Origin of the sequence: Paraburkholderia phytofirmans PsJN (genome assembly GCF_000020125.1) — a bacterium.
Classification (GTDB): Bacteria; Pseudomonadota; Gammaproteobacteria; order Burkholderiales; family Burkholderiaceae; genus Paraburkholderia; species Paraburkholderia phytofirmans.
Map to the genome: position 1 here is coordinate 1,258,213 of NC_010681.1, position 54,496 is coordinate 1,312,708.

The window sequence follows — 54,496 nt, forward strand, 5'->3', positions numbered from 1 at the left end:
GGTCGCTCAACGTGACGAATTGCGGCGCCCAGCCGGTATCCGCAACCGCACAGCGGGTCGCATGCAAGGCGCTCAAAAACTCATGCCGCAGAAACGGCGTCGGCTGAGACTGCTGCGCGAGCAGGGCATTCCACTCGGCGGCGTCTACCTCGGAGGGCGACGCCAGAATGCCCGTGCGATAATCAAAGCGTTCCTGGTTCAATCTGTGTGACTGTTCCCAATGAGCGGCGCGGCGCGCTAGTGGTAATCAGGCGCCACACCGTTCGTTTATCCGATTTGTCCATTCCGTCGAGCTAACCAGCCGCGGTACTCGCAAGCCACGTCGGCTTGCCTGTCGATCCTGCCATGAAGACCCGAATCGCTCTTGCTCAAATCAATGTCACCGTCGGCGACTTCGCCGGCAACGTCGCGAAGATCGTCGCTGCCGCGCGTGCCGCGCACAACGATGGTGCGAAGCTTCTAATCGCGCCTGAACTCGCGCTGTCCGGCTATCCGCCCGAAGATCTGCTGCTGCGTCCCGCGTTCTATGCTGCGAGCGCGGCGGCGCTAACCGACCTCGCCACGCAACTCAAGCCGTTCGCCGGCTTGCATGTGATCGTCGGGCATCCGCTGCGCGACGTCACGCATAACGCGGCGCACGGCCATGGTAATGCAAACGCGCCGATCGAGCGCGGCGTGCCGCCGGTCGATACCTTCAACGCGGCCTCGCTGATCGTCGGCGGAGAAGTACGCGGGACGTATCGCAAGCAGGATTTGCCCAACACCGAGGTGTTCGACGAGAAGCGCTATTTCGCGTCGGACCCGCAGCCGTTCGTGTTCGAACTGGATGGCGTGAAGTACGGCGTGGTGATTTGCGAGGACGCATGGCATGCGTCGGCTGCGCAAATGGCGAAGGCGGCGGGCGCGCAAGTGGTGCTGATTCCGAACGGCTCGCCGTATCACCTGAACAAGGAAGCGGTGCGCTTCGACATTCTGCGCGCGCGGATTCGCGAGACCGGATTGCCGATGGTCTACGTGAACATGGTCGGCGCGCAGGACGAACTGGTGTTCGACGGCGGCTCGTTCGTGCTCGACGCACGGGGCGAGCTGGTCGCGAAGATGGCGCAGTTCGAGGAAGCGACCGCGATCGTCGAATTCGAAGACGGCAAGCCGTTGCCCGCGCCGATCGCGCCGGAGCAGTCGATCGAGGCGCAGGTTTACGCCGCGCTCGTGATGGGCGTGCGCGACTACATCAACAAGAACGGTTTCCCGGGCGCTTTGATCGGCCTGTCGGGCGGCGTGGATTCGGCGCTGGTGCTGGCCGTCGCGTGCGACGCGCTCGGCGCGGATCGCGTGCGCGCGGTGATGATGCCGTCGCGTTACACCGCGGATATTTCCACTACTGATGCCGCCGACATGGCGCGCCGCGTCGGCGTGCGCTACGACGAAATCGCGATCGCGCCAATGTTTGACGCGTTCCGCAGCTCGCTCGCGGAAGAATTTGCCGGCCGCGCCGAAGACGCCACCGAGGAAAACATTCAGGCGCGCATTCGCGGCACCTTGCTGATGGCGCTGTCGAACAAGTTCGGCTCGATCGTGCTGACCACCGGCAACAAGAGCGAAATGGCGGTGGGCTACTGCACGTTGTATGGCGACATGGCCGGCGGCTTCGCGGTCATCAAGGACATTGCGAAAACGCTCGTCTACCGCTTGTGCCACTACCGCAACCAGGCGACCACCTTCGCAAAACAGGACGTCATTCCCGAGCGCATTCTGACGCGCGCGCCCTCGGCGGAACTGCGCGAGAACCAGACCGATCAGGACAGCTTGCCGGAATACGACGTACTCGACGCGATCATGCGCATGTACATGGAAGAGGACCGCTCGCTCGCCGAAATCATCGCGGCGGGCTATGCGGTCGACGACGTCAAACGCGTCACGCGCCTCATCAAGATCAACGAATACAAGCGGCGTCAGGCGCCGATCGGCATTCGCGTCACGCATCGTGCGTTCGGGCGCGACTGGCGTTATCCGATCACGTCGCGCTACACCGAACCGGTGGAGTGAGCGTTAAGCGAACCGCTGCGGACTTACCCGAAGCGCGCGCCGGATTGCCGCAACGCATCCGGCGCGGCGTAGAATAAAAATCATCCATTTCCCTTTCACTCTTCCAGACACGAGACGAGGTTCGCCATGAAGCGCATCACTGCAGTCATCAAACCGTTCAAACTCGACGAAGTGCGCGAGGCGCTCGCTGAAGTCGGCCTCACCGGGCTGACCGTGACCGAGGTCAAAGGCTTTGGCCGGCAAAAAGGCCATACCGAGCTCTATCGTGGTGCAGAGTATGTGGTCGACTTTCTGCCGAAAGTGAAGATCGAGGTAGTGGTGGCGGACAACCAGTGCGACCAGGTGATCGATGCGATCATCGGCGCGGCGCGTACGGGCAAGATCGGCGACGGCAAGATTTTCGTCGCGGACGTCGAGCGCGTGATCCGCATTCGCACCGGCGAAGAAAACGAAGCAGCGGTTTGACGCAGCTGAGTTCGTTTTTGGTAAAGCAGGAATCGAGCGGCGGAAACTTGCCAACGTAGTCAGCTGCACGACATCAGCATGAATGCACCGCACAGGTGCGCTCAGGCAGTGGCAAACCGCGCGCTCAAATAAAAAACGGTGCGATACCCTTTCGGACATCGCACCGATACGCGCCTCTCGCAGCAGCGTGAAAAAGATTCTCTTGAAGAACTCTTGACTACACCCCGAAGGAAATTCCTTCGGGGAACACCGTTTGATTAGAACGAGTGTTGAATACCTGCGTACACGCCAGTTTGGCTGTGACCCGGCAGCGGGTTGTCCGTGCTGGTCGACGTGCCTGCGTTGTTTGCATTCAGGCCGTAGTTAGCCGTCTTGCTGTTTTGCGTCGTTGCGACCTGAATGTCCAGCAGCGTGCGCTTGGACAGGTTGTACGAGCCGCCGACCGTGTAGATCGTCGCGTTGCCTGCGCCATTGTTGCCGTTCACGTGGTAGACCGCTGCAATCAGCGCCGCTGCCGGCGTTGCTTGCCACGTCACACCGCCCCATTCGTGATCCAGAGTCGTCGGCTGGCCCGGCAGAACGTTCTGTGCACCTGCCGAACGGACAGCCTGGTAAGCAGCCTGAATCTTGAACTGGCCGAGGAACACGTTCAACAGAGCCGAGTATTCACGCGATGCCGCGAATACGCCGCTGCCGATGTTGCCCGGGTTGACCGTGCTTGCCGACGGACCGTACAGCACGCCGTTAGCCGGGTTGCGGATTTCGTCGTACAGACCGCGAACCTGGAACAGTGAGTTCGTGTAGGTGACCTGTGCGCCAGCTTCGCGACCTTGAGCGGTCGTGCCGTTGCCGTTCCAGCTCGTTGCGTTCGACAGCGCGTATTGACCGTAGAAGTCAAAGCCTGCGATCTTCGGCGACTGGTACGCGAAGTTGTTGCTCGATTGCGGCCAGTTGCGGCCACGCACCAGCGATGCCGACGACCAGTTCGATTGACCGAACGGGTCGAAGTCCCACACGCCGTTCGAGATGTAGAGCATGCGGCCCATCGTGAACGTACCGTATGCGTCGTTCGACAGGCCGACAGTTGCCCAACGATTGAAGAGACCGCCGCCGCCAGGGCCTGCACCCGTCATGGTGTTGAAGGAGCCTTCCAACTGGAACAGGACCTTGTTGCCGCCACCGATGTCCTCAACGCCCTTCAAGCCCCACAGGCTGGTACCCCAGTCGCCGCTTTCCGCGCGCCAACGGTTCGTGCTGCCCGTTGCCGAGCCAGCTGCGTTCGAGCCTTGCGGAACGCCCGTCATGTATTCGATACCGGCGTCAAGGCGGCCGTACAGCGTCACGCTGCTTTGGGCGTGCGCAACAACACCGGCTGTCATCAGCGCAGCGGCGAGCAAAGCTTTCTTCATCTTCTCCTCCATACCCTGTCAAAAAGTGAAACCCAGTACTGCGAATGGTGCTCGGCCGCGATTTGCGCCGAACAGAAATCGGTACCAGGGAGATTAGCGGGTGGATTGGGTCTCCTGCCGTGACGTGTAGCCTTGGGGCTATCTGGTCGTCATGCCGATCCCTCGCCGACCGGTTCTCCTCTGTGCTTTGAAGTGAAACTACTTTTAATGAACTTTGTTTTGCTACTTTGGTTACTAATTTATCAAAAATACCCTGAACTGGGAGAAGAAATTAGTACCTGCCTTGATCGATGTCTCCAAATTGCAATAACAATGTGCGCAACGACCCGTTACAACCGCTTCGAAAAACGCGGAAACCCTTATGCGACAAGGGAATCACGGATCGGCGCGGGTAACGTTAAGGATTGCCACTATTGACGCTTCAAATGCGGCAGAGTAGGGCGGATTGGCGGGGGCGGGAGGCTTGTGGGGCGCGGTTTTCGCGGCGGAAATCGACGGAATGCACAGGTGAGCGAAACAAAAAAGGCGCTGGTAAGCGCCTTGTAATACTACTTTGACTACAACCCAAATAGCGGGCTGTGCTTCGGCCGCTACTTGAGGCTGCCGGAGAGGAACTGCTTGAGCCGGTCGCTCTTCGTGTTCCTGAAGACTTCGTCGGGGTGGCCTTCTTCTTCCACGCGGCCTTGATGCAGGAACATCACGTGGTTCGACACGTTGCGCGCGAAAGCCATTTCATGCGTGACCACGATCATCGTGCGGCCTTCTTCGGCGAGCGTCTGCATGACCTTGAGCACTTCGCCGACCAGCTCGGGGTCGAGCGCGGAGGTCGGTTCGTCGAACAGCATCACATCGGGATGCATGGCGAGCGCGCGTGCGATCGCCACGCGCTGCTGCTGGCCGCCCGACAGATGCGACGGATACTGTTTCTCCAGGCGCGGCGCGAGCCCAACCTTTTCCAGATATTCACGCGCGCGGTCTTCGGCTTCCTTGCGCTTCAGACCCAGCACGTTGACCGGCGCCTCGATGATGTTCTCGAGCACGTTCATGTGCGACCACAGGTTGAAGTGCTGGAACACCATCGACAGCCTGGTGCGCACACGCTGCAACTGCTTCGGGTCCGACACGCGCAGCGCGCCGTTCTTGCCGATCTGCGTGCGCACTTCTTCACCGTCGACGAAGATGCGCCCCGAGTTCGGCTGCTCGAGAAAGTTGATGCAGCGAAGCATCGTGCTCTTGCCCGAACCGGACGAGCCGATCACGCTGATCACGTCGCCGGCGTTCGCTTTGAGCGACACGCCCTTGAGCACTTCGTTGTCGCCGTACTGTTTATGAAGCTCGTCGACGAAGAGCTTCTGCTTCTTGTTGTTCATCAGGATCCTTGGGCGTGCTTACTTGCTGAGGGCGCGGTGCCTCGGGTTACTTGCCTTGCGGCCGCAGGTAAGCGAGCCAGCGGCGCTCGGCGCGGCGGAACAGCCACACGAGCGCGAAAGAAATGCACAGATAGAGCAGGGCGGCGATGCCGAACGCGTTGAACGACTGATACGTCGCGGAGTTCACGTCGCGCGCGATCTTGAGGATGTCCGGCACGGTCGCGGTGAACGCGACGGTGGTGGCGTGCAGCATCAGGATCACTTCATTGCTGTAGTAGGGCAATGCGCGGCGCAGGGCCGACGGCAGAATCACGCGCCGGTACAGCGTAAACGACGACATGCCGTACGCGCGCGCGGCTTCGATCTCGCCGTACGGCGTCGCCTTGATCGCGCCGGCGAAAATCTCGGTGGTGTACGCGCAGGTGTTCAGCGTGAAAGCGAGCAGCGTGCAATGCATGCCGTCGCGGAAGAACGCATTGGTGAGTTCGTGATTGCGAATGATCTCGAGGCTGTACAAGCCGGTATAGCAAAGCAGTAGTTGCACATACAACGGCGTGCCGCGGAACACATACGTATACAGCCACACCAGCCTGGAGAGCCACTTCTTCTTCGACACGCGCGCCACTGCAAGCGGAATCGACAGGCAGAAGCCGAGCCCGATCGACACCACCAGCAGCCACAGCGTGATCACGACACCGGTGAGGCGGTAGCCGTCGGTATAGAGATAATTGCGCCAGTATTCCTGAATGATCTCGATCATAGATCCGCCTTTCGTACGCCGGTCGAGTAACGCTTTTCGAGGTACATCAGCACGAAGTTGGACACTGTGGTGATGACGAGATAGATCGCCCCCGCGAACAGGGTGAAGAAGAAGAACCGCAACGTGCCCTTGCCCGCGTCCTGCGAAGCTTTGACCACGTCGGCGAGACCGATGATCGACACCAGCGCGGTGGCCTTCACCATCACCTGCCAGTTGTTGCCGATGCCGGGCAGCGCGAAGCGCATCATCTGCGGGAACATCACGCGGGTGAACACCTGCCAGCCGGTCATGCCGTAAGCGGCGCCGGCTTCGAGCTGGCCGCGCGGCACCGCGAGAAACGCGCCGCGGAAGGTCTCGGTGAAGTACGCGCCGTAGATGAAGCCGAGCACCGCGACGCCGGCCACGAAGGGATCGATGTCGATCTGGTCCCAGCCGAGCAAGTCGGTCAGGTTATTCAGCCAGATCTGGATGCTGTAGAACAGCAGCAGCATCAGCACCAGGTCGGGCACGCCGCGCACGAGCGTGGTGTAGACGGTGCCGACGCCGTAGGAGAAACGGTTTTTCGACAGTTTCGCCGCCGCGCCGAGCAGGCCCAGCACGAAAGCGAACGCCAGCGACAACACCGCCAGTTTGACGGTTTGCCAGGTGCCGTTGAGGAGCAGCGGGCCGTAGCCTTGAAGGAACATAGGGGGTCCTTGACGATGTGTTTGCGACACACCGCGAAAGACGCGGCCAACTCTGCGCCGCGTTTGCCGCGAGCCTGGGCTCGCTGTGACCTGCGGCGCACAGCGCACCGCTGTGCAAATCATGACTGCATGGCCGTTGCCGGTCTTGCAGCGCGCTTTTCGACTCTTGTTGTGAAACTGCGGGTGAATCTACTGCCGACTGTATTACGAAGCCTCGCGAAAGCCCATGCGGGCGAGCCCCGAGTTTCGTGGGTGCTGCGTGCGTTTTCTCGATTCAGGGTCTGGACTCGATTGGCCGTCGCTATTCTAGGCGGTCAAAATTGTCGCGCCGCCCAGGGTTTCGGCTTCGGAGCGGCACGCGTCCATTCACTGCATCGAGGCAGTCCGGCGTGGGTCTGAAACCGGCGGCCATCCCATCGCGGCCCGTCATGCCGGACCCGCCGGTGCGCCTTCGGCGCCCACGCGATCTCGAAAAGGGCGGTATTTTACCCGAACACGGATGAGGCGCCAGTCCGGGACGCCGGCGGCGGCAAACTGGCGTGCATGGGCGTTGTGCGAGCGCGACGTCGCCGCGTTTTCTCACCACGCCCGATTGCGCGGATTTATGAAACGATCCGGTGCACCCGCGCGGATTGTTTAGTGCAGGCCGTGCCCATACATTCTCGGCATCGCTATTTACTGACCAGGAGTCCTTCCATGTTCGAGATTCGCCGCTCCGAAGAACGCGGTCACGCCAACCACGGCTGGCTCGACTCGTATCACAGCTTCTCGTTTGCCGACTATCGCGATCCCCAGCACGTGCATTTCGGCCCGCTGCGGGTCATCAACGAAGACCGTATCGCCGGCGGCGAGGGCTTCGGCACGCACGGCCATCGCGACATGGAAATCGTCACGTATGTGCTCGAGGGCGCGCTGGCTCACCGCGACAGCATGGGCAACGGCTCGACGATCCGGCCCGGCGACGTGCAGCGCATGAGCGCCGGCACGGGTGTGCAGCACAGCGAGTTCAACGCGTCGCAGGACGAGTCCGCCCATCTGTTGCAGATCTGGGTGATTCCGCAACGCGCGGGCGACCAGCCGAGCTACGAGGAAAAACGCTTCGATGCCGCCGACAAGCGCGGCCGCCTGCGTGTGGTCGCTTCGCCCGACGGCCGCGACGGTTCGGTGACGATCCATGCGGATGCATCGATTTACGCGGCGCTGATCGACGGCGAAGAAACGGCGACGTTCGCGCAGCCTAAAGGGCGTCTGACGTATGTGCATGTGGCACGCGGCGCGCTGACGGTGAACGGCGAAGCGCTCCGTGCAGGCGACGCCGCCAAGCTCAGCGACACGGATACCGTGACGCTTGAGAAGGGCGAGAATGCCGAAGTGCTGCTGTTCGATCTGGGGCAGCTCAACGGCTAAGCCGTCGTCGCTTGGTCGCGCTTTCACTAAAGGAATAGTTGAAGCCGCAACGAGCACGCCTCACGAATGCATCACGGCGGTCCGCGCGCGGCGCGTCGCACCGTAGAAAAAAACGCCACGCAGGGCAAGCCTGCGTGGCGTTTTCGCATTCAGCAGCACAGACGGCCGCGCGAGCCGTCTGTGCATCTACAGCGAGCCGCTTACTGATTGGCCGCCGGTGCCGATGCCGCGCCCTTGCGATGCTCCCAGTGCTCACGCATCTTTTCGTGACGCGATTCCATCTTCGCAAAGCGCTGCTTGAGCGCCGTGCTGACGGTGGTCTTTTGCTGGTCGTTCAGGCCGTTGTAGAACTTGAGCCACGCATCCGAGGTTTGCTGACGCAATTGTGCGTCTTTCTGTTCGACCTGCTGGTGCGCGGAGGCCATGGCGTTCAGATCCAGGATCGGCTGCTGCTGCGCGGCCTTGAACTGGTTCTTGATCTGCTCATGATTGGCGCGCATGGCTTCGTGGTTCTGCTTCATGGTGTCGAGCGCGGCTTGCCACTGCTTTTCCTGATCCGCGTTCAGCTTCAGCTGATCGTGGAGTTGCGTCAGTTCCTTCATGAAGTGGCCGTGCCAGCCGCCAGGGCCGCCATGGTCGGCATTGGGTTGTGCGGCATAGGCAGCGCCCGCGCCGACGGCGAGAGCAGTGGCGGCAACGGCGAGAACGCGCGAGATCTTTTTGGTAGACATGTGAGACTCCCTGTAATGGAATAGCCGACGATGCAACCGGTTAAAGTGAACGGCCTGCATTCGGTAAGACACAGCGTAGAGAACTGCGCAGATCGCTGTGTTACGTGGCAGGATGCGGCTATTACGGGGGATTACGCACACCTTTCACCGTAACACCCGGTAACCCTTGGGGCCGGTTTGAAATCGAAAACCCTTCCTGCTGCGCGTTAAACTTCATCCCATGGCTACTCAAATACTTGTTGTCGACGACGACGTCGAATTGCGCGATCTGCTCCGCGACTATCTGGCCCGCCAGGGCATCGAGGTTTCGGTGCTGCACGACGCGGGCTCGCTCGAGCGCAGGCTCGAACGCGAGCGCCCGGATCTGATCGTGCTCGACCTGATGATGCCGGGCGTCGACGGGCTCACCGCGCTGCGCAAGCTGCGCGCGTCGGGCGACGACATCCCCGTGATCATGCTCACGGCGCGGGCGGACGACGTCGACCGTATCGTCGGACTGGAACTCGGCGCGGACGACTACCTGGGCAAGCCGTTCAATCCGCGCGAGTTGCTGGCGCGCGTGCAGGCGGTGCTGCGCCGCCGCCGCACGCTGCCGTCAGCGGCGGCGCCGGAACAGCGCGAGCCGTTCAACTTCGGCCGCTTCACGCTGGACTTCCAGTCGCGCACGCTGCATCTGGAAGACAAGCCGCTCACGTTGTCGGGCAGCGAATTCGCGTTGCTGAAGATTTTCGTCAATCACCCCATGCGCACGCTCACGCGCGAGCGCCTGCTCGAATTGCTGCACGGCCCGGAATACGATGGCACCGACCGCGGCATCGACGTGCAGGTCTGGCGTCTGCGCCGCATTCTCGAAACCGACCCGTCCACGCCGCGCTTCATTCAAACGGTGCGCGGCCGCGGCTACGTGTTCGTGCCCGACGGCGAACAGCATGCGCCGGCCCATTGATTCGCTGTTCGGGCGGCTGGCGCTGCTAGTCGTCGCGGTGCTGCTGCTGTCGCATTTCGCGTGGTACGCGCTCATGCGCCTCGAGCGCAGTCAACTGCAAACGCGCTACGCGGTCGAAGAAGCCACTTTCCTCGTCGACGCGGTGCGTCAGCACGTCGCCCGGTCGCCGGATCAGCCCTTGCCGTCGCGCGTCAAACTGGTCGATCCGGCGAGCCCGGAAGTGCCGCCGGAGGTCGCGGACATGCCGCCGCCGCTCGAACGTTTCGTCGAAGACGCGCGCGACCGCATGCCGTCCGGCACGCAGGTGCGCATCGGCCAGCCGGGCCGGCCGCCCACGCTATGGGTGCGCGCCCCCTCCGACAAAAGCTGGATCGTCGTGCCGGTGCAGCCGTTGCGCACGCCACGCTCGCTCGACCGCACGGTGCTGTGGCTTGCCATCATTTTCTCGTTCGCGGTGATGGCGGCGCTGTTCGCCGCGTGGGCGCTGCAACAACCCTTGCGCTCGCTCGCCCAGGCGGTGGCGCGTTTCGGCCGCGGTCAGCCGGTGCCGCCTGTGCCGGAGCGCGGGCCGCGCGAGTTGCGTCAACTCACGCACGGTTTCAATCAGATGGTCCAGGAAGTGGCGCGCACGGAGAACGATCGCGCCGTGATGCTGGCGGGCGTGGCGCACGATCTGAAAACGCCGCTCGCGCGTTTGCGGTTGCGCGCCGAAATGATGGACGAAGTGAAGATGCGCGACGGCGTGGTGCGCGACGTCGATTCCATGACGCATATCGTCGAACAGTTTCTGGTGTTCGCGCACGACGGCGCCGATCGCAGCGAGGCGGTCGAAGTGGACGCGCAGTGCGAGCGGATCGTACGCAGCTATCGCGCGGTGACCTCCGGTACACCCACCGTGCAGACCGAACTCAACGCGGGGCCGGCGTTCCTGTTGCCGGCCGCCACGCTCGACCGGATTCTGTCGAACCTGCTCGACAACGCGCATGCCTACGGCGCGCCGCCGGTCGTCGTGGCCACGGAGCGTACCGCGCAAGGCTTCACTTTGTCGGTGAGCGACAGCGGCAGCGGCATCGCGGCTCAGGATCTGATCAACGCCAGCCGGCCGTTCGTGCGGCTCGATCCCGCGCGCGGCGGCAATGGCCATAGCGGCCTGGGGCTCGCCATTGTCGAGCGGCTGGTGCGGCGTGCGGGAGGAGAGTGGGAGATCGGCAACCACGGCGGCCGTGGGTTGCGAGTCTTGATGAGCTTTCCGCTCGACGTGTTGCCGCGGGTCGCGGCGGCCTCGGAGAGCGCTTGGGGTTGATAGGTGGATGCGCGCCGCGGGCTTGGGCAGTCCGTGTCGCGTCTTGAGATCCGAACGCAAGATTCGCAAGACGCGGCCGGCAGCCGGCGCGCTAGTCTGAGAACAACGTATTCAGCGCATTCGCCGCGTCGCTATCCACCGTATTCCACGTCACCGTTTCGGCTTCGAAAATATAGTGCGTGGTGTATTTGCCGAGACGCGCCAGGATCTCTTCCTGAATCAGTTCCGGCGCGACGTCCAGTTTCAGATACCACGCGGTAGACGACAAACGCGTCTGAAACGCGCCGTATTCAGCCAGCAGATGGTCGAACGCGTCAGCATCCTGATCGCGGCAGACGATGACCAAATTTCCCTTCATGCGAATCTCCCGTTAAAGCAGTAGCGGCAACCTCGATATCAGGGTCGATGATACCTGCTTCGTCAGGAATGCCCGAGGGCGGCTCTTGCCTTGCGTCAGCTTGCGGCGTGATTGCGCGCTGTTTGCCCACCGTTTGCGCTTCGCTTTTGCACCGTTTTTGCACCGCTTGCGCTTCGTTTCAAACGCCGGCGTCCGGCGTCTGCCGGACGCATTACCAGACGTTGGCCACCGTGCGGGCAGGCGGTGCGGTGTCGTCGGGCGGCAAGGCCTCGGTGCGGTCGCGGCCGCCCGATTTCGCCGCGTACAACGCCATGTCGGCGCGGCTCATGATCCGCTCGGGCAGATCGTCGGGCGAGAGTTCGGTAATGCCGATGCTCACGCTCAAGCCCACCGATGCCGGCAACTTCGGCGAAGGCATGGCCTTCAGGCGCAGCCGCAAGCGTTCGACGACTTCGTGGCCGCCGGCGAGATCCGTGGCCGGCAGCAGCAGGCCGAACTCTTCGCCGCCCAGGCGGCCGATCGCGTCGGCGCCGCGCAGTTCGGCGCGGCAGGTATCGACGAAATGTTCGAGCGCGCGGTCGCCGGCGGCGTGGCCGAAGCGGTCGTTGATCTGCTTGAAGTGGTCGAGGTCGGCGATCGCCATGCACAACGGTTCGTTGCCCGCGTGCGCGCGTTCTATCTCATGGCGCAGCAGGTCGAGGAAGTAGCGCCGCGACAGCGCGCCGGTCAGCGCGTCGTGGCGCGCTTCGGCCGACAGTAGCGTGTTGGCGGATTGCAATTGTTCGGCAAGGTCGCGCGTGGCGCGATGGTGGCGCCGCTCGCGCACATACGAGACCGTGATCACCCACGCCAGCGCGACCGTGCCGGCTAGCGTCAGAAACACCAGCAAATGATCGCGCTTGTGATTGCGCAGCAGTTCCGGCCAGGCCACGAGCGGATCGACCAGATGCGCGGACAGTCCCGAGTTCAGGCCGCCGCGCGTCTGATAGAGCGACGGCACGAGCCGCTCGGACATGCCGAACAGTTGCCCGGCCACGGCGGAGGGTACCCACGGCGCCTGTTCGCGTACCTGCGAGTCCACGCTGATATGGATGTCGGGAATCTGGTCGCGCAGATAGATGGCCTTGCGCTCGGCGGGTGTCATGTGCGAGACGCGCGAGTTCGGCAGCGCGCGGCCTTCGAGCTCGCTGTTGTGCGCCATGATGATGACGCCGTTGTCGTCGGCGACGAAGGTGCCGGCGTGCGCGACCCAATGGCGCAGCCGCGCGATGCCGACCTTGGCGACGACCACGCCGACCAGCAGACCGTCCGCGTAAGCCGGCGCGGCGATGAAGATGCCGGGCTCGCCGCTCGAGCGGCCAACGCCATAGGCTTCGGAGAACGCACCGAGCAGCGCGTTCGTCAGATAGCCGCGCACGCGCATGTCGGTGCCGACGAAAGAGCGCTCGGCCGCGAGCGGATTGTTGATGGAATTGCTCGAGGCAACGCACACACCGTTGGCGTTGACGAGCCAGATCTGGTCGAGCCCGGAGAAGCCTTGCGCGTCGTGCAGGAAATTGCTCACGGCGCTCATCTGCGTGTCTTTCAGCAAGGCGGCGCGCAGGACGGGTTCCGTCACTCCACTCTTCACGGCATAATTCTGGGATTGCACCAGAGCGCGCTGGACCACGTCCATTTCGGCCATGGTGGCGGGGATGGCGCGAGACATCGCAAGGTCGCTGGCGATCACCTCCGCCATGTTGTCCACGATCGAGGTGGACATTTGCCGCTGCGCACGCAGGGCTGCGTCCAGCTCTTGCTGTACCATCCGGTCCGCAACCATGCCGGCCACGAACCAGCAAACCAGGACGATCAGCATGAAGCTGACCGGCCCGGTTGCCTGGCGCAAGGTTGTCCTGTTCATCGACCCTCTGATCCGTCTGGCTGTGACATGCAACTAGCTCAATCGTGGCAGCGCGCTCGCGCAGTTTCACCGCTGTGGAAGCGGTCGGCAATACGCCGTCGCTGTGGCCCGGGATAATCCGATAACAGGCGTCGTCTCCTGATTTTAACCGTGATGGGGCCAGACGCCACCGTTATTGCGGGAATGCGAACTGCGTCCACCGCGCCCATCAGGTTCTTAACGGCAGCCCGGCCGGATTCTTGACGGTGGTTCGGGTTTGTCCGGTCAGTTGCTGGCCATCGCGGCAGCCGCCGCGAGGGTCGAAGAGGCGGCCGGTGCGCAACGATAAAAAATCGGCGCAAGCTCGGCGCATGCAGACCCAAGGGCGTTGAAAGCGGGTTCTCCGCTATTTACCGCTATTTGCCGCGAAAGGTTGTGCCTGAAACATAGGATGGTGTAGTGTCGTGCCGTCCAAAACAAGGAAAGCTCGCCAGCCCTTACGGGTGGCGCCTGCGGCGACAGGAGTCCGGCTTGACGGTTGCGGTCCTGGGCGCCTCGTCCATGACACATCCGTCGCCGGTTCACGTGTCTCCAACGCTAACGATTTACCGCGCCCACGCGTTTTGCCATGCCTGATTTCCGCTTTCCGGACCGATCTTCAGACCGCCGCGCCGAAGCCGCGGCCTCCTTGCTGTTCTTGAACGCCTGGTTCGACGGGGAGGGTATCTGATGGACTTCAGCTTCAACCTGAAGCGCACCGCTAATGCTTCGGCATGGCGGGTGCTGCCCAATCGTTGGGACTTCGTCGCCTTCCCGCTGATCATCTGCGTGATCGCCATGGCGGCGATCGGCTTTCACGAGACCTTGGCGCCCATGTCGACGCTCAAGACTCAAGCCATCTCGCTCGATCCGGCAAACCTGCCCGAATATGCAATGCGCACCACATTGCGCATGCTCGCGGCGATGGTCGCCTCGCTGATCTTCACGCTGGTGTACGGCACGCTCGCCGCCAAGAGCCGCCGCGCGGGTCTGGTGCTGGTGCCGATTCTCGACATCCTGCAGTCGGTGCCGGTGCTGGGCTACATTTCGTTTACGGTCACGTTCTTTTTAGCGCTGTTCCCGGGCCGCGTGCTCGGCGCCGAACTCGCGGCGATCTTCGCGATTTTCACGAGCCAGGCTTGGAACATGACGTTCAGCTTCTATCAGTCGCTGCGCACGGTGCCGCGCGATCTGGACGAAGTCTCGCGCGGCTTTCACCTGACTTCATGGCAGCGCTTCTGGAAGCTGGAAGTCCCGTTCTCGATGCCGGGCCTCATCTGGAACATGATGATGTCGATGTCGGGCGGCTGGTTCTTCGTGGTCGCCTCCGAGGCGATCACGGTCGGCAACAGAACGATCATCCTGCCGGGCATCGGCGCCTATCTCGCGCAGGCAATCTCGGACAAGAACCTGCACGCGATCGGCTGGGTGATCCTCGCCATGACGGTCGTGATTCTCGCCTACGACCAGTTCCTGTTCCGCCCGCTCGTCGCGTGGGCCGACAAGTTCCGCATGGAAAACACTAGTTCGGGCGACGCGCCGGAATCGTGGCTGCTCGATCTGATCCGCCGCACCCGCCTGATCCACCGCTTGCTGGTGCCGCTCGGCTGGATGTTCGCCAAGGCCGCGCGCGTGCCGTTCCGGCTGCCGGCATTCCAGGGACCGCGTTTCCAGATCCCGCAGATGCAGAAGAGTTCGCGCGTCGGCGATATGGTGTGGGCGGCGCTGGTGCTGCTCGCGACCGTCTACGTGGTGTATCGCGTCGTGATCTATGTGCGCACCGGCGTGTCGCTGGATGAAGTCTGGCACGTGTTCGTGCTCGGGCTGATCACGCTGCTGCGCGTGGTGGTGCTGATCGCGATCGCCTCCGTGATCTGGGTGCCGGTCGGCGTGCTGATCGGCTTGCGCCCGGCGCTTGCCGAGAAGATTCAGCCGATCGCGCAGTTTCTCGCCGCGTTCCCGGCCAACCTGCTGTTCCCGGTGTTCGTGATCGCGATTGTGCGCTTTCATCTGAACCCGGACATCTGGCTGTCGCCGCTGATCGTGCTCGGCACGCAGTGGTATATCCTGTTCAACGTGATTGCCGGCGCGACGTCGTATCCGAACGACTATCGCGAGGCGGCCAAGAACTTCCACATCCGCGGCTGGCAATGGTGGCGCCAGGCGATGCTGCCGGGCATTTTCCCGTACTACGTCACGGGCGCGATCACTGCGTCGGGCGGCGCGTGGAACGCGAGCATCGTCGCGGAATTCGTGCAGTGGGGCGACACCAAAGTGGCCGCGCACGGACTGGGCGCGTATATCGCGCAGTCCACCGCTGCGGGCGACTATCCGAAGATCATTGTGGGCATCGCCGTGATGTCCTTGTTCGTGACCCTGTTCAACCGCCTGCTGTGGCGTCCGATGTACGCCTACGCCGAAGCCAAGCTCCGGCTTGATTGAAGAAATGAAGGCCAAACGCGATGCAAAATCCTAAAGCTGCTATGACCGCCGCGCCGATCCAGACCCCGCCGAAGCCGCCGCGCCTCGGCGATGAGATCCTGCGCGTCAAGGACGTGTGCCGCGGGTTCAACAAGTCGCAGGGCGAACTGCTCGTCCTCGACGACGCCAACCTGTCGCTGCGCGAAGGCGAGATTGTCGGATTGCTGGGCCGTTCGGGCTCGGGCAAGTCGACGCTGTTGCGCATCATCGCAGGTCTGATCGAGCCGACCGACGGCGAAGTCACCTATATGGGCAAGCCGCTCGACGGCCCCGCCAAGGGTGTCGCGATGGTGTTCCAGACTTTCGCGCTGTTCCCGTGGCTGACCGTGCTGCAAAACGTGGAAGCGGGTCTCGAGGCGCAAGGCATCGGTGCGAGCGAACGGCGCACGCGCGCGCTGGCGGCGATCGACCTGATCGGTCTGGACGGTTTCGAAAACGCCTACCCGCGCGAGCTGTCGGGCGGCATGCGCCAGCGCGTCGGCTTTGCGCGCGCGCTGGTGGTCGACCCCACGCTGCTGCTGATGGACGAGCCGTTTTCCGCGCTCGACGTGCTGACCGCCGAAACGCTGCGTACCGACCTGCTCGATCTGTGGACGCAAGGCCGCATGCCGATCAAGGCCGTGCTGATCGTCACGCACAACATCGAGGAAGCGGTGTTCATGTGCGACCGCATCCTGGTGTTGTCGTCGAATCCGGGGCGCGTGATCGCCGAGATCAAGGTGCCGTTCAAGCATCCGCGTAACCGCCTCGATCCGGCGTTCCGCAAGCTGGTGGACGACATCTACGCGAAGATGACCGCGCGTCAGACCGACGAAAAGACCAGGAAGGGCCTCGAGTTGCACAGCTGGCTGCCGCATGTGTCGACCAACCTGATGGCCGGTCTGATCGAAACGCTGGCCGCCGCGCCGTACCACGGTCGCGCGGACATGCCGGAAATCGCGCGCTCGCTGCATCTGGAGGTCGACGATCTGTTCCCGGTTGCCGAAGTGCTGCAGCATCTCGGTTTCGCGGATATCCGCGAGGGCGACATTTTCCTGACGCCGCCGGCGCGTGTGTTCGCCGAGTTCGGCACTCAGGAACGCAAGATGATGTTCGCCGAACATCTGCTGCGTCACGTGCCGCTCGCCGCGCGAATCAAGAAGGTGCTCAACGAACGGCCGGGGCATCGCGCGCCGCGCGTGCGCTTCGAGCAGGAACTGGAGGATTTTCTGTCGGACAGCGCCGCGGAAGAGACGCTCGACGCGGTCATCAACTGGGGCCGTTATGGCGAGATCTTCTCGTACAACGACCAGACCGAAATCTTCAGTCTGGAAGACGTGGAGTCTTGAGCGCGTGGGCGCTGCGCGTTTGGATCGATCAAGACGCGCAAAGCCGGCTCAAAGCAAAAACGGCAGGGGCGACCCTGCCGTTTTTTCATTGCGGTGCAGTTATTGCAGACTGCCCCAGCGTGTGACGGCCGGTTCCGCGGACGCCCACTTCCAGCCCTTGTCCTGCTGACACGCGCTCGCCGTGTACCAATCCTCATGCGCGTTCGGGCCGTCGCCGTCCTGCACCGAGAAGACGAATTCCTTGCAGAGCGCGAGGGCCGAACCGAAGGCGCGCGTCACGCGCACCTGGCCGTGGCCGTTCTCGATCGGCAACGTGTGCTTGACCGCCCACGGACGCGTCTCGCCCACCGGCATGGCGCCCGCCAACGCGGCGATCATGTTCTGCTGATCGGTGTGCATGGTGCGCATGTAGCGGCCGACGGCCTCGTCGGTCGCGGCCTGCACGGCAATGCCGACGCCGATGCCGATGGCCGGATTGGATGTCACCAGCCCGGACGCGACGCCCGCTGCCGCGCCGCTCGCCGCGCCGACCGACGAGCAGCCGCTCGTCAGCACGCTTGCGCCAACGCAGAGCGCGCCGGCCAGCACGAGCCGCAGCCGGCTGCCGGACCAGGCAGCGAGGCGAGGGCGGCGCGCCGTGAGGGCAGCCGTGTGCGAACGCGCCGTCATTGCAACGCGCCCCAGCGTTCCGTGGCGGGTTCGGCCGACGCCCACTTCCAGTTGTCGCCGTCGCGGCAAATCGATGCCACGTAAAACGCGCTGCTTGCCGGCACGTTCTTGGTGGCCGCCTGATCGACGGAGAAGACGATTTCCTTGCAGTCGAGCGCGCCCGCGCTGATCGTGCGGCTGACGGTGACGCGGCCATGCTCGTCGTCTTCGATCGGCATCGAATGGGTCACGCTCCATGGCGCGATTGCGCCGACGTCGAGCGGCCCGGCGATTTTCGCGATACCGTCCTGCGTATTCGTGTGAACCACGCGCTCCGAATACTGCACGCCGGCGCGTGCCGCAGCCACCGCGCCGAGACCGATGCCGGTCGCGACGGCCGCGTTGCTGGTGACTTTCGCCGCGAGCGCGGCGCCTGCGATACCGGCGCCGGCGGTGGCGCCTTCCGAATAGAGCGAGCTACAGCCGCTCAGCGCCGACGAGATCGCCACAGCAAGAGCAACGAGCGCCGTTGCATTGGGACGTCCACGCCCGGCTGTTCGTTTTGCCCATACGGCCCACACCATACTTTTTTGCATTTCCCTGTCTCTGCTCCTGCAAGTGCCTTTCGTTCGTGCTCGAATAACCGCTGCGCGAACGAGTAACACGCGTTCCCCACCTAGCAATGCGTGTGCCGCATTTTGCAGGATGCTATTTGTAATTGGCAGAGGGAAAATGCAAGCAATTGCAAAAGATGGTGCGAGACAAAGGGGTTTCTGTTTGGGCGCAGCCTATTTTGATTGGCGGTGCGAACGGATTCTGTTCGGGGTTCAAGGCGCAGGAAGCAGGCTTTTTGCAGCGGCAGCTTACCCACAGAAGCCCGCATGCGCCCGATCATTTAGGCACGCGAGGCAAGCACTCACGCCGCTCCACTCCACACCACGCGTGGCACGGCATGAGTTTATTGCTCGGGTTCGTCTTCGGCGCTTTCGTCGCCGTAAGCGCTCAAGCGGTTGTACAAGGTTTTGAGACTCACGCCGAGTGCTTTGGCCGCGCGCCGTTTGTCGCCGCCGCAATATTTGAGCGTGCCGAGAATGATCTGCTTTTGCGCGTCGGCGAGCGGCGTGCCGATCCATACGCTCATCGCATCGCCCTGTGTCATCGGTTTTTTCACGCGCGACGCGAGATGCGGATGCGGCAGTTCCACGATCTTCTCCGCGAGAATGAACGCGCGATAGACCGCGTTCTTCAACTCGCGTACGTTGCCCGGCCATGACCATGTGCGCAGCGTTTCGATCGAGCGCTTGCTGAAACTTTTGCTCGTGCCTTCCTGCTGATTCAGCAGCGCGAGGAAGTGTTGCGCAAGCAGTTCGCGGTCGTTCTCGCGCTCGCGCAGCGGCGGCGCCCGCAGCGGAAAAACCGCAAGGCGGTACATGAGGTCTTCACGCAGGCCGTTTTCCTTGACCGCGATTGCGGGGTCGCGATTGGTGGCGGCGATCACGCGCACGTTGCCGCTAATCAGGTCATTGCCGCCGACCCGGTAGAACGTGCCGGTTTCCAGCGCGCGCAGCAGCTTGACCTGGCGCACCGGCGCCATCTCGGTAATTTCGTCGAGGAACAGCGTGCCGCCGTTCGCATGTTCGAAGTAGCCGACGCGGCCTTGGACCGCGCCCGTGAAGCTGCCTTTCTCGTGGCCGAACAGTTCGGCTTCGATGAGTTCGTCGGGAATCGCGCCGCAATTCACGGCGACGAATGGTGCTTCCTTGCGGTTGCTTTGATCGTGAATCGTGCGGGCAATCAACTCCTTGCCCGTGCCGGATTCGCCGATGATCAGCGCGGTCGCGTCAGTACCCGCGAAGCGCTCGATCTGTTGATACAAATCCAGCATCACCGGCGACGAGCCATACAGCAAGCCGTACGATTTGAGTCCCACGATGCCGTCCGCGACGCGCTGCTTCGCCATTGCCGAAGCATTGCCTCCGCCGGAGACGGTGGGCGAGGCGAGGTCGATTGACGCCATAAACGGGGGTCCTGTGCAAATGAGTTTGTTGTTACGGCGCGCAGGCCTGGAACGAGATTAACCAGCGAGCTCGCTATCTCTCAAAGATTGATTTAACCACTTTGGCACCGTTTTCGGCAAACGATCTGAGGGTTGAAAAAACACATTAGTGCACGTTCGGTCGAAAGTGCCTGGCTTGGTGTTTGCTTGCGGCGTCGAAGGCAAATTTACCGGGCACGGCGTTTGCAACTTCCATCCGACACGCGTGTGCTTTTTCTCGCGATTGCATAGCATATGTTGCGCTTGGGCAGCGATCGCCGCTCGCCAATTTGCAGCGTTATGCGCACTCGCCGGAACGCACGCGCAACGCCGAACTCAGACCAGGAGTGAATGATGACTGACACCACGCAACAGCTTGCACTCGGCGGCCAGAAGATTGTCGAGGATCTGCGGGTGCTGCTGAAGGACTCGGAAGAAATGTTGCGGCTGGTCGCCAATGTGCCCGGCGAGGGCGTCGGCGTGCTGCGCGACAAACTCGGCACGCATGTCGAAACCCTGCAGTCGGCGCTTGGCGATGCGCAGGAGAACGCGCAGCGGCGTTATCGGGCCGCCACCGTCAATACCGAACGCTACGTGCGGCAGAACCCGTGGCGTTCGATCGGCATCGCCGCGGGCGTCGGCTTTGTACTCGGCGTGCTGACCACGCGCTGAGCCGCATCCCGGTCTCAATCCGCTTCATGACGACAAGGAGTTCACGATGGCACGACCCAAAATCGGCATCTTCGGCGCGCTGATGGCGCTCGGCGGCTTTCTGGCAGTGCGCTACGTACAGCGGCGCAACCGCGCCGCGCAAATCCCCGTGGCGCGCGAGTTGGGCCGTTGGGAAAACGAGGGCGGCGCGGTCGCGGCGCCGCCTGCGCCGACCGCCAATCAGGCGACCACGGCCGGCGACATGGGTCCGAGCGCGCATGGCGCCAACGGCTCCGCTTACCCGAATGGCAACGGCGGCGCATGGCCGTTCCCGCGTAGTTGAGCAGTTTGTCCGCACTGCATCGCCGGCTCGCCGCAGTGACGGGCGGCGCCCGGTATGCCTTGCAAATTTGTCTCCGTAAAGCCTTATAATAGGTAAATAAACAACAATGACGGTTGGGGCGGGTGGGTTTGCCCTCATATTGTTGCAAGATTGAATCAAGTCGTCGGCTTGGCGCGTTGGGTCAGAGTTGGTGGGTGCTCACATTAGAGCCCGCGGCAACGGCGAAGCGCAGGTCGACGGCACGCATTTCAACATGCGCGTTTGCATGTTTTCCCATACCCACGCTTGCAGGCTTTCGAGACGCGATGCCACATGTACTGATTGTCGATGACGATGCCGGTACCCGCGAGGCACTTTCCGCCATCATCGGGGAAGATGGCCTGACCACCGCCACCGCGGGCGATTTGCGCGAAGCGCGCATTCAACTGGTCCGGCAGATGCCGGACGTCGTTTTTACGGACCTGAAGCTGCCGGACGGCAGCGGGGTCGACCTGTTCGAAGATCTCGATCCGCGCTCCGGCGTGGAGGTGATCGTGATTACCGGCCATGCCACGGTGGAGTCGGCCGTCAACGCGCTGAAGATGGGCGCCACCGACTACCTGGTGAAGCCGATCAACATGCAGCGCGTGAAGGCGATCCTCTCGCGCCTGCCGCGCGCCGGCGACCTGAAGGCGGAAATCGGCACGTTGCGCGGCGAGTTGCGCCGCATGGGCCGCTTCGGCCTGATGCTCGGCAATTCGCCGGCCATGCAGGAGGTCTACGACCAGATCGGTCGCGTTGCACCTACGGCGGCCTCGGTCATGCTGGTGGGCGAGTCGGGCACCGGCAAGGAAGTCGCCGCGCAGACGCTGCACCAGCTCAGCTTGCGTCGCAAGCACGCGTTTCTCGCGGTGAATTGCGGCGCGATTTCGCCGAATCTGATCGAATCCGAAATGTTCGGCCACGAGCGCGGTTCGTTTACCGGCGCGGACCGTCAGCACAAGGGCTATTTCGAGCGCGCGAACGGCGGCACGCTGTTCCTCGACGAAATCACCGAGATGCCGATCGAGTTGCAGGTCAAGCTGTTGCGCGTGCTGGAAACCGGCATGTTCATGCGGGTTGGCACGACCAAGGAAATTGAAACGGACGTGCGTCTGATCGCGGCGACCAACCGCGATCCCGAGCAGGCCGTGCTGGAAGGCAAGCTGCGGCTCGACTTGTACCACCGCTTGAACGTGTTCCCGATTAGCCTGCCGCCGTTGCGCGAGCGGGGCAAGGATGTGGAGCTGCTGGCCCAGGCGTTCCTCGACGAACTTAATGAGCGCCACAGCACGAAGAAGCATTTCCCCGCGGCCGTGAAGGACATGCTGATGTCCTACCCGTGGCCGGGCAATGTGCGCGAATTGAAGAACTACGTGCAGCGCGCGCACATCATGTCGGGTGCGGATTCGGACAGCACGGCAACGGTGCCGCTGCAGATCACGCTGTCGAAGCCCGCGGCCGGCACGGCGATTACGATTCCATTCGGCACGTCGCTCGCCGAAGCGGACCGTCAGTTGATTCTCGCCACGCTCGAGCAGTGCGGCGGCGTGAAGACGCGAGCCGCCGAGATTCTCGGCATCAGCCTGAAGACGCTGTATAACCGCCTCGTCGAGTACGGCAACGACGCGCGTGAAGACGGCGACGCCGCCGACGAATCGCGCGCACTGGGCGGCGCGGACGCTTAACGCGCCCACACCGCTCACAAGATAGACGCCATCCAGCCGGGGGCGCATCCGTAACGGCACAGGCCTTGCTGCGATTCAATGAAACGCAAACGAGGATAACAATATGCCGGACTACGCTGCCGCTCCCGCGCTTTCCCTGCCGATCCACGCTCACCGTCCCGAGCCGATCGAGCCGCCGTCACCGCCTCCGATTGCGCCGCCGAGTCCCGGTGAGCCCGACACTATTCCCGTTCCAGGTCCGAGTCCCGATCCGAGTCCGCAGCCGATCGAACCTATCGAGCCGGTCGCTCCGCCCATCGGCGATCCGCCGCCGCAGCCCACGCAAACGCCGCAAGCCGATCAGCGCCAGTCGTTCCGGACGCTACAAATCTAACTCTGACGCTCGCTGGGCGTTGCACCACAGTGCGGCGCAGTGATTTTATGTACTTGTTACAAAGCCGGCGCATCTTTTACCGGCAATTTACGGTGGCGACCCCTAGACTGTATGAGTGCCGCGAACCGGCGGCGGGCTTCCCCTGGAGGCGTGGATCATGAGACATCCAGCACTGCGACGTTCAGCGCGCCATTCGAAGCGCGATTCCCGGCCGGGCGGCAGCAAAGACAGCCCGCCGGAGCAGCACGACCCGGCGGGCCAGAACCGCATCGCGCCCGATGCCCCGCCAGACGGCGAGCACAACCAGGGCGGCGTGCGCCAGGAAGGCCTGGAATACCAGCGCGATCTCGGCTCGGAACAGGATGCTTGAGCCGATATGACGGCCGGCATGAGGCCTTCCGGTTTTGTCATACAAAGCAGAAAAAACTTCTTCGCGGTGAGGTGGCGCCGCGTGTTTCTGCTCGTTCGTCACATTTACATACATTTTTATTTCCGGCATCTCTAAAAACGGCACGCGACTTGCATGCATCTTTTCGACACATAGCCGTATGCAACGAAACAACTGAACTAGGTGGAGCACCAATGAGCAGACTGATCGTGGTATCGAATCGTGTCGCGCCGACGCAGGAAGGCCGTCCCGCAGCGGGCGGCCTCGCCATCGGCGTGCTGGACGCGCTGAAGGAAAGCGGCGGGGTGTGGTTCGGCTGGAGCGGCGAGACGGTGAGCGAGCCGAGCGCTCCGGTGATAGAAAAACAAGGCAACGTGACGTACGCGACGGTGGGCCTCACCAAGCGCGATTACGACCAGTACTACCGCGGATTTTCCAATGCGACGCTGTGGCCGACGTTCCACTATCGCAACGACCTGTCGCGCTACGACCGGCAGGAATACGCGGGCTATCAGCGCGTCAACGCAACGCTGGCGAAGCAGCTCAAGGCGCTGCTCAAGCCCGACGACATCATCTGGGTTCACGATTATCACCTGCTGCCGTTCGCACGCTGCCTGCGCGAACTGGGCGTGAAAAATCCGATCGGTTTCTTCCTGCACATTCCGTTTCCGGTGCCGGAAGTGCTGCGCACGATTCCGCCGCACGAAGAACTGGTCAAGGCCATGTGCAGCTATGACGTGATCGGCTTCCAGACTGATGCGGATCGCCAGTCGTTCGTCGACTTTATCGAGCGCGGCCAGCACGGCACCTCGAGCGAAGACGGCATGGTGCACGCGTATAACCGCTTCCTGAAAGTGGGCGCGTATCCGATCGGGATCTATCCGGACGCGATCGCCAAAGCCGCCGAGCAGTTCACCGACCGCAAGCCAGTGCGTAGCCTGCGCGACGGCATGCGCGGACGCAAGCTGATCATGAGCGTGGACCGCCTCGACTATTCGAAGGGTCTGGTGGAGCGCTTCCAGGCGTTCGAGCGGCTGCTGCTGAACGCGCCGGGTTGGCACGGGCGCGTGTCGCTGGTGCAGATCGCGCCGCCGACGCGCGCGGACGTGTCGACCTACCAGAGGATTCGTCAGACGCTCGAGGGCGAAGCGGGCCGCATCAACGGCCGGTTCGCGCAACTCGACTGGACGCCGATCCAGTACCTGAACCGCAAATACGAGCGCAATCTGCTGATGGCGCTGTTCCGTCAATCGCAGGTCGGCTATGTGACGCCGCTGCGCGACGGCATGAATCTCGTCGCGAAGGAATATGTCGCTTCGCAGGATCCGGCTGATCCGGGCGTGCTGGTGCTGTCGCAATTCGCCGGCGCCGCCGAGCAACTGCCCGGCGCGCTGGTCGTCAATCCGTTCGATCTGTCGCAGATGGCTGAGGCGCTGGAACGCGCACTGTCGATGCCGCTAGCCGAGCGTCAGGCGCGCCATGCCGACATGATGGCGCCGATGCGCGAGAACAATCTGTCCGTCTGGCGCGATACCTTCCTCGCGGATCTGCGCAACGTCGCGACGGCATCTTCGGTGACGGCCAAAGCGGTAAAGCTCGCTGACGTGACCGCGTCGTCGTTGCGGGATTGACGGTCGAGCGGCTGGCTTTGCAGCCGCGCGTGCTGGTCACGTCGTCTGATTGGCGGTTGTGGAAATTAGGAGAGAAGGGCGTGGCTCGCACGACGCGAGCCACGCCCTTTTTGTGTCGGCATATTGGAGCGGCGGAAAAAATCTCTTGCGGGAACTCAGGCCGGTTGCACGTTGGCTCGTTGCGTGACGCGCATCGTGCTGATCACCGCGGCGAGCGCCGAAAAGCACGCGGCCACGTAAAGCGCGACGGTCGGTCCATGTTGCGGCGCGATTCCGAAGATCAGCGCGACCAGCGCCGCGCCGAGCGTCTGGCCCGTCAGGCGCGCGGTGCCCAGCATGCCGCTTGCGCCGCCGCTGCGCTCGCGCGGCGCCGCGGACAGCATGGTGCGATTGTTCGGCGACTGAAAGATGCCGAAGCCGGCGCCGCACAAGGCCATTCGCCACGCGATCTGCATGGCGTCCGGATGCGCGCCGAGCGTGGCGAGCAGCAACAACCCGGCCGTCATCGCGGCAAGACCGACGCCGCCCAGCCATCCCGACGACACCTTGTCCGACAGCACGCCGGCAATCGGCGCCGCGATGATGATGACGGCAGGCCAGGGCGTCATGAGTAGCCCGGTCTCTACCTGCGATAAGCCGAGTGTGTCTTGCAACAGAAAGGGCAGCGACACGAAAGCGAGCATCTGCGCGCAGAACGAGCAGACCGAGGTGCCGATCGAGAGCGCAAAGATGGGAATCCTGAGCAAATCGATCGGCAGCAACGGAGCGGGCTGCGTCAACTGGCGGCGCACGAAGAAATAGCCGATCACGAGCGCGCCGAGCGCTTCCAGCGCGACGTAGCCGAATCCTTCGCCGTGGCCGAGGCCGTCGACGGCAAAGATCAGCAGGCCGAACACGAACGCGTTCATCACCGCGCTCGGATAGTCGTAGGGCGATTCGTGGCCGGGGTTCATCGGTAGCGCCTTGAAGCCGCCGACGATAGCCGCGATGCCGATCGGCACGTTGATGGCGAACAGCCATGGCCACGAGGCGACCGCGAGCACGCCGGAAGCGACAGTCGGCCCGACCGCCGACGACACCGCGACCACCATCGCGTTGATCGAGACGCCGCGCCCGAGCTGCGCGGGCGGATAGATCATGCGTACCAGCGCCGTATTCACGCTCATGATGCCTGCTGCGCCGAACCCCTGAATCACGCGAGCCAGCGCGAGGGTTGGCAGCGAAGTCGACAACGCGCAACCGAACGACGCCACCGTGAACAGAATCAGCCCCGCCAGATAGATACGCCGGTAGCCGATGCGGTCGCCGAGCGAGGCGAGCGGCAACAGCGAGATGGTGATCGCCAGCTGATAGGCGTTGACGACCCAGATCGAGCCGGCCGCGCTCGCGTGCAGGTTGCGCGCGATAGTGGGCAGCGCCACGTTGGCAATCGCGCTGTCGAGTACCGCGAGCGTGAGGGATAGCGCGATAACCAGCATCGCCCAGTAGCGCTGCGGAATCGGCAGGCCTTGTTCGGTGTCGTCGCGCAGCGATGGATCGGGGGCGAGTGTGTCGGCCGCTTCGGCGGCGATGGTGCCGTCGGCGCGGTTCTTGCGCGGTGGTTGTGCGTGCATCGATTGTTCGAGTTGTAGTGGGGCGGTTCGCCGCTCGCGCGCGTCGCGTGCCGTCGTCGAGGAGCTGGCCGGCGCCGTCTGAGCGCGCCGGCCAGCGCGTCTTCCGCGTTATTTGAGTTCGTACAGGCCGGTGTGAGTGGTCGAGTCGAGTTCGTTCAGATGCGTCATGAAGCGCGCCACCGCGTTGGTGGTGTCCGCGTTGATCGGCAGACTCGGCACCCGCAACGCATGCAGACGGAAGATGTAGCGATGCGCCTTGTCGCCGCGCGGCGGCGCGGTGCCGCCGAAGCCGACCGTGCCGTAGTCGTTGCGCACTTGCAGCGCGCCTTGCGGCAGCAGCGAGCCGTCCGCCTTGCCGGCGTTGCGCGGCAGCGAGCGGGCGTCACCCGGAATGTTCACCACGACCCAGTGCCAGAAGCCGCTGCCGGTGGGCGCGTCGGGATCGTGAACGGTGAGCGCGAAGCTTTGCGTGTCGGGTGGCGGCGCTTCCCACTGCAACGCGGGAGAGATGTTCTCGCCGTCTACGCCGAAGGCCTTGTCGTGATATTCGTGGGCTTTCGGCATGAAGCCGTTGGTGGGAAATTCGTCGGACCAGAGACGGAAATCTGCCATGATGTGCCTCCCTTCTTGAGTGGTTCTGGGATGGTCGGGGCGTGCGGTTTTGCAACCGGTTTGCAGGGCAGGGCGCCGTGCGGAAGTACCCCGAGTTAGCCAATCGAGTGTATCACCAGCGGCCTTCGAATTCGTGGGAGCCGGGCGCACTACAGGCGGCTTTCAGCCGCGTTCCTCGAAGCTTGGCGCGTCGCTCTTCAACCACTCGACGAGCCGCTGCAAGACACCTTCGATATCGCGGTTGGCGCCACGCAATGCGCATTCCCATACCACCGCGACGCGCCAGCCGCCGGCGAGCAACGCCGCGCAAACCTTGTCGTCGTTGCTGCGATTGCGGCCGATCTTGTCGCGCCAGAATTCCGGCCGCGTTTGCGGCCATTTGAAAAGACGACAGTCGTGGCCGTGCCAGAAGCAGCCGTGCACCAGCACCACGGCGCGGTAGCGCGGCAAGACGATATCCGGGCGTCCGGGCAGATCGCGCGCATCCAGCCGGAAGCGAAAGCCCTGTCGATGCAGCAGGCTGCGGATCAGAATTTCCGGCTTGGTGTTGCGGCCGCGAATGCCGGACATCATCCGGCTGCGGGTTGCGCTATCGACGATATCGACCATCTCTTCTAGCGCTCAAACGATGGGTTGTTGCGCCGGCTATCCACGCCGACCGGCCGCTTACGCGTAGAGCGAGAGCGTTTGCTTCGAACCATGGCGAGTCTCCTCTGCGAGCAGGGCTTGCACATGCGGCAGCATGATGCGCGCCACTTCGCGCATCACCGGCATCACGACGCTGTTGCCGAACTGCCGGTAGGCCTGCGTGTCGCTCACCGGGATTCGGAAGGTATCGGGAAAGCCCATCAGGCGCGCGCATTCACGCGGCGTGAGGCGGCGTGGACGCAGTGACTCGCCCTGATAGACCAGAATCTCGGAGCCGTCCTTGTGATAACGCGCCGACAGCGTGCGCGTCACGCTGGTCGGATAAGCCATGCCGAAGCCGAAGCCGTTGCCCGCCGCGCGATGTTTCTCCGCGTAGTTCTGCAGGTAAGTCCAGAGATTCGGCGTGAGTGTGTACTTGGGCTGCACGCGTCGGCCGGCGTGATCGAAGAAACGGTCGTGGTCCCACGGCAGCACCGGCTCGCTGCCGTCCGTGCGATGCAGGATCGAGCCGAGACGCGGGCCGTCTTGCGGCAGGCGCAGGTCGTCCCACGAGAACGCAGTCTTGCCGCGAAAGCCGACGATGATGATCCGCTCCCGATGCTGCGGCGTGAAATGCTGGCCGTCGACCACGCGATAGTGCACTTCGTAACCGAGTTCGTCGCGCAAGGTTTGCAGGATCACGTCGAAGGTGCGGCCCTTGTCGTGCGAGAGCAGGTTCTTCACGTTCTCCAACAGGAACGCGGCGGGGCGTTTAGCGGCAATGATTCGCGCGACGTCGAAAAAGAGCGTGCCTTGGGTCGTGCATTCGAACCCGTGCGGCCGGCCCAGCGCATTTTTCTTGCTCACGCCGGCGATCGAAAACGGCTGGCACGGAAAGCCGCCCAGCAGAACGTCGTGGCTCGGCACGTCTTCAGCCGGAAACGAGACGATGTCGCCGATCAACGCATGCTCACCGCCGCCGGGATAATTCTCGCGATAGGTCTTGGTCGAAAAGTCGTTCCACTCGCTCGTAAAGACGCAGTCGCCGCCGTGCGCCTCGAACCCCATGCGAATCCCGCCGATGCCGGCAAACAGATCGATAAAGCGGAACTGGGCGTCGCCGCTCACGCTGCCGCGGGTCCGCGCGCGGTTTTGCAGCAGATCGCGCAAGGCCGGTTCCAGCATCGCCGGGCACTGCGTTTCGCCTTTTTCCCAGCGACGTACCGTCTTGATGTCCTTGCCGACATGCGCGGCGATTTCGCGTTGAGTGAAGCGGGCGCGCGCTTGCTTGAGCAGTGCGAGCGGTGCGGCGAGGGTCACGGGTGTCCTTGCTGGGAATTTTTGCGGACATTATGACCTAAGGTCGTCCCATTTCCCTATTTTTTGCGTCGCTTGGGCAGAAAATTTCCGGGTCGGGAACGCCGGCACAGAGCAAATGCGCGGCTAAACGTGGCTGTCACAGTTGCGCGTGTACGCTTGCGGCGTGACGCGAATCCCCGCGTTGCGACGTGTTGAGGCCGCGACTTTGGTTCGCGGCCTTTTTTTAACTCGCGTGTACGGAATGCCGCCGGCCCGGAAAGAGCTGGGTTCAGGCTCCCGGCGTGTCAGGCCGGGTGGCTGGCGCTGGCCGGGTAGGGCGGCGGGAACAACGCGGCAGTGGCTGGCGCCAATGCGTCCCACGCCAGTTGAGGTTCGGCTTCGTATTGATCGAGCTGGAGTAGGAGGCTGTCGACCGTGCACAGTTGCGCGTGGGACAAGCTGCCGGCGTCGAGCAACTGGTAGAGACGCTTGCGCCAATATCCGGCCGGCAGGATCGGGCCGCCCAGGTCGCCGTGTAAAGACGGCCGCATCACACGCGCAATGTGCGCAATGTCGCGATCGACCAGTGCGGCTTGAGATGATCCCGAAAGCGTGATGGGTGTGCGGTCCATGGCTTCTCCTTGGCACCTTTACGGCAGGCTGTGGCGGGACTTTAGGCCTGATTGAAAATATTTTTTCGCGGTGCGTGCGAGAGAAAACCTGGCGGCGCGCAGGCACGGGCACACCCGTTGCTCAGTCTGGATACTGGCGTAATGTCGCGCCGGCATTCCAAATAGTGGAGCCGAAAATGAACAAGGACCAGGTGAAGGGCGTGGCCGAGCAAGTCAAGGGCAAGGTCAACGAAGCGGTCGGCAAGGCCACGGACAACCCGGGTAAGGAAATCAAGGGCGACCTGCAACAAGGCGCGGGCAAGGTGCAGAAGGCCTATGGCGACGCTAAGGAAGACGCCAAGGACAACGCCAAGCGCAACGCGCCGTAATCTGGCTTGCGACGGGGCGACGGAGAAGGCGCTACGGCGCCTTTTCCTTTTGCCGACGCTTTTGCGTCGTACAAGGACTTTTTCGACCGATGGCGGATATTGCCTGGGAGTAACCCGGGGTTGGCGTCGGGAGCATTCCGCATGCGGTGCGCCGCCTTTAGACTTGGCGCATCCAATGCGGAGACGGCGCCCATGACACCCGAAAAAATTCTTTCGATGTTCGAGCGGCAGTACCTCGAGGGCAAAACGCCCGTCGACCTGGAGCAGACTTGCGCGAGCTTCGCCAGTTGGCTGGCGGCGGCTTGGGACCTGCTCGACGGCGAGCAGAAGACGCTGTTGCTGAGCGTCGGCGCCTCCTTGTGGCGCGAAGGTTATAACTTGCGCGCCGGTACGGCGACCAAAGATTTGTGGTAAGTGCCGGTTAGCGTGCGCGTTTTGCGTACGCGAGCGGCCGGTTACGGGTGGACTGTAAAACCTTGCGTGTCGATATGAGCGTTGGGCCACGCGCGCACGCGTTGCGCCGAGTCGGTTTATATTTGGCGATCTTGCGTTGGCGCTTCGCCGCCGGTCGTCCGGCCGGCTGCCGAGGCCCGATTCTCTTTTCAAGTCGCCACATTCGCACAAGGGTTACACCGCCACATGACCGAACTATCCGCTTTTCCGATCACGAAGAAATGGCCTGCCGAGCATCCGGACCGGATTCAGCTCTACTCGCTGCCCACGCCCAATGGCGTGAAGGTGTCGATCATGCTCGAAGAAACGGGCTTGCCGTACGAGCCGCATCTCGTGCGCTTCGATACCAACGATCAGATGTCGCCGGAGTTCATGTCGCTCAATCCGAACAACAAGATTCCGGCGATCATCGACCCGAACGGGCCTGACGGCAAGCCGTTGCCGCTGTTCGAATCCGGCGCGATCCTGCTTTATATCGCGGACAAGAGCGGCCAGTTGATTCCGCAGGATGCCGCCGGCCGCTATGAAGCGATCCAGTGGGTCATGTTCCAGATGGGCGGCATCGGGCCGATGTTCGGGCAGGTCGGCTTCTTTCACAAGTTCGCCGGCAAGGAGTATGAAGGCAAGCGTCCGCGCGATCGCTATATCGGCGAAGCGAAGCGCTTGCTCGGCGTATTGGATCGGCAACTCGAAGGACGTGACTGGATTCTGGGCGACGCGTACTCAATCGCCGATATCGCTACATTTCCCTGGGTGCGTAATCTGATCGGTTTCTATGAAGCGGGCGATCTCGTCGGCATTCAGGACTTCCCGAACGTGACGCGCGTGTTGGAGGCGTTCGTCGCGCGTCCGGCCGTGGCGAGGGGACTCGATATTCCTAAGCGTCCGTCGTAATCGATTTATGCGGCTGGGCGGCGAGTTTCGTCGGCCGGCCGTCGTTTAGCCTGGACCCGCCGCGCGTTCTTCTGCGTGGATTTCGCGGCGCCTCTCTGGCTTCCGTTTTTACACCCATCGCTGCGCGACGGAGCAAAGATTTCCGCGCGGGTAGCAAGACCGGCTCGACATTTCGTTGCAGGCGTTGGGTTACCCACTTACGCCGTTAGCTGCGGCGCTCATTATTGCAAAGGTCCTCACGGCAGCAGTCCGTGGCCATATCAATGGCGCTCACATTAGTCCCTGATTTGCCGTCGAGAGACGGGCGATGCAATTGCGATTTGCGTGACGGCGAAAACTTGACGATGGCGTGAATCGCCGCCGCGGCAAGAAATAAAGTCGGCAGCGAGTTGATTGCATCGACGGTCGTGTAAGACGTGCTAAGTTGCACTGTTGCCTGTTCTAACGCCGAGAGGTAGTTCATGAATCTGGTTACGACGCTGCGCCGCGGGCATCTACTGAAACATACTGATCTATCGGGAATCGGCCTCGAGATAGGACCGTATGATCAGCCGACCGTCTTCAAGTCGGAAGCGGACGTGCGATATCTGGACTGGAAAGACAGGGAGCAACTGGTTCGCGAATGCACGCACCCGGACATGATCGTCGACATACCCGAAATCGACTACGTGGTGCATTCGAATCGGTACGGCGAGTACATCAGCGATAAGTTCGACTACGTTATCGCGAATCATGTGATGGAGCACGCCCCCAACATGATTCAATGGCTAGCCGATCTATGCGACATGATGCGGCCCGGCGGAGTGCTGTTTTTAGCATTGCCCGACAAGAAGTTCAGTTTCGACAAATACAGGCCGGATACGGCGCTAAGTCATTTCGTGGCCGAGTATGTTGCCGGTGTCGAGGACATTCCGCGCGAACATCAAATCGAATGCGAGATCTATTACGACGAAGCATTCGTCAACAAGCCAATGCACGTGGCCGATAAGCTCGATATGAACCGTATCCGGCACAAGCTGGAGGCACCTCCGCATGTCGGTATTCACAGCCACGTTTTCGAGAGCGGCACGATCGAGTCCAAAGTCCTGAAGCCGATCCTGATGATGGGTTTCCTCGAATTCAATCTCGTCGATTTTGTGCCGGCGCTCGGCGAAACCGGCGGAGAGATGATCATTGTGCTTCGCAAGGAAACGCCTCGCGTGGAACTTACGACCGAGGAGTTCTACAGCGCCCCGGTGGATGCCGAGCTGGCGGCGCGCGCGATCGAGACAGCGGAGCGCCTCGCTGAGGCCGAGGCAGCCCTTGAGGAAGCGCGGCAGAAGGTTGCGACGACGCAGGAGCAGGTTGTGACAATGCAGGAGACGGTTGCAGCTATGCAGGAAAAGGTTGTCGCGATGCAGGAAGAGATTGCATCGAGGACTTCGACGATCAGCGCGCTCCAGTCGTCGACATCCTGGCGAATCACGGCGCCGTTGCGCGCGGCGGTGACCAGGCTTCGAGGGCTCGGCTCGAAAGGGCGCGACATATCGTATTGAATGTGCGCGCAGGTTCGGGCCTGGTTGTCGATTTTCTATGGCTCATTGCCGTCGCGCGATCGATGCAGAGTGTTCTCTCTCGAGATTGCTGGCACCAGTACATCGCTTCTTTGTATGATATTTCCGTAGACACCCTTCACCATTTGTCGGAGTTGCAATGAAACCGATCAAATTGCGTGTGCCGCGCGAGGAAGCCGCCGACCTGCCGGACGATCTCACTGCGTGGGCGAGCGTCTCCGGGGTCGATCCCGGACTGACTGTATTGAGCGAGCCTGGCTCTGCGACCGACAGTAGCTTGCCGGTCTTGTATCAGATCTACGTGAGCCAAAGCTTTTTCGAGCAGTTTCCGGAATGGCGCATGTATATCGAGCAGTAACGGATCACGGCCTTTATCACTGATGTGCACGCGCCCGCGCGGAGCGAAATGGTGCGGCTGTATGGCCGGCCGGCCGGCCGCAACCCTCATACGAAATCCCTGGTTATATTTGGCGACAGGTATCTGTAAGATAACGATTCGCATCAGCGCCCCGGGCGCGGTGTGTGTGTTTTAGCCGCAGCATTGCTGCGGCTTTTTTTTGCTCAGTTTTTTTCGCGCGGCGTCTCTGGGCGGGAATGGTGTTTTCCCTGGCGTTTCGTCCTAGGGCATGGCGGTTGCGCGATGTTCACCGCATACGCGGACCGTCGCGTCAGGAGAGTGATCATGGCTTGCCAATCCTATGCACCGTATCGCGGGTTCGGGATCGACGTTCAGGTCACGACCGGGAAGACGTTGTGTTTGCACAATGTCGGACGCCGGTACAAGGTGTCCTGGACTATCAGTTCGTCCAGTCAGCCCGCACAGAAGGTTGCGAGTTTTCCAGAGCAACTCGAATTTATGTCTGAGCAAGATGCGTTCAGATATGCCGAGAAGCGAGCGCAGACGTTCATCGACTGCATGCTCTCGGGGAATTCGGCTATTTCATCTGGTTGTGATGCGGGCGTTGGGGCCGTTCGCACGGAAGCGCCGCGCGTTTGAAGGGGATGGCGCGGTGCGGCGCGTCGTGCGTAGGGACATTTCAAGAGTCATTGCTTCCTTGTAGCTGCGGTGGCCCGGGCCGGCAGCGGAATGCCATGCTTGATGCCATTCTCGCGCGTGCTACGATCTTTGGCGCCAGGCCGTCCGACGGACGGTACGCACAAGCGGCACAAGTGAGCGCTCAGAATGCCCATCAATTATCTTCGTGGCTTTACGGCACCGGAACGTACCGACGTGACGAACCGTCGTTTGGGGCGTTCACTGGCGTTTGTCGCCGGGGCGGCTAATGCGGGCGGATTTCTGGCCGTTGGCCAGTACACTTCGCACATGTCCGGGATCGTCTCGTCGCTGGCTGATAATGCCGTGCTTGGCGAGGCGGGCCTCTTCGTTTCGGGGCTCAGTTCGCTTTTTTCGTTCCTTGTTGGCGCGGCTGCGTCTGCGATCCTGATCAATTGGGGTCGCCGGCGGAATCTGCACAGCATCTACGCGACACCGCTCGCGATTGAAGCCATTCTGCTGCTGTGCTTCGGGCTGCTCGGCTCGAACCTTGAACATCATCGGTTTCTTTTCGTGCCTGCCACCGTCTGCGTCCTGTGCTTTGTTATGGGTCTGCAGAACGCGATGATCACGAAGATTTCGCGATCGGAGATTCGTACGACTCACGTTACCGGCCTGGTAACGGATGTCGGTATCGAACTGGGCAAGATGCTCTACTGGAATTCACCGTCGATTGCCGGGGAAGGGGCCGTCAGGGCGGATAAGCAGAAACTCGCGCTGCTTGGCTCGCTGCTGCTTTCGTTTATTGCCGGGGGGGTGGCGGGGGCCGTCGGGTTTAAATATCTTGGATTTATAGCGAGTGTGCCGCTCGCTATTGTTCTGCTGACGCTAGCTGTTGTGCCTTTGGTCGATGATGTGCGTGGTGTGCGCTGCTAGGGCGCATTTTGTGATTCGTTGATGGGATATTGAACTGCGTTTTGCATGCCGAGCATTTCATGGGCTTGACGCGTCTATGCGCCGGCTTTGCTGCAAGTGGCTGCTCCTCGCCGGCGCACCCGTTGGTACAGTCACAGGCACCAATTGGACCTTGAAGGGCTTGCTGGGAAAGGGTTTCGGCCGAGTTGCCGCCGAGTTCCTGGTCCCCCTGACAGGAATCGAACCTGTATCTAGCGCTTAGGAGGCACTTGTTCTATCCATTGAACTACAGGGAGATGGATATTGACAATGGGAGCACCGGAGCCTTGCTGCTACTGGCTTCCGCGTTGTCCCGTGGGCGTTTCCGGCTTTTTTTGCTTCACCCTAAATGAAGCACCGTGACAGCCTGTGAATCCCCGTTTGTAGCAGTCAGTGCTACACTTTTGCTACAAATTGACCCTGTAGCAGTCGGAAGTGATCTGGCACTGCTACAGTTTCCGAGCGGGGTATCACATGGCTTCAATCCTGCCTGTCGGCAGTCGCTGGCGTGCCCAGGTACGCAAACGCGGCCAGAGTATAGCAAAAACATTCAGGACGAAAGGTGCAGCGCAGGCGTGGGCGCGGGAGAAGGAAGTCGAAATCGAGAAGGGTATCCATGCCGTCGAGCTGGCCACGGTCACTGTCGGCACGTTGATCAGAAAGTACCGCGAGGCCCGTGCCGAATCGGGCCGCCCGGTCAAGCCGAAATCGAACGAGGATTACATCCTGCAGCGGCTCCAGGATGAGTTTGAAAGTGACTTTGCCGCGCAGCTCACCACGCAGCGCATCGTGCAGTTCGCGCAGAAGCGCAGGAAGTCCGGCGCCGGCGGATTTACTATCGACATGGATATTTCCAAGCTCGGTACGGTCATGCGGCACACCGGGTCGCTGCTCGATCTGGCGCTGCCCGATGCGACCGGGATCGCCCGGCCCACACTGCACCACCTGAACCTGATCGAAGCAGGCAAACGGCGCGAGCGGCGGCCGACGCCCGAAGAGATCGGGAAGATATTTGCGTGGTTTGCTGAGCATCCAGAGCGCGAGCAGGCGATGCCGGATCTGCTGCGGGTCGCGATGCAGTGCGCGTTCCGGCGCGGCGAGTTGTTCAATCTGCAGTGGGACGACATTGATGCGGAAAATCATCTCGCGCTCGTGCGTGATCGCAAGCATCCCCGGCAGAAGATGGGTAACAATGAATGGGTCCCGTTAATCGGCGATTCGTTCGAGGTGATCATGCGGCAGGCGCGTTACCCTGTGCCGGAGGCGTACGCGGAGAAGCGCAAGGCCGATCCGACAGTGCCGCCGCACAAGAACGAATTCATTTTCCGGTTCGACAAGGGCACGGCTAGCAAGTACTTCAAGCGGGCGTGTGACGACAAAGGCATTGTGGATCTGCATTTGCACGACCTGCGCCACGAAGCGACGAGTGCGCTGTTCGAGGCGGGCTGGCAGATTCCTGAAGTGGCCGCCGTGACTGGACACAAGGACTGGCGAAACCTGAAGCGTTATACGAATCTAGACCCGGCTCAGGTAGCGAGGAAGGGCAGGCTGAAATTAGTAAATGCGGCTTGATCTGCCGTCACGAGCTAAAATAGCGGCGCGCCGAAACGTTGCGACGGTCAGCTCGGGCATTTTTGACGTTCCACGACAATTTTTGGCAGTTCGCTAGCAAAGAAATGGCAAAGAAACAGCCCCAACCAGCGAATGACATAGAGATCATCGCCGTAAAAGATTTGCGGCTTGATGCGCTGAACCCTCGCCTGCCGACGACGGTTGCGCGGACGCAGGAGGCGATGATCGATTATTTGGCCACGACAACCTCGATAGAGGATCTGATGTCGGCGATCGCGGAAAACGGATATTTTCCGGGTGAGCCGCTGATCGCGGTCAAGCGCGATAACGAAGACCTCTACGACGTTGTTGAAGGAAATCGTCGCTTAACCGCAGTCATTCTTCTTAACGACCCATCCCGGTGTTCAAAGCCTTCGACCCGGATGAGGGAGTTGTCCGACTCGGTGGGCGACTTCGACGAGTTGCCGGTGGTTGTGAGGGCGACGCGGCAGGAAGTGCTGCCCTACCTGGGTTTTCGACATATCACCGGTGTCAAGCAGTGGGAGCCGTTAGCTAAAGCTCGCTACCTCAAGCAGCTGTTTGACATGACGAACACCACTGCAGTACCTGGTGATCGCTACGCAGAAGTTGCGAACGCAATTGGCAGTAGGCGCGATCACGTTAAGCGCAATCTGGATGCACTTGCCGTCTATGAGGTGATCGAGCAACAGGATTTTTTTGAGATCGATGAGCTTGGAGAGGAATCCATCAAGTTCTCGATCCTTTCCACGGCCCTCGCAGACGAAAACATTGCGTCTTTTGTCGGCAGTGCGGTTTGGGATGCAGCAGAACAGGAGTATTTGCCCACTAACCCGATTGTTGACGCCGACGCTCTTGACGTACACAAAGTGCGGAAGCTCGCGGAATGGTGCTTCAAGAAAGACGAGAAGGGCAAGACGGTCCTCGGCGAATCTCGAAATCTTCGTCAACTTGCTGCAGTCGTTTCCACAAGCAAGGCGCTTGAGGCACTGCAGAATGGCGCATCGCTTGAGTATTCCTATCGGATGACGAAGGGTGTCGACGCGGAGTTCCTCGAATTGCTATACGAGGCAGAGGCGACTGTGCGTAGGGCGGTGTCAATGATCGCAAGCGTGGACTATGCGCCCGAAGCGGTTGACGTTGCCAGAACAATTTTCAAGAATGTAAGGCTTATTGGTACGCAGCTCGCCGACAAAAAGCCGAAGGATTCAGAAGATGAGTTTTAAGCCGGGCGCCTTGCACAAAACCACGCCGCATCTTTTCGCAGACCTGCTTGAATTGCTTCTGCTGACTAACGCTGACGGTCGTGCGGGATATCACAAAAACGAAATTGGAGATGTGGCCGAGAGACTTCCGGTCGCGGCAGAGGATCTCGACTGGCAGCCGGCGCGACCGCGAAATGACGAAAATGGTGCGGAAGTACAAGACCGTCAGGAACGTTACATAGAGGATTTGTGGCGCGTTCTCGAGTATCGCGCGGCGGTGATGGGGGCTGCCTATCCGTTCCGCGTGGGGGGCGGACGGATCGACTTGGAGCGGGCGCTCGACACGCCGCAGACACGCATTTACAGGTTGCTGGTCTCATGCTCTCGTTTGCGGTCGTTTCCGAATAACGGTTGTCGGCAGCGCTGGGCTGCAGCCTTTACGAGTCTTTGCGCCATAGCTTTCCGCAGTATGGTTCCGTCTCACGCGAGCGTCAGAATTTTTGATGCAAATTCGGTGGACCGGCGGGAGTACTACGACGTCGACTTAAGAAGGGCGTTGGTGAAGCTCGGCGAAGATTTGCAGCCAGAGATGATCAACATGGAAAATTGCGCGAAGGTGTCCGCCTCCGGTGACGCTGGGTTAGATCTAGTGGCTATTGTGCCGTTCGGCGATGACGCAACGACGGTGCACGCGCTATTCGCGCAATGCGGTGCGCAGGAGACCGATTGGCCTTCGAAAGTGCTGGAGGCACATCCTATCGCGTTCAGGTCCTACTACCAGTTTCTGCACGAGCCCGCGAATGTGATGTTCATCCCGCTCTCGTATCGCGGGCCGGATGGGAAGTGGGTCGACTCAAGCAATGTATCCGGTTGCATCGTCATCGATCGGGAACGTATCTTTCGTCTGGTCGAGCGACAGAATTTAGACGAGTTAGTTGCGGCACATTGGTTCACGCAGTTTGAAACCGAATTTACTGCTGTCACGCAGCCTGAGCCGCAACGCACGGCGGTCGCCGCATAGAAACTGCGCCTGATGTGGCCATGTCGTGGCGGCACATCGGGCGAGCGGCGCAATTAAGACCAGATATCGGGCAACGACCCGGCGACGGCTTTGAAGAGCGGCGGCGGGACAGCATTTCCCACGACGCGATATTTCATGGCCAGCGAAGCGGCGTCAGTTTCCGGAAAAGAGAACTGCTTCCCAAACCCTTGAAGTCGCGCGGCCTCACGATAGGAAAAGCGCCGCGCTGCCTCGTCCGACTCGAAAACCCATTTGTCGGTGTGAATGCGACGCAGTGCCGGGCTCATTGGATGCAGCGGCATATGGCGCATGTGGCTGACAATAGTCTTCGAAGTCTCTGACCAGTCCCGGCGCCGATTGCGCGACATGTAGTACCAGTGAAATGGATCCTCGCAAAATTCCCCTGTCGGCCAATCGGGCAGGCCGTCCAATGCATCTCGTATTGTCGCGAGATCCTTTTCGCCGTGCTCCCCATGCGTGGCGTAGGGGAACGCATACTCCACGCCCAAATCCTTGCGGATACCGACGATTATGATGCGCTTGCGCTCTTGCGCGACTCCGAAATCCTGCGCATTCATGACAGCGGGCCGCACGTGATAACCGTACTTCCCGGCCGCCGAAAACTTGCTGATCTGGTCGTCCAGCAGATGTCGATAGGTCGACCGGATCATTCCGGACACGTTCTCAACGATGAATGCTTTTGGCTGGATCTGTTGCAATGCACGCAAGAATTCCAGGTACAGGTAATTTATGTTGCGGTTTGCTTCGCGTGCACCGCCCTGCGAGAATCCTTGGCATGGGTAACAACCGACCAGCAATTCGGCCTTCGGAAAGCTTTTGATATCGGCCACGCTGCCGAGCCGATAGTCCGTCTCAGGATGGTTGTGCAGGTAGACGTCTCGCGCGTAGGGCAAAATATCATTTGCCATGAGCACGTTGAAGCCGAGCGACACGAGCCCCGCGTCCGATCCCCCGCATCCCGTAAAAAGTGAAACCGCCGTTGGCATTTTTCCTCCGTTCGCCGGCATTATATACAGAGGCGCGGCGCGCCAGATTCCGTCACGATGTTACCCGCTCGCGAGCCTTCTTCGACATGTCGTCGAGATATTCGGCTACTGCGTCATAGGCGGCGTAGCGAGCAGCCCCTTCCTTGTACGTCGGAATCGGAAACGTCTCTGCGCTGACCTGGTTGCGGATTGTGCCCTCGGACATGGCCAGAAGCGTAGCGAGCTGGCCCATGGTCAGACGCGGACCGAATTTTTCGAGGATGTACGCGCGGGTAAGTAGGCTCATGGTTGCTCTCACGTCGACGGATGCAGCGCTCGATCGAGCTGCATCAAACCGGTTTCAATGGACAGGCGGGCCTGTTCGGCCCACGTGCGCGCTTCTTGCGCGGCTTTGTGCCGGCTATAGCTGCCTACCTCGTCGCGCATGAGATCGAGCAGCTCGATGTCGGCGCCAAGAGCGATGACTTCGGTCAACTGGCGGAGCTCGAGGCGAAGGGCTGCGATCCGGGCGAGGGTGACCAGTCGGGAATCCGATTGGCCTTCGTTCGTCTGGATTGGTTTGCGCCGCGAAAGCGGCGCTTCGTCCTTCTGGATCGCTTCGGCGGGCGGGAGCCCGCTACCGTTGACGTCGTCATTCGATGTCCGTGCCGGGACGGCGCCAGCGTGGAAATGGCGTGAGCGTGTACCCGCATGTTCCCGCTTATGCGGCAGCGGACAGGGGGTAGAAGTGGCCGGGAGAACCATCATTTCCCCTCCCGCTCGCCGCTGCGCAGGGCCCGCTGAACCACCGGTGACGAAGGAAAGGGCCACGCTGCGTTGCCCTGCTGCTCGACCCGCTCCTGCAGTTCGACGAAGCGCGCGATCTCAGGCTCGGCCGCGCAAAGGGTAGCAAGCCACGTCAGGATCGCAGTGCGTTCCTTACCGTTGCGCGCATTGTTCGCCTCGAATCGCACGAACTTGCGAATCGAGCGAACTCCGGCCGCGAATGCCTGTTCCGGTAACGACCAGTAGAATCCGCTTGTCACGTCGGCCGCCTTGAGTGGGCCAGATCGCCCCTCGCCCGGCAGTAGGATCGTTGTCGCCATAACGTAATGACCGCCGTCAACGCTGCCGATGCGAATGTCGGCTCCAACGCTTTTCAAGGCGCCCTTGCCCTTAAACTCGCGACTGTCGAATGGCGTTGCCTCGAATGCCGCACGACTCGCCGTGGTCTTTTTTGCAGACAACGGCTTCGCGTCTAGCAAGTCGGCGAGCGGCGTCAACACGGTGTGGATGCCTGCAATCGTTTCGGGCAGAAGTTTGCCGAAGACGGGGTCGTGCAGGACCGACTGAAGCGCCTGTAAAAGTAACTTTGCTTGTACGTCCGTGATCTTGTGGGCTGCTGGCTTCGCGAGCGCCTTCTTGGTGACCTTGGCTTTCCCGCTGGCCTTCACCTGTGCCGCTGCGTTCGTAAGGCGCTCAAGTGCCTTCTCGCCTCCATGGGTCCGGATCTCTTCGATCGCAAGCGTCGATGCCACAACCTTGTCACGGACGAGCTTGTGGAGTGCGGCGGGCGCATGGGCGAGCAGCAGCACGTCGCGGATCGTCTGGTCAGTAACGTTGAGGCGATCGCAGATGGTGGCGTTCGGCTCGCCGAGCTCCTGCAGCTCAACGACCTTCTCTGCGAGCTGCAATGGCGTGAGTTTCTCTCCGTCGTTATTGTTGATGCCGGCATAGATCAAGTTGGCGCGATTGACTGACTTGGCTTCGTCGATCACGCACGGTAGCCGGTCAATCTCCTTGTCTTTTGCAAACCCGCCTTCCTTGATGGCGAGCAGCGCCGCATGGTATCGGTGCTGGCCTTCGTACACATAAATCCGGTCTTCCCCGCCGACCTTGCGTACGAAGCAACCGAGCGGTTTCTTGCGATCATAGCCGTTCGCTTTCATCAGCTCGGCGAGATGGCGCACGCGGTCTTGGTCGAGCGGGCGAACGTTGTCGCGCGGGTCGTAATGGATCTGATCCGGCGGTACCGTCCAGAGGTCGGAGGATCCGCCGCCGGCGGCCTTGACTGCGGCCTTGGTGTTGCCAGTGACGATCATTGCGTCGAGAACGAGCGGGCTGGTCCTAGCCATGATTCGCCTCCAGCGTGGACTGGATGCCGCCTACATCGGCAAACGTGGCATCCGGGGCATAGTGAAACAACGTGCCGTCAAACGGAGCGATAGTCAGGCCGGCGAGCCAGTACACGAGTCGTTCGTCCGAGCGTCGGATGGCCTGTCGCACGACCGTACCTCGCACCAGCATGTGCAGGTCGAGGCGGAGCGCATGTCGATCGGCATGTGGCAACGCGGCCTCGATATTGTCGATCGTCAGCGGATCACGTTGGCCAGCTAAAAATGCGATCAACGCTTTGCAGATCGGAGACAGGTCATTGCGCATGGCGCCTCCCGAAAAGTCTCCCCGACCACGCGTGCAGAAACGGCCGTGCGAAGCACAAAGCGCAGAATCCCGCGATTGCGACAACGATGAGTTTGCCGGCTGACACACCAGCGAAGAGCCACAGAATTGCATCGACCAGGCCGAAGACAAAGCCGATGTGCCGTTGCTGACCATGGCCGGTAAGAAACCACACGGCACAGCATGTAGTGATTGCGACGAGGAGGGCGAAGGTCATGCAGCCTCCTTCACGCGCAGTGCGCGCGGCTTGCGCTTGCTCGCCCTGGCAATTGTAGTTACGGCAAGCGACTCGGCTCGTTTGCGAAGATTTCTCTTGATCGCCGTCGCGCAGTCGTCCTCGTTCGGATAAGAGATCGATGTGCTGACGACCTCAGTGCCGTCGAGAATCATGTAAAGCGTGTGTACGCTGTCAGCAAGCGGTCTCCGTGCGACGACATACTCTCCGACCATGACTGGCGTTGTGGGACGTGGCGCCATCGGATCGTAGTGGAATGTCGAGCGCAGACCGATGGTGTCGCGCCGTGTAGGCTCCGGCGGTGCGTTGAGTTTTGCTCTTGGCATGTGGCGTTAGTCCGTATCGCCAGCGGCAAGACGCTTGCCGTCCAGCTTTGGTTGTTTGGGCTGCGCTTGCTTTTTCCTGAGCTCGGCACAATTGGCGAGGCAGATTCGAAGCGCGGGATTGGTGATCGAGTCGACGGCAGAGCCGGGCAGATGGCGGAGGCGGTGTTCCCGAGCGATGTCAGCATCCGTGACGGGAATTCGCCGAACCATCGTGCGGCTACACCGTGGCCCGGACCGGTGCGTGTGCCTGCCCCGTGGGCGGCGACGCCGGGATATTGATCACGACGACGATAAATGCGGCGATGAACACCCCGCGCCACGCGGCTGACTTTTCAAAGTCGCTTTGCGGCGGGGTCATCCTGTGTTGCAGTTCACATAGCCATTCGCGGCGCAACTCTGCGTGGAAATCATTCATGGCGGTAACCAAGTTAGTTGATGGGTAACTACAGTTACCGGACTCTAAGTGTCTTGTGTTGGTATGTCAACTATAGTTACCGAGCAGGTCACAAAAAAACCGCCTTTCGCGCGTGGCGGTTTTTTTCATGGTCAGGAAGCGACAACCTATTGTCGAATCTTTCCCTTGCTTACCAAACGTCGGCTTTTGTTAGGGAACATGTAAATAATTGCCCCTTCATGTCCGACTGCTAACTGGCTTTCCGATGTTCACTGCGGGCTTCGTCAGGCTGGCAACCAGCCACGAACGCTTCGACAATCCGGTCCAACTGCGACCTATCGCGCTCAGTGAGCGCCTCAATTTGCCTTGCCGAAACAGAAAAGGGCCAACTTTCAGCCTGTTTTTCGCGGCTCGACCCTGCGGCAAATTTATAGCGCTGCTCTCCGTAAAGCAGATATTGGGGGTCCGTCTTCAGCGCAATCGCAAGCCGGAAAAGATTTTCGGCCGATGGCGATTTTGACTGGTCTTTTTCCAGCTTTGTGACAGCGGCATTAGAGATGCCCACCGCGCCCGCAAGTTGCCGGGTGGACAAATTCAAATCTTCTCGTCGTCGCTGTATGCGCGTGCCAATCGTGTTCATGTAACTGAAGTTACCACTGGTTCAGATAACCATGGTTGACTCTGCGTGAAACTATAGTTACCATTCGCCGGCAACTAGTGAGGCGATATGACCAAGTCAGAACTTGTCGACCGTGCAGGCGGCGTCCGTAGACTCGCCGCGATTCTTCGCGTTTCCAGCCAGGCGGTTTCCAGATGGCCGAACGATGGCGTACCGCCGCTGCGTTTGTACCAGTTACGGGAGCGGCGACCGGAGTGGTTTGAAGAACCGTCGGGCCACGTGACAGCGACGAGTCTTCAGGACGCAGAACATTGCTAAGTGGATGCACCGACGTCTCTCGGCGATGGCGCGGAGTTGCCATTGAATGCCTTGGAGGTATGTCGACCATGCGTCGATCAGTCCATCAACGGGCGCTGCCTAGTTCGAACAGCGAGTGACTCGATGCTTGTGAATCGTATCCGCTCTCGGAATTCAGAAGTGTTCCGTATCGAACACTTGCGGAAGACTCAAGTGCTCCTCGACGAGCCTGCCTCTCACCCAAGCCCGCTGCATTCGTCAGGCCGCACAACCCTAAAGATCGCCGATCGTTGCGGGCCGCTTCGGCTGCGGCTGCGTAGCTGGGCAAGTTCGCATAGTACGAGCGCTTCCAAACGCTAACCAGAATGGAACGCGTTACCAACAAAGACACCGGGGCTTCGAATGACATGCAGATATAGCGGCACGGACTGGCTTGATGTGCTTTACACGTCGGTGCGCAGCACGCCCGGCGGCGTTGCGGACGCTGCTGCGTTCCTGACCAATCGTCGCGGCAAGAGCATTGGCACTGAGTCGTTGCGCCTGCGTTTGCGTGGCGAAGGCGAAAACCGCCTGTCCATGGAGATGTTTGAGTTACTGCTCGAGTGGATGGAAGAGAAGCGGCAGCCGCAATACCTTGATGCACTTTGTGCGCTCAATGAGCGATTCGGCTTGAGCGCCAATCCAACTGCAGAGCAGGACTCGAACGGCACCGTCGAGGCTGTTGCGATCGCCGCATCGGAAGCCGCCCAGAGATCGGGCGATGTATCGAGTGTGGTGATCGATGCTATCTCGGATGGTCGCATCACCCCGCACGAGGCCGACTCCATAGCCTTGGCTGCGAGGGAAAACCAGAAATTGCTCGACCGACTCTTGCGCACTGTGCAGGCTGTTAGCAGGATGGGACGTCGGTCAGCATGAGGTTTTGCGCCGGAATGTCATGCTGCAACCCGCATCGCGAGCGCGTCGAACTGTCCTGCGACGTCAACCAGCAACTCGCGTGCGGCATGTCCGCTCTGCAATGGATCGCCGATCGGGATCCTCATCAGGTACCCCAATTCCTGGCATCACTCATCAATACCTTTCCGACCAACCTCGCGCTGATTCGCCAGGCAGCATTACGTGCGGCGGTTGTTCCTGTGTTCGTACAGCGGGCCGCGTTGATCTGCGCGGCGCTGCCGACAAAATCCGAGCGACATGACTTCAGGCGCCAGCTGGAGGGCGGGCTCACGCCTGCCGATCTGGAGTGCTTCGATCAGCTCATGTCGGCGGAATGGCGCCGCCTTCGCGGCAAGTAATCAGGGGGACACCAAAGTGACTTTGAGCGGTGCGAGTTCCTTGCTTCGCCGTTGTAACCCTTCGTTCGGGCGCCTGTCGTCCGGCCCACAGACGTACGTCGCCGGTCGTGCGGTGTGGCGTGCGTTTTCCCATCAACGTGAACGTCAAAGGAGAATCAACGAATGTCAACGTTAGAGCAGATTGTTCTGCAGCTCGCGGCGGACGGTCATCCCACGCTGCCTGACGGCCATCCGATCGCTGACGGCAAGCCGCATCGATATGGAGCCGGAAAAAAGTATTGGTATTCGCTGCACCAGATCGAACGTTCCGGCGAGGTTCTCGGCTACACGGGCGCATTCGGACGCTGGTCGGGCAATGACAATGGTGCGCAACCTTTCCAGTGGCATGGCGAGGCACTTACGCAGGAAGACGTCAACGCGACACGCCAGCGTCAGCAAGCGGCAGAACGGGCGGAAGCCGAGAAGAAAGCGCAAGCAGCAAAGCTCGCCGCGAATCGCGCGCGCGATCAGTGGCACAAGGCAAACGACGACGGCGTGTCCGCCTACCTCGACAGGAAGCAGATCACGCCTGAAGGTGTGCGCTTCGACGCCGACGGCACATTGCTTGTTCCGATGTTCCAGTACACCGACACCATCCGACTTGTCGGCCTGCAGAAAATCACGCCGGATGGCGCGAAGCGCTTTAACAAAGGAATGGAGAAGAAAGGCGCGGCTTACCTGCTCGGTGATATAGGCGACGATGACAAGGTCGCGATGATCGCGGAGGGCTACGCTACGGCCCGATCGATCCGGATGGCTACCAATGATGCAATTCCGCTGGTGATCTGCTTTGACGCTGGCGGCATTCTTTCGACTGCGCGTCGTCTGCGCGAACGCCATCCCGATCTCCATGTGCTGGTGTGCGCCGACGACGACTGGAAGATTGAGCAGCGCCTGCGCGACTGCCTTCTGGAAGACTTTGGCTACAGCGGAGAGCTGGTGCCCGGTGGCGACGCAGTCCGCGTCGAGACGAGGAACACCTGGTACATGCTGCGCGCCGAGCACAAACAGATCAACGGCGGCGTCGAGTTCATTGAGCTGACGATCTGGAATGACGTCATGCCGGAGCGTCGCAGACGCTTCGAGAATGCGGGACTGAAGTATGCGTACGAAGCGGTCGCGGACATCGGGCAGGCAAGCGTGGTGTTTCCGCGCTTTGCCGATCGCGGTGATCGCAAGCTGACAGACTTCAATGATCTGCATTGCACCGAAGGGCTCGAAAGCGTGCGCCGGCAGATCCAGTCGGCGCTACTCGCCGCGTTGGCGCCAGCAGCAGAAGATGTTCCTCTCACGGCTCTGATGCAGGACCAATATCTTGCTGCCGACCCTCTGTATGACCGCGCAGTCGCGGTCGTGCGGGACGCAGCTCGTGCATCCGTTTCGCTTGTGCAACGTGCATTGAGTATTGGCTTCAATCGTGCGGCCCGGCTCATCGAACGCATGGCGGTCGAAGGCATCGTTTCGGACGAGCATCCGAATGGAACGCGTACTGTACTGAGCATCGCGGGAGTGGAGCCCGCGACGTCCGCTGGCGCTGCGACAGACGATGCGCCAAATCACGATGTTGAAAACGGCGCGCACACGTGGGAGCGCGACCTCGCGCGATCCGAAAAAGGCAATTTGCTGCCCACACTCGGCAATGTGCATCTCATTTTGTCGAATCACAAGGCATGGCAGGGCGTCATTGCGCAGGATGATTTCGCCGGTCGCGTCATGAAGCGAAAGCGGCCACCGTTCGCTCAGGGCGAAACCGGGGAGTGGTCCGACATGGATGACATTCGCTGCGTGCTCTGGTTGTCGCAGAAATACGGCATCTCCGTGCGACAGGACATCGTGATGAACGCAGTGCTGCTGGTCGCCGATGCGACGCACTTTCACGATGTACGCGAATACCTCGAGGGCGTTGTCTGGGATGGTATCGAACGCGTGCGCAGCTGGCCGACGCGCTATATGAAAGTGGCGGACAGCGAATACGTCCAGCTTGCTGGTATGAAGTGGCTCATTGCAGCAGTCGCACGCGTGATGCGTCCGGGCTGCAAGGCCGATAACGTACTGATTCTCGAAGGCAGGCAGGGCTGGTTCAAGTCGACCGCGCTGGAAGTGATCGCGGGCAAACCGTGGTACACGAACTCGCCGATCCGCATTGGCGACAAGGATACGTACGCTGTCATGGCGGGCAAGTGGATCATCGAGCTGGCGGAGCTTGACTCGCTCAACAAAAGCGATTCGTCGGCCGCCAAAAGCTTCTTCGCGACCGAAACGGACCGGTTCCGCAACTTCTATGGCAAGCGTGCAACGGACGTGCACCGGCAGGGTGTGTTCGCCGGTTCGGTCAACTTCGACACGTACCTCAAGGATGAATCGGGCAATCGCCGTTACTGGCCGCTGCGTGTCGGCGGACCGATTCTGATTGACGATCTTCGCCGGGACCGCGACCAGCTGTGGGCCGAGGCGGTGCATCTCTACCGGCAAGGCGTCATCTGGCACGTAACGGAAGCGGAGAAGCCGCTGTTCGAAAGCGAACAGGCTGAGCGCTATGAAGGTGACGTGTACGAGGATCGCATCGCGCGTGATCTTGAGCTTCGGGGGCGCGTCACGATGGAAGAGATTCTGGCTGACATCCTGAAGCTCGACACGTCCAAGTGGACGCCGCCCGAGCAGCGGCGGGTCGGCAAGGCATTGAAGTCACTCGGCTGGGTGCGCAAGCGGGAATCGACCGGCCGTCGCGAATGGTTTTATGTGAAGGAAGAGGAAGTTCCGCAGCCGGCCACAGAACTCATAACCGAAGGTGCCGACGATGATGCGCCGCTTTGATCTGCATCTTTTCCGGCGCGCTGACTGCCTATCCTCGGCGCGCGCTCGCGCCAGCTTTGGCGCGCTGCCTTTTGGGGTTTCAGATCGTCTCGTGTCCCAACGTCCCAAGCGGCCACCTTGCGGGTGTGCGCACACCCGCGACATGCGCGACGTGAGGGTGCGCATGTCGCGGGCGCGCACGCACCCACAAACCTTTCCTTTGGGACATTAGGACATTGGGACAATGAGGGAGCAGACGATGATCGACCTTAAAGAGCAAGCCGGCGTGGCGATGAATGTTCGCAGTCAATTGGGCGAACCGACGGGCGATCCAAAAGTAACTTTGGGTGCACTTGCGTTCGCGGCCGAACTTGGAAGCCTGTTGTGGCGAATGAAGTACGGTCAGGACGTGAAGCGGAAAGGGTTGCGGCGTGCAACGCTATTACTTGCGAACCGCGTCCGCTGGTCGGGAAAGTTCGCACGCGGAAAATTCACCGGCCTCGATCGGAAAGAGAACCGCGCTCGCCGGTCGGGACATGAGTTCGAGCGTTCTCATGCGGATATCGTTGAGCGGTTCGCTCAACGCGCAATCGTGGAGTGGGTGGCTGACCGCTGTCCGCATTGTGAAGGTCGCGGGGTGTTTGGCCGTTCTGGCAAACCTCCGTCTGCGAAAGTCATTGAGTCGGAATGTCCAACATGCCATGGCGAGCGCTCTGTCGTCGTCAGTGAAGAGCGCATTCCATTTGCCCACAATGGTCGTGCGCCGATGGTCTTTCGCGAATATCAACGGTGCGACACGTGCAACGGACGCGGATCGATTCATAAAGAGCAAAAGCCCAGTCGTGATGGCCGCCAGATCTGTCCGCATTGCGGCGGCACCGCACGGTTGGCGGTCGACGACGCCGAACGTGCCTTGGCGCTCGGCGTGTCGATCGAACTCTATCGCGCGCAATGGGAACGATACTTTCACATGGTCTTCTCGATGCTCGATAAGGTGGATGGCAGTGCGGCAGACACAGTCCGCAGGCAGATGCGAGTATGAAATTCTTGCAAATCAAGATTCGATCGAATATATTTCGGCCATCCTTTACCGAGTCACTGGATACATGGAGCGCCCGCCAACTCGTGGTGCAACCCTCTCGGCGACATAAAAATAAAAACTGGAGCCCGTTAGGTCATGTGGAGGCGTGCGCCTTCACGAAACACAGAATCGTCAAGCCCTGATCGCGAAAGCGTCGGGGCTTTTTGCATTGGGCTTCGTATGGATCATGTGACCGCGCAGGTTAAAGCGTTGCCGCTGTTGCAAGCGCTTGAAGCGAAAGCGGGCAAACAGTTCGTGTACGCCGCGCGCAGTGCGCTCAACATCGTTGCGCAGAACATTGTCCTTGCGCAGCAACGCGAGATGCGCGACGTGTTCGATCGACCGACGACGTGGACGCTGAACTCGGTGTCGATCATGCGCCGCGCAACGTCGGCGCAACCAAGTGCGCAGATCGGTTTCCGGCAGTTCGCATACAAGGGCACGCCGGCCGCGACGTATCTGCAGCCTCAGGTGTTTGGAGGTTCGCGCGGCTATACCCGATTCGAGCAGATGCTCGCGCTGTCGGGCGTGTTGCCTAACGGCGATTATGCGATGCCGACGAACGCAAACGTGCGTGACGCATTCGGCAATGTGCCGCGTGGCGTCTACTCGTCGGTGGCCTCACAGATCCGTGCGTCGCGCGATAGTGCACAGAACGAAACGGGCCGCTCGAAAAAGCGCAAATCGCGTGATCCGGTAAAGGGCGTGCGCTATTTCGTTGGCAAGCCCGCTGGCGGTCGGTTCGCTCTTGGCATCTGGGCGCGGTACGCGTTCGGGCATGGCAGCGCGATTCGTCCAGTGTTCGCATTCAGTGCGACGCCACATTACGAAGTGCGTTACCCGTTCTATGATGTAGCGGAGCAGACTGTCGATGCGACGCTCGAACCCGCAATGCGGCAGGCGTTGATGATGGCACTGGCCACCGCGCGATGGTGAGGGGCGTGCCCGTGTCACGAGTCGGCCGTGGGGTCGTGGGTCCTTTCTAAAAGGGCGGGTATGCGGGTAATTCGAGCCCCATCACACGCGTCGTCAAAGCAACTTTTCAGGGTAGTCACTCTGGTAGTCAGGTAGTCATTCTGGGGGTAGTCGGGTAGTCACCGACTGCCCCTTTTCCGTTTCCGGAGGCCGCATGGCCAAGCTTGGGCAAAGGGCGTTTGCCCGGCACATTGGCGTCACGCTGCGCGCGGTGCAGAAGGCGATCCAGTCCGGGCGCATTGCTGTCGATGCAGACGGCAAGATCGATGCCGATGCGGCCGTTGCGGCATGGCGTCGCAATACGGACGAGTCGCGGCGCTCGATCACCGACCAATCCCGCCCATCGCTCGCGAATGCCGCGTTTTCAATGCCGTCCCCTCCGGCTAATCCTGACGACGATGAGGAAGACGACGACGTTCCTGCTGCCGCAAGCAAGGAAGACCCTTCGATGGTTGCCTATCGCGCTGCGCGGGCGGCGAGAGAACAGACGCGGCTCGAGCGCGAGCGCATGGACCTCGAGCGTGAACGCGGTACGACGCTGCCGCTTGCCGACGCGCAGCGCCTCGCCTTCACCGCGTTTCGCACGGTGCGCGATAACGTGATGAACATTCCTGTTCGTCTCAAAGACGCGCTTGCTGCAGAGACTGATCCAGTCAGGGTCGAGTCGATGCTCGATGCGGAGCTCGTTCGCGCGCTCGCGTCGGTGGACGCGACGGCGCTCCTGAGCGAAAACGATACGGATGACGCCGATGGGAGCGACCGAAGCATTTCTGAAGACGATCACGGAGGCGATACGGCCTGACAGACGGATCGGCATTGCCGAGTGGTCGGAGAAGCATCGCGTCCTGCCGGAGAGCAGCCCTGAACCCGGTAAATGGAGAAATGAGCGCACGCCGTACCTCGTCGGCATCATGGATGCGCTCTCGGGTCAGGCGAGCACCGTAACGCGCTATGCGCACGACGATGACCGGCCGTTCGATAACAGCCGCGTGATCACGGTTGGCCTGATGAAGGGCCACCAGCTCGGCGGCTCGGCGCTGGGCGAAAACTTCATTGGCCGCTGCATCACGACGGCGGCCGGGAACATTCTCGCGGTGTTTGCAACGTACGACGACGCCGAGAAGTGGGAGATGGACCGCTTCGAGCCGATGCGTTCGTCGACGCCGGATCTGCGTCGCCGCGTGCGCGACGCAATGAAGAAGGGCAGCGAGAACACCAAGCTGCGCAAGAAATTCCCTGGTGGCCTGATGAACCTCGTCAGTGCGACGAGAGCAGGGCGTCTGAAATCGACGACCGTGCGCTACGTACTGCTCGAGGAAATCGACGAGTACGTGCTCAATGTCGACGGGCAGGGCAACCCGATTGAACTCGCGAGAAACCGCACAAGTAACTTTGGTCGCCGCGCGAAGATTTTCGCGAACAGCACGCCGACCATCAAACGTCGGTCGCAGATCGAGAAGCTCTACGAGGCCGGCGACCAGCGGCGCTATTTCGTCCGGTGTCCGGACTGCGGATCGCCGCAGTTCTTCGACTGGCGCAAGGGTATGCGCCGCTCGCCCGACGATCCGGGTGTCGTCCTGTATTACTGTCAGACCGGTTGCGGCGCGGGCAACCCTGAAAGCGTCTGGAAAACGCGGGGCTATGAAGGCGCCTACTGGATGCCGACGACTCCCGGTGACGGCAAGACGGCCAGCTTCCACCTCAGTGCGTTGTACGCGCCGCTCGGATGGCGCCCGTGGTCGGATCTGATGGACGACTGGGAAGCGGCTCAGACCGACACCGAGAAAATGATTGCGTTCGTCAACAACGCACTCGCCGAGTGTTGGGAAGACAAGAGCGCGGAGATGAAGTGGGAGACGATCAAGCGTCGCGCCGAGTCGTACAAATTGCGCACGATCCCTCCTGGCTGTCTGCTGCTGACCTGTGCGGTCGACACGCAGAACGACCGCCTCGAAGTCGAGATCTCCGGCTGGGGGCGTGGACTGCGTAACTGGACGATCGACCACGTCGTATTTCGGGGTGACCCGGCGTTGCCCGACGTATGGAACCAGCTCGACCGGTATCTCGACACACCGATCGTCAACCAGTTCGGCGTATCGATGCGCATCGAACTGTGCGCCGTCGACTCAGGCGGTAGCCGCACGCAGGACGTGTATGACTATTGCCGGCTGCGGCGCCATCGTGGTGTGTTCGCCATCAAGGGTGCGAAGGAGAAACACAAGCCGATCATCGGTCGCCCGACCGATCAGGATGTGACGATCAAGGGCAAGACCTATCCGAACGGCGTCAAGCTCTGGCCGGTCGGCACCGACACCGCGAAGAGCCGCATCTTCGGTGCGCTGCTCGGCGACGAGGAGCGCGAGGTTGTCGAGCGGCGCATGCACTTCTCGGTCGATCTCGACGACGAGTACTTTGAGCAACTCACGGCAGAGGCGTACAACCCATCGAAAGACCGCTGGGACAAGCTGCGCAAGCGCAATGAAGCGCTCGACCTGAAGGTCTACAACTTCGCATGCGCGTATCACCCGCGCTTGCGCCTGAACGCCTATCAGGATGCCGACTGGGCAGCGCTCGAAGCGGTGATCGAGCCGCGTGTGCAGGATCTGTTCGCGTCTGTTCCGGCTCATGACGTGCCGGCGCCGGAGCAGGCTGACGCAGACATTGCTGTGCTTGAGGTTGCGCTGGACACGGAGCTCGCGGTGGCGCCGGTCGACACGGCGAGCGAACCGGCGGCGCCAACGACTGACGCGGGTGCGACGCAGAACTCATGGATTCCACGCCGGGACAACTGGCTGAGGCGATAGATATGGCATTTACCCAGCAGAACCTCGACGCGATCGAGAAAGCCATTGCGACAGGCACGCTGTCAGTCGAATACAACGGCAAGCGCATCACCTATCGGTCCATGGGCGACCTGTTAAAGGCGCGCGATGTGATCAAAACCGAGCTGTTAAAGCAGCAGGCGCCCGGCGTACCGCGATCCAGCATTGCCATTTATCAACGGTTCTGACATGAAGACAAACTTTATCGACAGGGCCATTGAATACGTGGCGCCGGGGATCGCCGCGCGACGCATGCGTGCGCGGGTGTCGATCCACGCCGCGCGCGGTTTCGACGGCGCGAAGCGCGGGCCGCGCTCGGCGGGGTGGCGTGCCTCGGGCGCCAGCTCGACAGCAGAGGTACTGCCCGCGCTCGGCGTCCTGCGCAACCGCGCGCGTGATCTGGTGCGCAACAATCCGCACATTCGTCGCGCGCTCAAGATCCTGGTGGCCAATGCGATCGGCACGGGCGTGCAGGCCAAGTTCACCGACAAGGCCCTGCAGAAGCTCTGGAAACGCTGGGTGAAGGTCTGCGATGCCGGCGGACTACTGGATTTCTACGGCCTGCAGGCGCAGGCATACAAGGCCCTGAAGGAGTCGGGCGAAGTGCTGCTCAGGTTTCGCACGCGCCTGCCGCAGGACGGCATGGAGGTGCCGCTCCAGTTGCAGATCCTGGAGATCGATTTTCTCGATACGCTGAAGGTCGGTGCGGTCGACGGCGGGTTCATTGTGGCCGGCGTGCAGTTCAACATGATCGGCCAGCGCACAGGCTACTGGCTGTTCGATCAGCATCCCGGCGAAGTGGCGCAGGTGCCGCGCAACATGCTGAGCCGCTTTGTGCCGGCTTCGGAGATCATCCACCTGTTCGATGCAATCGACCGGCCCAACGCGGTGCGCGGATTCCCCTGGCTTGCGTCTGCGATCTGGAAAGCCCGTGACCTCGACGAGTATCAGGACGCCGAGCTCGTGCGCAAAAAGATCGAGGCCTGTTTCGCGGCCTTCGTCACGTCTAGCGACGAAGGCTTTCAGGTGGGGCGCACCACGGCATCTGCGCCAGGAGACTCTCGTCGTGTGGAGTCGCTATCGCCCGGCATGGTCGAGTATCTGCGGCCGGGCGAAACCGTGGATTTTTCCGCGCCCGCCACCAGCAATGACTATGAGGGCAATGTACGCGTCGACCTGCGTGCGATCGCGGCTGGCACGGACACGACGTATGAACAGCTGACCGGCGACTATTCGCAGGTCAATTTCACCAGCGGTCGCATGGGGAAAATGGAGTTCAAGCGATTCCTCGAGCAGGACCTGTGGCTCATCTTCATTCCGATGTTTTGTGAAGCGGTTGCCAGCCGCTTCGTCTCCACGGCCTATCTTGCTGG

At 61.4% G+C, this 54,496-nt stretch carries 58 protein-coding genes and 1 tRNA gene (2 of these 59 running past the window's edge); 33 read left to right on the forward strand and 26 right to left on the reverse strand.

Annotated features, from left to right (window positions below):
* Positions 1–202: the 5' end (the start) of a GNAT family N-acetyltransferase gene (locus tag BPHYT_RS05475; RefSeq protein WP_012432158.1), read on the reverse strand. It extends 968 nt beyond the left edge of the window; only the first 202 of its 1,170 coding nucleotides appear in the window; it begins with the start codon at positions 200–202; its stop codon lies beyond the left edge, outside the window.
* 143 nt (positions 203–345) lie between these two features.
* Here BPHYT_RS05475 and BPHYT_RS05480 point away from each other — a divergent pair, with 143 nt between their 5' ends.
* Positions 346–2,046 (forward strand): NAD+ synthase, encoded by a 1,701-nt coding sequence (locus BPHYT_RS05480; protein WP_012432159.1) that lies wholly within the window; start codon positions 346–348, stop codon positions 2,044–2,046.
* Between the two features lie 126 nt (positions 2,047–2,172).
* The gene (gene glnK / locus BPHYT_RS05485; protein ID WP_006048444.1) at positions 2,173–2,511 is read left to right on the forward strand and encodes a P-II family nitrogen regulator; all 339 of its coding nucleotides are present in this window, start codon (positions 2,173–2,175) and stop codon (positions 2,509–2,511) included.
* A 257-nt stretch (positions 2,512–2,768) separates the two neighbouring features.
* On the opposite strand, the gene BPHYT_RS05490 is transcribed toward glnK, so the two are convergent.
* The 4 genes from BPHYT_RS05490 to BPHYT_RS05505 all read right to left on the reverse strand — a co-directional run bounded on the left by BPHYT_RS05490 (position 2,769) and on the right by BPHYT_RS05505 (position 6,736).
* The gene (locus tag BPHYT_RS05490) at positions 2,769–3,920 is read right to left on the reverse strand and encodes a porin (RefSeq protein WP_012432160.1); all 1,152 of its coding nucleotides are present in this window, start codon (positions 3,918–3,920) and stop codon (positions 2,769–2,771) included.
* A 590-nt stretch (positions 3,921–4,510) separates the two neighbouring features.
* On the reverse strand, positions 4,511–5,290 hold the full coding sequence (locus tag BPHYT_RS05495; RefSeq protein ID WP_012432161.1) for an ABC transporter ATP-binding protein: 780 nt from the start codon (positions 5,288–5,290) through the stop codon (positions 4,511–4,513).
* A gap of 46 nt (positions 5,291–5,336) precedes the next feature.
* Positions 5,337–6,050 (reverse strand): ABC transporter permease, encoded by a 714-nt coding sequence (locus BPHYT_RS05500; RefSeq protein ID WP_012432162.1) that lies wholly within the window; start codon positions 6,048–6,050, stop codon positions 5,337–5,339.
* On the reverse strand, positions 6,047–6,736 hold the full coding sequence (locus BPHYT_RS05505) for an ABC transporter permease (RefSeq protein ID WP_012432163.1): 690 nt from the start codon (positions 6,734–6,736) through the stop codon (positions 6,047–6,049). The genes BPHYT_RS05500 and BPHYT_RS05505 overlap by 4 nt, the downstream gene beginning before the upstream one ends.
* 696 nt (positions 6,737–7,432) lie before the next feature.
* On the opposite strand from BPHYT_RS05505, the gene BPHYT_RS05510 reads away from it, so the two are divergent.
* Entirely contained in the window at positions 7,433–8,143 is a 711-nt protein-coding gene (locus tag BPHYT_RS05510; protein ID WP_012432164.1) for a pirin family protein, read from the forward strand.
* 200 nt (positions 8,144–8,343) lie between these two features.
* Here the strand turns inward: BPHYT_RS05510 and BPHYT_RS05515 are convergent, their stop codons facing one another.
* Positions 8,344–8,874, reverse strand: a complete 531-nt coding sequence (locus BPHYT_RS05515) for a periplasmic heavy metal sensor (protein ID WP_012432165.1) — start codon at positions 8,872–8,874, stop codon at positions 8,344–8,346.
* Between the two features lie 220 nt (positions 8,875–9,094).
* Between BPHYT_RS05515 and BPHYT_RS05520 the strand changes: the two genes are divergently transcribed.
* Positions 9,095–9,820 (forward strand): response regulator, encoded by a 726-nt coding sequence (locus tag BPHYT_RS05520; RefSeq protein ID WP_012432166.1) that lies wholly within the window; start codon positions 9,095–9,097, stop codon positions 9,818–9,820.
* Entirely contained in the window at positions 9,804–11,123 is a 1,320-nt protein-coding gene (locus tag BPHYT_RS05525; RefSeq protein WP_012432167.1) for an ATP-binding protein, read from the forward strand. Before BPHYT_RS05520 ends, BPHYT_RS05525 begins: the two co-directional genes overlap by 17 nt.
* A gap of 91 nt (positions 11,124–11,214) precedes the next feature.
* Here BPHYT_RS05525 and BPHYT_RS05530 read toward each other — a convergent pair whose 3' ends face one another.
* Together BPHYT_RS05530 and BPHYT_RS05535 are read right to left on the reverse strand one after the other, a co-directional pair.
* Positions 11,215–11,481, reverse strand: coding sequence for a double-stranded DNA-specific endonuclease (locus tag BPHYT_RS05530; protein ID WP_007175813.1), 267 nt, complete (start codon positions 11,479–11,481; stop codon positions 11,215–11,217).
* 211 nt (positions 11,482–11,692) lie between these two features.
* Positions 11,693–13,384: a sensor domain-containing diguanylate cyclase gene (locus BPHYT_RS05535; RefSeq protein ID WP_012432168.1), complete on the reverse strand. Its 1,692-nt coding sequence runs from the start codon at positions 13,382–13,384 to the stop codon at positions 11,693–11,695.
* A 708-nt stretch (positions 13,385–14,092) separates the two neighbouring features.
* Between BPHYT_RS05535 and BPHYT_RS05540 the strand changes: the two genes are divergently transcribed.
* Both BPHYT_RS05540 and BPHYT_RS05545 read left to right on the forward strand, forming a co-directional pair.
* Positions 14,093–15,844 carry an ABC transporter permease gene (locus BPHYT_RS05540; protein ID WP_012432169.1) on the forward strand — a complete coding sequence of 584 codons (1,752 nt, stop codon included), beginning with the start codon at positions 14,093–14,095 and terminating at the stop codon, positions 15,842–15,844.
* Positions 15,845–15,864: 20 nt separating this feature from the next.
* Positions 15,865–17,211 (forward strand): ABC transporter ATP-binding protein, encoded by a 1,347-nt coding sequence (locus tag BPHYT_RS05545; protein WP_012432170.1) that lies wholly within the window; start codon positions 15,865–15,867, stop codon positions 17,209–17,211.
* Between the two features lie 99 nt (positions 17,212–17,310).
* Here the strand turns inward: BPHYT_RS05545 and BPHYT_RS05550 are convergent, their stop codons facing one another.
* The 3 genes from BPHYT_RS05550 to BPHYT_RS05560 all read right to left on the reverse strand — a co-directional run bounded on the left by BPHYT_RS05550 (position 17,311) and on the right by BPHYT_RS05560 (position 19,876).
* Positions 17,311–17,880 (reverse strand): hypothetical protein, encoded by a 570-nt coding sequence (locus BPHYT_RS05550; RefSeq protein WP_012432171.1) that lies wholly within the window; start codon positions 17,878–17,880, stop codon positions 17,311–17,313.
* Positions 17,877–18,455, reverse strand: coding sequence for a hypothetical protein (locus BPHYT_RS05555; RefSeq protein WP_012432172.1), 579 nt, complete (start codon positions 18,453–18,455; stop codon positions 17,877–17,879). Before BPHYT_RS05555 ends, BPHYT_RS05550 begins: the two co-directional genes overlap by 4 nt.
* A gap of 362 nt (positions 18,456–18,817) precedes the next feature.
* A complete protein-coding gene (locus BPHYT_RS05560) occupies positions 18,818–19,876 on the reverse strand; it encodes a sigma-54 interaction domain-containing protein (RefSeq protein WP_012432173.1) in 1,059 nt (352 codons plus the stop codon).
* Positions 19,877–20,248: 372 nt separating this feature from the next.
* On the opposite strand from BPHYT_RS05560, the gene BPHYT_RS05565 reads away from it, so the two are divergent.
* The 6 genes from BPHYT_RS05565 to otsA all read left to right on the forward strand — a co-directional run bounded on the left by BPHYT_RS05565 (position 20,249) and on the right by otsA (position 24,986).
* Entirely contained in the window at positions 20,249–20,566 is a 318-nt protein-coding gene (locus BPHYT_RS05565) for a DUF883 family protein (protein ID WP_012432174.1), read from the forward strand.
* 46 nt (positions 20,567–20,612) lie between these two features.
* On the forward strand, positions 20,613–20,888 hold the full coding sequence (locus BPHYT_RS05570) for a hypothetical protein (RefSeq protein WP_012432175.1): 276 nt from the start codon (positions 20,613–20,615) through the stop codon (positions 20,886–20,888).
* Between the two features lie 305 nt (positions 20,889–21,193).
* A complete protein-coding gene (locus BPHYT_RS05575) occupies positions 21,194–22,594 on the forward strand; it encodes a sigma-54-dependent transcriptional regulator (protein WP_012432176.1) in 1,401 nt (466 codons plus the stop codon).
* Between the two features lie 103 nt (positions 22,595–22,697).
* A complete protein-coding gene (locus BPHYT_RS05580; RefSeq protein ID WP_012432177.1) occupies positions 22,698–22,967 on the forward strand; it encodes a hypothetical protein in 270 nt (89 codons plus the stop codon).
* 157 nt (positions 22,968–23,124) lie between these two features.
* The gene (locus BPHYT_RS37120; RefSeq protein ID WP_012432178.1) at positions 23,125–23,337 is read left to right on the forward strand and encodes a hypothetical protein; all 213 of its coding nucleotides are present in this window, start codon (positions 23,125–23,127) and stop codon (positions 23,335–23,337) included.
* 212 nt (positions 23,338–23,549) lie between these two features.
* On the forward strand, positions 23,550–24,986 hold the full coding sequence (otsA, locus tag BPHYT_RS05590; RefSeq protein WP_012432179.1) for an alpha,alpha-trehalose-phosphate synthase (UDP-forming): 1,437 nt from the start codon (positions 23,550–23,552) through the stop codon (positions 24,984–24,986).
* A gap of 155 nt (positions 24,987–25,141) precedes the next feature.
* On the opposite strand, the gene BPHYT_RS05595 is transcribed toward otsA, so the two are convergent.
* The 5 genes from BPHYT_RS05595 to BPHYT_RS05615 form a co-directional block, all read right to left on the reverse strand.
* Positions 25,142–26,599 (reverse strand): MFS transporter, encoded by a 1,458-nt coding sequence (locus BPHYT_RS05595; protein WP_012432180.1) that lies wholly within the window; start codon positions 26,597–26,599, stop codon positions 25,142–25,144.
* A gap of 108 nt (positions 26,600–26,707) precedes the next feature.
* Positions 26,708–27,211 (reverse strand): YbhB/YbcL family Raf kinase inhibitor-like protein, encoded by a 504-nt coding sequence (locus tag BPHYT_RS05600; RefSeq protein ID WP_012432181.1) that lies wholly within the window; start codon positions 27,209–27,211, stop codon positions 26,708–26,710.
* Between the two features lie 162 nt (positions 27,212–27,373).
* Complete coding sequence (locus BPHYT_RS05605; RefSeq protein WP_012432182.1) at positions 27,374–27,820, reverse strand: very short patch repair endonuclease; 447 nt, start codon at positions 27,818–27,820, stop codon at positions 27,374–27,376.
* Between the two features lie 57 nt (positions 27,821–27,877).
* The gene (dcm, locus tag BPHYT_RS05610) at positions 27,878–29,158 is read right to left on the reverse strand and encodes a DNA (cytosine-5-)-methyltransferase (protein ID WP_012432183.1); all 1,281 of its coding nucleotides are present in this window, start codon (positions 29,156–29,158) and stop codon (positions 27,878–27,880) included.
* A gap of 284 nt (positions 29,159–29,442) precedes the next feature.
* Complete coding sequence (locus BPHYT_RS05615) at positions 29,443–29,769, reverse strand: hypothetical protein (protein ID WP_012432184.1); 327 nt, start codon at positions 29,767–29,769, stop codon at positions 29,443–29,445.
* A gap of 176 nt (positions 29,770–29,945) precedes the next feature.
* On the opposite strand from BPHYT_RS05615, the gene BPHYT_RS05620 reads away from it, so the two are divergent.
* The 3 genes from BPHYT_RS05620 (at position 29,946) to BPHYT_RS05630 (ending at position 31,484) form a co-directional block, all read left to right on the forward strand.
* On the forward strand, positions 29,946–30,137 hold the full coding sequence (locus BPHYT_RS05620; protein WP_012432185.1) for a CsbD family protein: 192 nt from the start codon (positions 29,946–29,948) through the stop codon (positions 30,135–30,137).
* 192 nt (positions 30,138–30,329) lie between these two features.
* The gene (locus BPHYT_RS05625; RefSeq protein ID WP_041758309.1) at positions 30,330–30,551 is read left to right on the forward strand and encodes a hypothetical protein; all 222 of its coding nucleotides are present in this window, start codon (positions 30,330–30,332) and stop codon (positions 30,549–30,551) included.
* Between the two features lie 225 nt (positions 30,552–30,776).
* A complete protein-coding gene (locus BPHYT_RS05630) occupies positions 30,777–31,484 on the forward strand; it encodes a glutathione S-transferase C-terminal domain-containing protein (RefSeq protein WP_012432187.1) in 708 nt (235 codons plus the stop codon).
* A gap of 205 nt (positions 31,485–31,689) precedes the next feature.
* Here the strand turns inward: BPHYT_RS05630 and BPHYT_RS05635 are convergent, their stop codons facing one another.
* The gene (locus BPHYT_RS05635) at positions 31,690–31,947 is read right to left on the reverse strand and encodes a hypothetical protein (protein ID WP_041758310.1); all 258 of its coding nucleotides are present in this window, start codon (positions 31,945–31,947) and stop codon (positions 31,690–31,692) included.
* 175 nt (positions 31,948–32,122) lie between these two features.
* On the opposite strand from BPHYT_RS05635, the gene BPHYT_RS05640 reads away from it, so the two are divergent.
* From BPHYT_RS05640 to BPHYT_RS05655, 4 genes are all read left to right on the forward strand, one after another.
* Positions 32,123–33,019: a class I SAM-dependent methyltransferase gene (locus BPHYT_RS05640; protein ID WP_238535630.1), complete on the forward strand. Its 897-nt coding sequence runs from the start codon at positions 32,123–32,125 to the stop codon at positions 33,017–33,019.
* Between the two features lie 157 nt (positions 33,020–33,176).
* The gene (locus BPHYT_RS05645) at positions 33,177–33,395 is read left to right on the forward strand and encodes a hypothetical protein (RefSeq protein ID WP_012432189.1); all 219 of its coding nucleotides are present in this window, start codon (positions 33,177–33,179) and stop codon (positions 33,393–33,395) included.
* Positions 33,396–33,719: 324 nt separating this feature from the next.
* The gene (locus BPHYT_RS05650) at positions 33,720–34,034 is read left to right on the forward strand and encodes a hypothetical protein (protein WP_012432190.1); all 315 of its coding nucleotides are present in this window, start codon (positions 33,720–33,722) and stop codon (positions 34,032–34,034) included.
* Between the two features lie 186 nt (positions 34,035–34,220).
* Entirely contained in the window at positions 34,221–34,967 is a 747-nt protein-coding gene (locus tag BPHYT_RS05655) for a YoaK family protein (RefSeq protein WP_012432191.1), read from the forward strand.
* A gap of 200 nt (positions 34,968–35,167) precedes the next feature.
* On the opposite strand, the gene BPHYT_RS05660 is transcribed toward BPHYT_RS05655, so the two are convergent.
* Positions 35,168–35,242, reverse strand: a tRNA-Arg gene (locus BPHYT_RS05660).
* Between the two features lie 217 nt (positions 35,243–35,459).
* Between BPHYT_RS05660 and BPHYT_RS05665 the strand changes: the two genes are divergently transcribed.
* From BPHYT_RS05665 to BPHYT_RS05675, 3 genes are all read left to right on the forward strand, one after another.
* Complete coding sequence (locus BPHYT_RS05665; RefSeq protein WP_012432192.1) at positions 35,460–36,557, forward strand: site-specific integrase; 1,098 nt, start codon at positions 35,460–35,462, stop codon at positions 36,555–36,557.
* A gap of 104 nt (positions 36,558–36,661) precedes the next feature.
* On the forward strand, positions 36,662–37,801 hold the full coding sequence (locus tag BPHYT_RS05670; protein ID WP_012432193.1) for a ParB N-terminal domain-containing protein: 1,140 nt from the start codon (positions 36,662–36,664) through the stop codon (positions 37,799–37,801).
* Positions 37,791–38,801: a hypothetical protein gene (locus BPHYT_RS05675; RefSeq protein ID WP_012432194.1), complete on the forward strand. Its 1,011-nt coding sequence runs from the start codon at positions 37,791–37,793 to the stop codon at positions 38,799–38,801. The genes BPHYT_RS05670 and BPHYT_RS05675 overlap by 11 nt, the downstream gene beginning before the upstream one ends.
* 53 nt (positions 38,802–38,854) lie before the next feature.
* On the opposite strand, the gene BPHYT_RS05680 is transcribed toward BPHYT_RS05675, so the two are convergent.
* From BPHYT_RS05680 to BPHYT_RS36660, 8 genes are all read right to left on the reverse strand, one after another.
* Positions 38,855–39,808, reverse strand: coding sequence for a DNA cytosine methyltransferase (locus BPHYT_RS05680; RefSeq protein WP_012432195.1), 954 nt, complete (start codon positions 39,806–39,808; stop codon positions 38,855–38,857).
* 52 nt (positions 39,809–39,860) lie between these two features.
* Positions 39,861–40,094, reverse strand: coding sequence for a hypothetical protein (locus BPHYT_RS05685; protein WP_012432196.1), 234 nt, complete (start codon positions 40,092–40,094; stop codon positions 39,861–39,863).
* 8 nt (positions 40,095–40,102) lie between these two features.
* Positions 40,103–40,555, reverse strand: coding sequence for a hypothetical protein (locus BPHYT_RS37125; RefSeq protein WP_012432197.1), 453 nt, complete (start codon positions 40,553–40,555; stop codon positions 40,103–40,105).
* Positions 40,552–41,922, reverse strand: a complete 1,371-nt coding sequence (locus tag BPHYT_RS36655) for a ParB N-terminal domain-containing protein (RefSeq protein WP_012432198.1) — start codon at positions 41,920–41,922, stop codon at positions 40,552–40,554. Before BPHYT_RS36655 ends, BPHYT_RS37125 begins: the two co-directional genes overlap by 4 nt.
* Complete coding sequence (locus tag BPHYT_RS05700) at positions 41,915–42,229, reverse strand: hypothetical protein (protein WP_012432199.1); 315 nt, start codon at positions 42,227–42,229, stop codon at positions 41,915–41,917. The genes BPHYT_RS36655 and BPHYT_RS05700 overlap by 8 nt, the downstream gene beginning before the upstream one ends.
* A 231-nt stretch (positions 42,230–42,460) precedes the next feature.
* Positions 42,461–42,808 carry a hypothetical protein gene (locus BPHYT_RS05710; protein WP_012432201.1) on the reverse strand — a complete coding sequence of 116 codons (348 nt, stop codon included), beginning with the start codon at positions 42,806–42,808 and terminating at the stop codon, positions 42,461–42,463.
* 217 nt (positions 42,809–43,025) lie between these two features.
* On the reverse strand, positions 43,026–43,223 hold the full coding sequence (locus BPHYT_RS05715) for a hypothetical protein (RefSeq protein ID WP_012432202.1): 198 nt from the start codon (positions 43,221–43,223) through the stop codon (positions 43,026–43,028).
* Between the two features lie 229 nt (positions 43,224–43,452).
* The gene (locus BPHYT_RS36660; RefSeq protein WP_012432203.1) at positions 43,453–43,842 is read right to left on the reverse strand and encodes a helix-turn-helix domain-containing protein; all 390 of its coding nucleotides are present in this window, start codon (positions 43,840–43,842) and stop codon (positions 43,453–43,455) included.
* Positions 43,843–43,929: 87 nt separating this feature from the next.
* On the opposite strand from BPHYT_RS36660, the gene BPHYT_RS39625 reads away from it, so the two are divergent.
* From BPHYT_RS39625 to BPHYT_RS05765, 10 genes are all read left to right on the forward strand, one after another.
* Entirely contained in the window at positions 43,930–44,139 is a 210-nt protein-coding gene (locus BPHYT_RS39625) for a Cro/CI family transcriptional regulator (RefSeq protein ID WP_083772040.1), read from the forward strand.
* Positions 44,140–44,520: 381 nt separating this feature from the next.
* Positions 44,521–45,036 carry a phage regulatory CII family protein gene (locus tag BPHYT_RS05725; RefSeq protein ID WP_012432204.1) on the forward strand — a complete coding sequence of 172 codons (516 nt, stop codon included), beginning with the start codon at positions 44,521–44,523 and terminating at the stop codon, positions 45,034–45,036.
* Positions 45,037–45,050: 14 nt separating this feature from the next.
* The gene (locus BPHYT_RS05730; RefSeq protein WP_012432205.1) at positions 45,051–45,413 is read left to right on the forward strand and encodes a hypothetical protein; all 363 of its coding nucleotides are present in this window, start codon (positions 45,051–45,053) and stop codon (positions 45,411–45,413) included.
* 162 nt (positions 45,414–45,575) lie between these two features.
* Positions 45,576–48,266 (forward strand): VapE domain-containing protein, encoded by a 2,691-nt coding sequence (locus BPHYT_RS05735; protein WP_012432206.1) that lies wholly within the window; start codon positions 45,576–45,578, stop codon positions 48,264–48,266.
* Positions 48,267–48,504: 238 nt separating this feature from the next.
* Positions 48,505–49,287 (forward strand): hypothetical protein, encoded by a 783-nt coding sequence (locus tag BPHYT_RS05740; protein WP_012432207.1) that lies wholly within the window; start codon positions 48,505–48,507, stop codon positions 49,285–49,287.
* Between the two features lie 219 nt (positions 49,288–49,506).
* Entirely contained in the window at positions 49,507–50,262 is a 756-nt protein-coding gene (locus tag BPHYT_RS05745) for a hypothetical protein (protein ID WP_012432208.1), read from the forward strand.
* A gap of 193 nt (positions 50,263–50,455) precedes the next feature.
* Positions 50,456–51,103, forward strand: coding sequence for a hypothetical protein (locus BPHYT_RS05750; protein WP_012432209.1), 648 nt, complete (start codon positions 50,456–50,458; stop codon positions 51,101–51,103).
* Positions 51,051–53,105 (forward strand): phage terminase large subunit family protein, encoded by a 2,055-nt coding sequence (locus BPHYT_RS05755; protein ID WP_012432210.1) that lies wholly within the window; start codon positions 51,051–51,053, stop codon positions 53,103–53,105. Before BPHYT_RS05750 ends, BPHYT_RS05755 begins: the two co-directional genes overlap by 53 nt.
* On the forward strand, positions 53,069–53,311 hold the full coding sequence (locus BPHYT_RS05760; RefSeq protein WP_238535631.1) for a phage head-tail joining protein: 243 nt from the start codon (positions 53,069–53,071) through the stop codon (positions 53,309–53,311). The genes BPHYT_RS05755 and BPHYT_RS05760 overlap by 37 nt, the downstream gene beginning before the upstream one ends.
* A 1-nt stretch (position 53,312) precedes the next feature.
* A protein-coding gene (locus BPHYT_RS05765; RefSeq protein ID WP_012432212.1) for a phage portal protein crosses the window boundary here: on the forward strand, positions 53,313–54,496 show its 5' portion. 286 nt of this gene lie beyond the right edge of the window; only the first 1,184 of its 1,470 coding nucleotides appear in the window; its start codon is at positions 53,313–53,315; its stop codon lies beyond the right edge, outside the window.

What these genes read in the sequence shown, in the direction of transcription:
- BPHYT_RS05550 (WP_012432171.1), bottom strand. Translation starts at nt 17,880, where the DNA reads ATGACGGCGCGTTCGCACACGGCTGCCCTCACGGCGCGCCGCCCTCGC.
- BPHYT_RS36655 (WP_012432198.1), bottom strand. Translation starts at nt 41,922, where the DNA reads ATGGCTAGGACCAGCCCGCTCGTTCTCGACGCAATGATCGTCACTGGC.
- BPHYT_RS05600 (WP_012432181.1), bottom strand. Translation starts at nt 27,211, where the DNA reads ATGGCAGATTTCCGTCTCTGGTCCGACGAATTTCCCACCAACGGCTTC.
- BPHYT_RS05575 (WP_012432176.1), top strand. Translation starts at nt 21,194, where the DNA reads ATGCCACATGTACTGATTGTCGATGACGATGCCGGTACCCGCGAGGCA.
- BPHYT_RS05625 (WP_041758309.1), top strand. Translation starts at nt 30,330, where the DNA reads ATGACACCCGAAAAAATTCTTTCGATGTTCGAGCGGCAGTACCTCGAG.
- BPHYT_RS37125 (WP_012432197.1), bottom strand. Translation starts at nt 40,555, where the DNA reads ATGATGGTTCTCCCGGCCACTTCTACCCCCTGTCCGCTGCCGCATAAG.
- BPHYT_RS05490 (WP_012432160.1), bottom strand. Translation starts at nt 3,920, where the DNA reads ATGAAGAAAGCTTTGCTCGCCGCTGCGCTGATGACAGCCGGTGTTGTT.
- BPHYT_RS39625 (WP_083772040.1), top strand. Translation starts at nt 43,930, where the DNA reads ATGACCAAGTCAGAACTTGTCGACCGTGCAGGCGGCGTCCGTAGACTC.
- BPHYT_RS05515 (WP_012432165.1), bottom strand. Translation starts at nt 8,874, where the DNA reads ATGTCTACCAAAAAGATCTCGCGCGTTCTCGCCGTTGCCGCCACTGCT.
- BPHYT_RS05665 (WP_012432192.1), top strand. Translation starts at nt 35,460, where the DNA reads ATGGCTTCAATCCTGCCTGTCGGCAGTCGCTGGCGTGCCCAGGTACGC.
- BPHYT_RS05540 (WP_012432169.1), top strand. Translation starts at nt 14,093, where the DNA reads ATGGACTTCAGCTTCAACCTGAAGCGCACCGCTAATGCTTCGGCATGG.
- BPHYT_RS36660 (WP_012432203.1), bottom strand. Translation starts at nt 43,842, where the DNA reads ATGAACACGATTGGCACGCGCATACAGCGACGACGAGAAGATTTGAAT.
- BPHYT_RS05700 (WP_012432199.1), bottom strand. Translation starts at nt 42,229, where the DNA reads ATGCGCAATGACCTGTCTCCGATCTGCAAAGCGTTGATCGCATTTTTA.
- BPHYT_RS05645 (WP_012432189.1), top strand. Translation starts at nt 33,177, where the DNA reads ATGAAACCGATCAAATTGCGTGTGCCGCGCGAGGAAGCCGCCGACCTG.
- BPHYT_RS05555 (WP_012432172.1), bottom strand. Translation starts at nt 18,455, where the DNA reads ATGCAAAAAAGTATGGTGTGGGCCGTATGGGCAAAACGAACAGCCGGG.
- BPHYT_RS05615 (WP_012432184.1), bottom strand. Translation starts at nt 29,769, where the DNA reads ATGGACCGCACACCCATCACGCTTTCGGGATCATCTCAAGCCGCACTG.
- BPHYT_RS05480 (WP_012432159.1), top strand. Translation starts at nt 346, where the DNA reads ATGAAGACCCGAATCGCTCTTGCTCAAATCAATGTCACCGTCGGCGAC.
- BPHYT_RS05655 (WP_012432191.1), top strand. Translation starts at nt 34,221, where the DNA reads ATGCCCATCAATTATCTTCGTGGCTTTACGGCACCGGAACGTACCGAC.
- BPHYT_RS05715 (WP_012432202.1), bottom strand. Translation starts at nt 43,223, where the DNA reads ATGAATGATTTCCACGCAGAGTTGCGCCGCGAATGGCTATGTGAACTG.
- glnK (WP_006048444.1), top strand. Translation starts at nt 2,173, where the DNA reads ATGAAGCGCATCACTGCAGTCATCAAACCGTTCAAACTCGACGAAGTG.
- BPHYT_RS05620 (WP_012432185.1), top strand. Translation starts at nt 29,946, where the DNA reads ATGAACAAGGACCAGGTGAAGGGCGTGGCCGAGCAAGTCAAGGGCAAG.
- BPHYT_RS05685 (WP_012432196.1), bottom strand. Translation starts at nt 40,094, where the DNA reads ATGAGCCTACTTACCCGCGCGTACATCCTCGAAAAATTCGGTCCGCGT.
- otsA (WP_012432179.1), top strand. Translation starts at nt 23,550, where the DNA reads ATGAGCAGACTGATCGTGGTATCGAATCGTGTCGCGCCGACGCAGGAA.
- BPHYT_RS05595 (WP_012432180.1), bottom strand. Translation starts at nt 26,599, where the DNA reads ATGCACGCACAACCACCGCGCAAGAACCGCGCCGACGGCACCATCGCC.
- BPHYT_RS05510 (WP_012432164.1), top strand. Translation starts at nt 7,433, where the DNA reads ATGTTCGAGATTCGCCGCTCCGAAGAACGCGGTCACGCCAACCACGGC.
- BPHYT_RS05565 (WP_012432174.1), top strand. Translation starts at nt 20,249, where the DNA reads ATGACTGACACCACGCAACAGCTTGCACTCGGCGGCCAGAAGATTGTC.
- BPHYT_RS05605 (WP_012432182.1), bottom strand. Translation starts at nt 27,820, where the DNA reads ATGGTCGATATCGTCGATAGCGCAACCCGCAGCCGGATGATGTCCGGC.
- BPHYT_RS05640 (WP_238535630.1), top strand. Translation starts at nt 32,123, where the DNA reads ATGATCGTCGACATACCCGAAATCGACTACGTGGTGCATTCGAATCGG.
- BPHYT_RS05630 (WP_012432187.1), top strand. Translation starts at nt 30,777, where the DNA reads ATGACCGAACTATCCGCTTTTCCGATCACGAAGAAATGGCCTGCCGAG.
- BPHYT_RS05635 (WP_041758310.1), bottom strand. Translation starts at nt 31,947, where the DNA reads ATGAACTACCTCTCGGCGTTAGAACAGGCAACAGTGCAACTTAGCACG.
- BPHYT_RS05725 (WP_012432204.1), top strand. Translation starts at nt 44,521, where the DNA reads ATGACATGCAGATATAGCGGCACGGACTGGCTTGATGTGCTTTACACG.
- BPHYT_RS05560 (WP_012432173.1), bottom strand. Translation starts at nt 19,876, where the DNA reads ATGGCGTCAATCGACCTCGCCTCGCCCACCGTCTCCGGCGGAGGCAAT.
- BPHYT_RS05525 (WP_012432167.1), top strand. Translation starts at nt 9,804, where the DNA reads ATGCGCCGGCCCATTGATTCGCTGTTCGGGCGGCTGGCGCTGCTAGTC.
- BPHYT_RS37120 (WP_012432178.1), top strand. Translation starts at nt 23,125, where the DNA reads ATGAGACATCCAGCACTGCGACGTTCAGCGCGCCATTCGAAGCGCGAT.
- BPHYT_RS05570 (WP_012432175.1), top strand. Translation starts at nt 20,613, where the DNA reads ATGGCACGACCCAAAATCGGCATCTTCGGCGCGCTGATGGCGCTCGGC.
- BPHYT_RS05750 (WP_012432209.1), top strand. Translation starts at nt 50,456, where the DNA reads ATGGCCAAGCTTGGGCAAAGGGCGTTTGCCCGGCACATTGGCGTCACG.
- BPHYT_RS05530 (WP_007175813.1), bottom strand. Translation starts at nt 11,481, where the DNA reads ATGAAGGGAAATTTGGTCATCGTCTGCCGCGATCAGGATGCTGACGCG.
- BPHYT_RS05650 (WP_012432190.1), top strand. Translation starts at nt 33,720, where the DNA reads ATGGCTTGCCAATCCTATGCACCGTATCGCGGGTTCGGGATCGACGTT.
- BPHYT_RS05500 (WP_012432162.1), bottom strand. Translation starts at nt 6,050, where the DNA reads ATGATCGAGATCATTCAGGAATACTGGCGCAATTATCTCTATACCGAC.
- BPHYT_RS05580 (WP_012432177.1), top strand. Translation starts at nt 22,698, where the DNA reads ATGCCGGACTACGCTGCCGCTCCCGCGCTTTCCCTGCCGATCCACGCT.
- BPHYT_RS05755 (WP_012432210.1), top strand. Translation starts at nt 51,051, where the DNA reads ATGGGAGCGACCGAAGCATTTCTGAAGACGATCACGGAGGCGATACGG.
- BPHYT_RS05760 (WP_238535631.1), top strand. Translation starts at nt 53,069, where the DNA reads ATGGATTCCACGCCGGGACAACTGGCTGAGGCGATAGATATGGCATTT.
- BPHYT_RS05535 (WP_012432168.1), bottom strand. Translation starts at nt 13,384, where the DNA reads ATGAACAGGACAACCTTGCGCCAGGCAACCGGGCCGGTCAGCTTCATG.
- BPHYT_RS05675 (WP_012432194.1), top strand. Translation starts at nt 37,791, where the DNA reads ATGAGTTTTAAGCCGGGCGCCTTGCACAAAACCACGCCGCATCTTTTC.
- BPHYT_RS05735 (WP_012432206.1), top strand. Translation starts at nt 45,576, where the DNA reads ATGTCAACGTTAGAGCAGATTGTTCTGCAGCTCGCGGCGGACGGTCAT.
- BPHYT_RS05520 (WP_012432166.1), top strand. Translation starts at nt 9,095, where the DNA reads ATGGCTACTCAAATACTTGTTGTCGACGACGACGTCGAATTGCGCGAT.
- BPHYT_RS05670 (WP_012432193.1), top strand. Translation starts at nt 36,662, where the DNA reads ATGGCAAAGAAACAGCCCCAACCAGCGAATGACATAGAGATCATCGCC.
- BPHYT_RS05495 (WP_012432161.1), bottom strand. Translation starts at nt 5,290, where the DNA reads ATGAACAACAAGAAGCAGAAGCTCTTCGTCGACGAGCTTCATAAACAG.
- BPHYT_RS05505 (WP_012432163.1), bottom strand. Translation starts at nt 6,736, where the DNA reads ATGTTCCTTCAAGGCTACGGCCCGCTGCTCCTCAACGGCACCTGGCAA.
- BPHYT_RS05710 (WP_012432201.1), bottom strand. Translation starts at nt 42,808, where the DNA reads ATGCCAAGAGCAAAACTCAACGCACCGCCGGAGCCTACACGGCGCGAC.
- BPHYT_RS05745 (WP_012432208.1), top strand. Translation starts at nt 49,507, where the DNA reads ATGGATCATGTGACCGCGCAGGTTAAAGCGTTGCCGCTGTTGCAAGCG.
- BPHYT_RS05545 (WP_012432170.1), top strand. Translation starts at nt 15,865, where the DNA reads ATGCAAAATCCTAAAGCTGCTATGACCGCCGCGCCGATCCAGACCCCG.
- BPHYT_RS05730 (WP_012432205.1), top strand. Translation starts at nt 45,051, where the DNA reads ATGTCATGCTGCAACCCGCATCGCGAGCGCGTCGAACTGTCCTGCGAC.
- BPHYT_RS05680 (WP_012432195.1), bottom strand. Translation starts at nt 39,808, where the DNA reads ATGCCAACGGCGGTTTCACTTTTTACGGGATGCGGGGGATCGGACGCG.
- BPHYT_RS05740 (WP_012432207.1), top strand. Translation starts at nt 48,505, where the DNA reads ATGATCGACCTTAAAGAGCAAGCCGGCGTGGCGATGAATGTTCGCAGT.